The following is a 56,630-nucleotide window of genomic DNA, read 5'->3' as shown; positions in this document are numbered from 1 at the left end:
TGCGCGGGGCTCCGGCCACGCGGGGCTCCTCCCGGCGCCCGGGCGGCCGGACGCGCCGGGGCTCCTCCGGGGCGCCGCTCACCGCGCACCGTCCCGCCCGGCCCGTTCGGGCAGCGGTACGGGTGCCACCGGGGCGGGCGCCCCGCCCCCGGCGTCCCGCGGCGTGACGTTTCCCCGCCCGGACCGCCCCGTGCCGGGCTCCGGGTCCGCCGCCGTCACCAGCTCCGGATGCCAGCCGTAGCGGTCGAGCGAGGCCACCAGCGCGCGGACCATCCGCGGGTCGAACTGCGCACCGGCGCACTTGCGCAGCTCCGCGACAGCCACCGGAACCGGCCGGGCCCGGCGGTAGGAACGGGTCGAGGTCATCGCGTCGAAGGCGTCGGCGACCGCCACCACCCGTGCGAATTCCGGGATGTGATGCCCCCTCAGCCCGTAGGGGTAGCCGCGGCCGTCCAGTCGCTCGTGGTGGTGCAGGATCGCCGCCCGCGCCTCCTCCAGGAAGCCGATGCCGCGCACGATCTCGTGTCCGTACTCGGGGTGCAGCTCGATGACCCGGCGCTCCTGCGGCGTCAGCGGCCCGTCCTTGCGCAACAGCCGGGTGGGGACGCCGAGTTTGCCGACGTCGTGCAGGATGCCGGCGAACCGCAGCGCCTCGATACGGTCCTCCGCCATGCCCAGCTCCCGGGCGATCATCACCGAGGCGCGTCCGACCCGCTCGCTGTGCCCGCGGGTGTAGCGGTCCTTGATGTCCACGGCCTGGACCAGGGCGCGGATGGTGGCCTGATGGGCGGCGCGCTCCCGGTGGTACCGGTCGAAGACCCAGCAGGAGAGGTACATCGGCAGCAGCACCAGCAGCGCCGCCGGCGGCCCGTACGAGCTGCACCACAGCACCGCCATCATCAGCCCGGCCAGGCCGTGCACCAGGTGCGGCCCCAGTGAGCGGCTCAGCAGCCCGCGCCAGGCGGTGCGTACGGGGTGCCGCTCGGCGGTGGCCAGCACCCCGCCGTCGAGCGCAGCGAGCACCGCGCAGAAGGTGGCCGCGGCCGCCGCGGCAGGCAGCAGCACCACCGGGAACTGCGGTGCGGACAGCGGGTGGTGGCCGAGGGCCCGGAAGACCTGGGCGGCCGCACAGCAGGCCAGTGCCAGCTCGGCGGCGTGCCAGAGCCGGCGGGCGGCGGCGGAGCGCGGCTCGGCCGGTGCGATCACCGCGCCGGGGACGGCGGCCAGCGCGGCCAGCGGCGGCGGCAGCAGAAAGACCCCGGCGAGCAGGACGGGGCTGGCCCATCCGGCGGGGAATCCCCCGGAAGCCCCGGAGACCGTGCCGTAGGGGACCCGGCTGCCCGGCAGCGGGCAGCGGCGCAGGAGTTCACACAGTCCGTACAGGGTGGCCAGGGCGAGGGCGCTGTTCCAGGGGGCGTCGGCGCCGAGCCCCACCGCGGGGGCGGTACACAGCGCCGCGGCCAGCGCGGCGCAGCCGATATACCCTCGTGCGGCCGCCGGAAGTCCTCGCATCGCGCCCTCCTCGCCCTGCCCACCGCTCCCCCGGGCTCGTACGGAGCCGGGGACCCCCGTCGCACTGCATCCGCAGTGCGCTCGGGTCGGTGAGAATAGAGGGGCTGGGGCGCCGGGGAAGGCGGATCAGCGGATCGGGCGGGACGATGGCCCCGCCCCTCACCCCTTGGGGTGATGTGCCGCGTTATTCGGCCCGCGCGGCCTCGGTACGTGCATCGGTGGAGCCGGTCGCGTCGGCCGGACCGGTCCCCTCCTCCGCCGCGGACGCCTCGGCGTCCGCCTGCTCACGCTGTGCCTGTTCCTTTTTGGCCTGTTCGAGCACGCTCACCTCGGGGACGGTCTCCCCGGCCCGGATGAGCTCGATCCGGCCCATGACCTTGGAGCGCAGATCGCTGGGGACGTCGTCATGGCCGCAGCAGCGCTTGACGAGCTTCTTGACGGCCTGCTCCAGGCCGTACTTCTCCAGGCACGGCGAGCATTCGTCGAGATGCACCTGGAAATCTGCGCACTCCCCGGCGGGCATCTCCCGGTCGAGATACTCGTAGAGGTGGTCAAGGACCTCTGAGCAGTCCTTCTCGTGCGGCTCTCCGCAGCTCATGATCCCGAGCCTTTCCGGTCGTGCGCGTCCGACGTCTGCGTGGCCTGGGGGTCACCGGCCGCCGCCCCCGCAGGGACCAGCCCGCGCTCACGGGCGTAATCCTCCAGCATGCCGCGCAGTTGGCGCCGGCCGCGGTGCAGACGGGACATCACCGTGCCGATGGGTGTCCCCATGATGTCCGCGATCTCCTTGTACGCAAAGCCCTCCACGTCCGCCAGGTAGACCGCGATACGGAATTCCTCGGGGATCGCCTGGAGCGCGGCCTTCACGTCCGAGTCGGGGAGGTGGTCGAGCGCCTGCGACTCGGCGGAGCGCAGCCCGGTCGACATATGTGACTCGGCGCGCGCCAGCTGCCAGTCCTCGATCTCCTCGGCGGCACTGCGCTGGGGCTCACGCTGCTTCTTGCGGTAGGAGTTGATGAAGGTGTTCGTGAGAATGCGGTAGAGCCAGGCCTTGAGGTTGGTGCCCTCCCGGAACTGGTGGAAGGACGCATACGCCTTGGCGTACATCTCCTGCACCAGGTCCTCCGCGTCGGCCGGATTGCGCGTCATGCGCAGCGCGGCGGAGTACATCTGGTCCAGGAAGGTGAGCGCATCCCGCTCGAAGCGCGCATTGCGCTCGACGGCGCTTTCCTGGGGCTTCTCCTCAGCCGTGCCGTCGGTCCCTGCGTCGGTACCGGTGACCGGACCCACCTCCTCCAACACCGTCCTGGATCCGGATGCGGACCCACCCGATTCGGAGAATAGACGACGATCCGGTGCCGCCGCCGCTCCAGCCAGGGCGGGCTGCGTCACCTGCATCTGCGACCACGGCAGGTCGGCGGCCGGGCGGGCCGGGCAAGCGATTCCCATGCGGCGGACTCCCATTCCTCGTGCTTCACCGGACGTACTCGAGTACTACGACTGGCACAACAGCCGCATCCGCCGCGGCATTCCCGGTCCGCTGTCAATGCTTCGGACGGGATTCACGACCGGACTTCGCGGCGGATTCCCGTGCGGACGGCGCGAGGGGCCACCGGCGGGCTCCCCGGAACCTGCCGACGGGGACACATCAACAGGTACACATCGACAGATCCCCGTCGACGGGTTGACAAAGCCGCTTGCCGCTTCGGCAATAGAAGGGTGAACGACAACGCATACGAGCGGGTACTCACCGAGGTCGGCCCGCGGCTGCGGCGGCTGCGCCAGGAGCGCGGGGTGACGCTGACCGCGCTCTCCGAATCGACCGGCATCTCGGTCAGCACCCTGTCGCGCCTGGAGTCCGGCGGCCGCAAGGCCACCCTGGAACTGCTGCTGCCGCTGGCGCAGGCCCATCAAGTGCCGCTGGACGAGCTCGTGGGGGCGCCGGAGGTCGGGGACCCGCGGGTGCGGGCGGCGCCGATGCGGCTGGGGGACCGGACCGCGGTCCCGCTGACCCGCCAGCCGGGCGCGCTACAGGCGTTCAAGCTGATCCTGGACCCGGTCGGCGGCCCGCGCGAGCAGCGCACGCACGAGGGCTACGAGTGGCTGTACGTGCTCTCCGGGCGGCTGCGGCTGCTGCTCGCCGACCGTGATGTGGAGCTGCGGGCCGGGGAGGCGGCGGAGTTCGACACCCGGCTGCCGCACTGGTTCGGCCCGGCGGGCGACGAGCCGGTGGAGCTGCTGAGCCTCTTCGGCCGACAGGGCGAGCGGATGCATGTCCGGGCCCGCCCGCGCGGACAGGGCGACTGAGCCGGCCGCCGCACGGCGCGGGTGCGGTGCCCCGGGCCGTCCCGTCGCCCGCTCGGCCGGCCCGGCCGCCCCGTCAGCCGAACATCCCGTCCAGCCAGACCGCCACCGCGTCCGTGATCACGGCCATCGACTCCGCCTCGCCGACACCCGCCTTCTTCGGCACCGCGAAGCCGTGGTCACCGTGTGCCACCTCGGTGATCTCCGTCCCCGGCGGGAACTCCTCCGGGCGCCCGAACGGGTCCCGGCCGCCCTGGACGACCAGCGTCGGCACCCCGGCGCCGGTCAGCTCGTCCGCCCGGGACTTCTCCGGCCGCCCCGGAGGGTGCAGCGGGAAGCTGAGCGCCAGTACGGCCTGGGCCCCCAGCTCACGCGCGGTACGGCAGGCCACCCGGGCCCCGGCGCTCCGGCCGCCGGCGACCACCGGCAGCCCCGGCTTCTCCAGCGCGGGCCACAGCGCGGTCCAGCCGGTGTCCAGGGTCTTCGGCGCGGGCGCCAACTTCTTGCCCGCCACCCGCCACGGCTGCTCGACCAGCGCCACGGGGTAGCCGCGGGCCGGCAGCGCGGCCGCCAGTGCCCGCAGGTCACGTGCCTCGATGCCGCCGCCGGCGCCATGGCTCAGCGCCACCACGGCCCGCGCCGGCTTCGCCGCGCGGTACCAGGTGATCCGGGCGTCGCCCGCCGGTGTCGCGACCGTCTCGGTCTCCATCGCCCCAGTGCTCATACGCCCATCCTGCAACGCGCCGCGGCAGGAAGGTCACCGCGGCGGGCCCGCGCGGCGGTTCAGAACAGCGTGCCCACCTCGGGTCCGTCGAGCTCGGTGACCAGCTCGGGCCCGTTGTTGCGGACATTGCTGACCTCGGTCGGGACCGGGTGGGCACGCATCAGCCCGGCCGGCGGCGGCGCCAGCAGCGCGCGCACCTCGTCCGGGTCGGTACGGGCCGGGTCGAGCCAGGCGTCCCAGCGGTCCGGGGTCAGCACCAGCGGCATCCGGGGGTGGATATCGGCCAGCGACTGCGGCCCGTCGCCGCCGTCCGCCCCTGCCAGCGGTGTGGTCTCGGCCTCGGTGGTGACCACGGTGCAGGTCACCCACCAGGCCAGCGGGTGATCGCCGGGCAGTGTCCGGTCCCGCCAGAACTCGTACAGCCCGGCCATCGCCATCACGGAGCCGTCCGCGGGCGTCACGAAATACGGCTGCTTACGGGGCCGCTTCTTCCTGCCCTGCTCCTCCAGCTGCCGCTCCGCGGCGTCGGTGACCCACTCGAAATACCCGTCTCCGGGCAGCAGGCACCGACGGGTGGCGAAGGCCTGCCGGAAAGACGGCTTCTCGTGCACCGTCTCGGACCGCGCATTGATCATCTTCGCGGCGGCCTCAGGTGATTTCGACCACGAGGGGACCAGGCCCCACTTCAGCGCCCGCAGCTGGCGCACCGGGCTGCCCGGCGGGAAGTCAGCGGCCGCCGCGCCCTTGAGGGGGCGTTCGAGCACCACGTGCACCGGGTCCGTCGGGGCCACGTTCCAACTGGGCGCCAGGGTCTCCTCCGGCTCCCACTGCTGAACGCCGAAGTCCCCCACCAGGTCCTCGGGGCGTCGACTCGCTGCATACCTACCGCACATGCATGCCACACTGCCATGCCACACGAAGGGGAGACATGGACACCGACCACCTCACGGACATATGGAGCCGCGTGTTCGGGACCCAGCCCGATCCCTCGCTCTGGCTGGTGATCGCCACGGCGGTGCTCGCGCTGGGCGCCGTCGTCCCGCACACCGCCTGGCGGCTTGCGCGCAACGCCGTCACCATCGCGCACGAGGGCGGGCACGGGCTGATCGCGCTGGTCACCGGCCGCCGCCTGGACGGCATCCGGCTGCACTCCGACACCTCGGGTCTGACCGTCTCGCGGGGCAAGCCGACCGGTCTGGGCATGGTGCTGACCGCCGCGGCCGGCTACATCGCGCCGTCCCTGCTCGGCCTGGCGGGCGCCGCGCTCCTCGCCGCCGGGCACATCACGGCGCTGCTGTGGGGCGCCACCGCGCTGCTCCTGGCGATGCTGATCATGATCCGTAACGCCTACGGCGTGCTCACGGTCGTGCTGACCGGCGCCGCGTTCGTGCTGGTCTCCTGGCTGACGACGCCGGAGGTGCAGGCGGCGTTCGCGTATGCGGCGGTGTGGTTCCTGCTGCTGGGCGGGGTGCGGCCGCCGTTCGAGCTCCAGGGGAAGCGGCGGCGCGGAGGGGCCGTGGACTCCGATCCTGACCAGCTGGCGCGGCTGACGAATGTCCCGGCCTTCGTCTGGCTCGGCCTCTTCCACGTGGTGACGCTGTGCTCCCTGATAGGCGGCGGGCGCTGGCTGCTCGGTGTCTGACGTCAACCGCCCCGCGCCGACGGCCGGTTCCCGCGCCACCACGGCCGGTGCTTCCGCCGCGGACACGGTTCCGGCACGTGAGCGCCTTACCAGTGCCATGTTTCACAGGGGTTGCGCCGCTTTTGATCAAGATCGGCACCCTTGCCCAGCCATTAAAGTAAGGGCATGACCGAGAGCCCCACTCACCCCGCCCTGTGGCCCGCCCCCCTCGCCCCGGGGGCCGTCGATGCCACCGTCACCGTGCCCGGCTCCAAATCGGTCACCAACCGCGGCCTGGTCCTGGCCGCCCTCTCCGCCGAGCCCGGCTGGCTGCGCCGGCCGCTGCGCTCCCGTGACACGCTCCTGATGGCCGAGGCGCTGCGCACCCTGGGCGTCGGCATCGAGGAGACCGCCTCCTCCAGCTCGGCCGGTTCCACGGACACCGCCGGGCTGCCCGGCGGCGGGGAGGCCTGGCGGGTGATCCCGGCAGGGCTGCACGGCCCGGCCACCATCGACGTCGGCAACGCAGGAACGGTCATGCGCTTCCTGCCGCCGGTCGCCGCGCTCGCCGACGGCCCGATCCGCTTCGACGGCGACCCGCGCTCCTACGAGCGTCCGCTCGGCGGCGTGATCGACGCGCTGCGCGCCCTGGGTGCCCGGATCGACGACGACAACCGCGGCGCGCTGCCCATGACGGTCTTCGGCAGCGGCGGCCTGGACGGCGGCCGGGTCGAGATCGACGCGTCCTCCTCCTCCCAGTTCGTCAGCGCGCTGCTGCTGTCCGCGCCGCGCTTCAACCAGGGCGTCGAGGTCCGGCACGTGGGCGCGGCGCTGCCCTCCATGCCGCACATCCGGATGACCGTCGACATGCTGCGCAGCGTCGGCGCGCAGGTGGACACCCCCGAGGCGGGCGGCGAGCCCAACGTCTGGCGGGTCACCCCGGGCGCCCTGCTCGGCCGCGATCTGGTCGTCGAGCCGGACCTGTCGAACGCCCAGCCGTTCCTGGCCGCGGCGCTGGTCACCGGCGGCCGGGTCACCATCCCGGACTGGCCCGAGCACACCACCCAGCCCGGTGACGCACTGCGCGAGATCTTCACCACCATGGGCGGCTCCTGCGAGCTGACCGACCGGGGGCTGACCTTCACCGGCAGCGGCCGGATCCACGGCATCGACGTCGACCTGAGCGAGGTCGGCGAGCTGACCCCCGGCATCGCCGCGGTCGCCGCGCTGGCCGACTCCCCCTCCACGCTGCGCGGGGTGGCGCACCTCCGGCTGCACGAGACCGACCGGCTGGCCGCGCTCACCAAGGAGCTCAACGAGCTCGGCGGCGATGTCACCGAGACCGCGGACGGTCTGCACATCCGGCCGCGCCCGCTGCACGGCGGGGTCTTCCACACCTACGAGGACCACCGGCTGGCCACCGCCGCGGCGATCATCGGCCTGGCCGTCGACGGTGTGCGGGTGGAGAACGTGGCCACCACCGCCAAGACGCTGCCCGACTTCCCCGCGATGTGGACGGACATGCTCGACCCGGCGGCCGTACCCGCCCGGAGAGGCTGAGGGCTGACGCCGCCATGCGCCGCTACGGAAAGAACCCCGACGAGGACGACATCCGCGTCCGCCCCAACCCCAAGGGCAACCGCCCCCGCACCAACATCCGGCCCAAGCACGAGGACGCCGGCGAGGGTCTGGTCCTGACCGTCGACCGCGGCCGGCTGACCTGCCTCATCGAGGGCCGTACGGTCACCGCGATGAAGGCACGCGAACTGGGCCGCAAGAGCGCGGTGGTCGGCGACCGGGTCGCCGTCGTGGGCGATCTGACCGGCGCCAAGGACACCCTCGCCCGGATCGTCCGGGTCGAGCCGCGCTCCTCGACACTGCGCCGTACGGCCGACGACGACGACCCGTTCGAGCGGGTCGTGGTCGCCAACGCCGACCAGCTCGCGATCGTCACCGCGCTCGCCGACCCCGAGCCGCGCCCCCGGCTCATCGACCGCTGTCTGGTCGCCGCCTACGACGCGGGCCTCGACCCGCTGCTGGTGCTGACCAAGTCCGATCTTGCCTCCGCGGACACCCTGCTGGAGTCCTACGGCGCGCTCGGCGTCCCCTACCTCGTCACCAACCGCGACGAACTCGCCGACGGCAGCGCCGCCGAGCGGGTCAGGGCGGCGCTGACGGGCCGTATGACGGCTTTCGTCGGGCACTCCGGGGTGGGCAAGACCACCCTGGTCAACTCCCTGGTCCCGGAGCGCCGCCGGGCCATCGGCCATGTCAACGCGGTCACCGGCCGCGGGCGGCACACCACCACCTCCGCGCTGGCGCTGCCGCTGCCCGACGACTCGGGCTGGGTCATCGACACCCCCGGCGTCCGGTCCTTCGGGCTGCATCACGTCGACCCGTCCCGGGTCATCCACGCCTTCCCGGATCTGGAGCCGGGCACCGCGGACTGCCCGCGCGCCTGCAGCCACGACGAACCGGACTGTGCGCTGGACCAGTGGGTCACCGACGGCCACGCCGATCCGGCCCGCCTCTACTCCCTGCGCCGCCTCCTGGCCACCCGTGAGCGACGCGAGGGCGACTGATCGCCGAAGTTTGCCACCGTCCGTCCGAGGTAAAGGCATAATCACACCGAGGTCGGCGCTGTGGTCCGTCGGGCCCGCATCGCCCGGACGGGGCCTTGGGGAGTGTTTCTGACGCCCCGTCGTCGCCCGCCCGGGACAGGCCCTAGCTGACGGAGGCAATGGGACATGGCGTGGCTGCTGGTCGTGGTGGCGGGGATCCTGGAGACCGGGTTCGCGGTCTGCCTCAAGCTTTCGCACGGCTTCACCCGGCTGTTCCCGACCATCGCGTTCGCGGCCTTCGCCCTCGGCAGTTTCGGTCTGCTGACGCTGGCGCTGCGCAAGCTCGACGTCGGCCCTGCGTATGCGGTGTGGACCGGCATCGGCGCGGCCGGTACGGCGATCTACGGCATGGTCTTCCTCGGCGACGTGGTCTCCACCCTGAAGATCGTCTCCATCACGATGGTCATCGTCGGGGTGGTCGGGCTCCAGCTGTCGGGGGCGGCGCACTGAGCCGGCGCCCCGCGCACCACCCCGGCCGTCCGCCTGCGCGGCCGTGACACCTCGTCAGCGGCGCTCCCCCGGCCGCGCGTCGGCCGGCACCCGGGCGAAGGCGCCCCGTACGAGCCGGGAGACCGCCTCCGTCTCCAGCTCCCGGCGCGACCGCGGTGCCGGTACGCGGCCCGGGGACGGCGCCGCGCCCGGTGTCACCGGGGCGACCACACAGGCCAGGGTCAGCCGCGCCGCGGTCTCGCAGGCGGCGCCCAGGGCGGGCAGCTGTTCCTCGGGCCAGTCGGGCTCCAGCGCCGCGACCGCCTGATCGCAGAACCGTCCGACGAGCTCGGCGGGCCCGGGCAGCGGTCCGTCGCCGGGCGACGCGGCGCGCTGCGCGGGGATACCGGGCCGGGCGGCCCGGAGCGGCGCGGTGTCGGCGGCGGCCGGTGAGGGGGCCGGCAGCCGGTCGTTCCAGCAGCCGGTCAGTGCGGCCCTGACCAGGGGGTTGGCGCGTGCGGTCCGCAGCGTCCAGGCGGCCGCGGCCGCCACCCGGCCCGCCGCGTCGCCCCTGGTGCCGGCGGCCGGCGAGCCCTGGGACAGCGCCCTTGCGACCCCGGCGAGGTAGTTGTCGGTCTCCCGGCGGACGAGGGCCCGGGCCAGCCCCTCCTTGCTGCCGAACTCGTTGTAGAGCGTCTGCCGGGAGACCCCGGCCGCGGCCGCGACATCGACCATCCGCACGGCCGTCCAGGCCCGTTCCGTCAGCGCCGTGTAGGCGGCGTCCAGCAAGGATTCACGCGCTGCGGGCATCCGTCGCCTCCCCGGCCGCCGGCCCCGGGTAGCCGGTGTGCGCACAGAATTGACGCACCGCCAGATGCTGTCAAGGGTCGTCGCAGCAGGCGCTCACCGGCGCCGCGCGGGCCGCCACACGCCGGGCGGCACACGGCCGTGTGGCTCCGGCGTATACCAATGGATACTGTTCGCACATGCCCGACTATCACGATGATCTTCGCCTCGGCCATGTTCTCGCGGACGCCGCGGACGCCGCCACCATGGAGCGCTTCAAGGCACTCGACCTCAAGGTCGAGACCAAACCGGACATGACACCGGTGAGTGAGGCGGACAAGGCCGCCGAAGAACTGATCCGCGGCCAGCTCCAGCGCGCCCGGCCACGGGACGCGGTGCTCGGCGAGGAGTTCGGCAGCGAGGGCGCGGGGCCGCGCCGCTGGATCATCGACCCGATCGACGGCACGAAGAACTATGTGCGCGGGGTGCCGGTCTGGGCGACGCTGATCGCCCTGATGGAGCGCGGGGAGGGCGGTGACCGCCCGGTGGTCGGCATCGTCTCGGCACCGGCGCTCAACCGCCGCTGGTGGGCCGCCGACGGCCTGGGGGCCTTCACCGGCCGCAGTCTGACCTCCGCGACCCGGCTGCAGGTCTCCAAGGTCGGCCGCATCCAGGACGCCTCGTTCGCGTACTCCTCGCTGACCGGCTGGGAGGAGCGCGGCAAGCTGCCCAGCTTCCTCGATCTGAGCCGGGACTGCTGGCGCACCCGGGCCTATGGCGACTTCTGGCCGTACATGATGATCGCCGAGGGTGCGGTGGACATCTGCGCGGAGCCGGAGCTGTCGCTGTGGGACATGGCGGCCTGTGCGGTGGTCGTGAAGGAGGCCGGCGGTCAGTTCTCCGGACTGGACGGCAAGCCGGGCCCGCACAGCGGCAACGCGGCGGCCTCGAACGGTCTGCTGCACGAGGATCTGCTGGGTTATCTCGGCGACTCCCCGCACTGACCTGCGGCGGGGCGCGTAATCGGACAACCGTCCAACAACTGCCCCTTGTTGCATCGGCGGAGGCATGTGAACATGAGAATCCCCCACTTTGTGAACTTGTGAATCCCTTCGCAAGCACATTCACCAAGGAGGTGGCTCCACTCCATGCCCATGTACGTCAAAGACGCCATGAGCACCGTGGTCCTCACCATCGGGCCCGCTCACACCCTCCGCCAGGCGGCACAGCTGATGGCGGCCCGCCGCATCGGCGCGGCCGTGGTCCTCGACAGCGACACCTGTGGCATCGGCATCCTCACCGAACGCGACATCCTCAATTCCCTCGGCGCGGGCGAGAACCCCGACCGGGAGACCGCCCAGACCCACACCACCCCGGACGTGGTCTTCGCCGCTCCGGACTGGACCCTGGACGATGCCGCGGACGCCATGGTGCGCGGCGGCTTCCGCCATCTGATCGTGCTCAACGACCAGGAACCGGTCGGTGTGGTCTCCGTACGCGACATCATCCGCTGCTGGTCGGCCACCACGGAGCGGGCCCGCCCCGTCCCCGCCTGAACCACGAACGGCTCCGGGCACGAACTCCCCGGAGCCACCCGCACGAAGAGGCCGAAGCCCACTGGCATCCGGCCTCTTCGCTTTGTACGGCAAGCGACAATTGAGCAACCCCCACGGCGCGCAACCACCTCCGCGAGAGCGGCGGCGGTTTAGCCGCAAAGGCAGCCTCAGCCGCGCAGGGCCTGGACCGCGGCTTCCAGCCGCTTGCCGTAGTCCGCGTCCGCCTTGCGGAAGTTCTCGATCGCCCGCTGGGCGATGTCGTCGCGGGAGACCTGGGAGATGAAGCCCGCCAGGTTGTCGATCAGGCGCTCCTTCTCGTCCTCCGCCATCAGCCGGTAGAGGTTGCCGGCCTGGACGAAGTCGTCGTCCTCGGCGTGCGAGGGCGCGGCCTGCTCACCGGTGGGGCCGGTCACGGCGACCGGCTGCCACAGGGGCCGGCCGGTTTCGACGGGGCCGCCGAAGCTGTTGGGCTCGTAGTTCTTCTGGCCGCCGTGACGGCCGTCGTAGAGCACACCGTCCCGGCCGTGGCTGCGCGCCTCGGTGGCGTGCGGGCGGTTCACCGGCAGGTGGTCGGCGTTGATGCCGACGCGGTAGCGGTGCGCGTCGCCGTACGCGAACAGACGGCCCTGGAGCATCTTGTCGGGGGACGGACCGATGCCCGGCACGAAGTGGTGCGGGGAGAAGACCGACTGCTCGACCTCGGCGAAGATGTTCTGCGGGTTGCGGTTGAGCTCCAGCTTGCCGATCTCGATCGGCGGGTAGTCCTCGTGCGGCCAGACCTTGGTCAGATCGAAGGGGTTGAAGCGGTAGTTGGCCGCCTCGGCCGCGGGCATGATCTGCACCTGGACGGTCCAGCTCGGGAAGTCGCCGCGCTCGATGGACTCCCGCAGGTCGCGCTGGTGGCTGTCCGGGTCGAGACCGGAGGTCTCCGCGGCCTCGGAGGTCGTGAGGTTCTTGATGCCCTGGTCGGTCTTGAAGTGGTACTTGACCCAGAAGACCTCACCGGCCTCGTTGTTCCACTGGAAGGTGTGCGAGCCGTAGCCGTTCATGTGGCGGTAGGAGGCGGGGATGCCGCGGTCACCGAAGAGCCAGGTGACCTGGTGGGTGGCCTCGGGCGACAGACCCCAGAAGTCCCAGACGTTGTCCGCCTCCTGCGAGCCGGTGTACGGGTCGCGCTTCTGGGTGTGGATGAAGTCCGGGAACTTGATGGCGTCCTTGATGAAGAACACCGGGGTGTTGTTGCCGACGAGGTCGTAGTTGCCCTCTTCGGTGTAGAACTTCAGCGCGAAGCCGCGCGGGTCACGCACCGCGTCGGCCGAGCCGAGGTTGCCCGCGACGGTGGAGAAGCGCAGGAAGGTCTCGGTCTGCTTGCCGACCTCGGAGAGGAACTTCGCGCGGGTGTACTTGGTCACATCCGCGGTCACCGTGAAGGTGCCGTACGCACCGGCGCCACGGGCGTGCACGATGCGCTCCGGGATGCGCTCGCGGTTGAAGTGCGCGAGCTTCTCGATCAGGAGCTGGTCCTGGATGAGGCCGGGTCCGCCGATGCCGGCCGTCTCGCTGTTCTGATTGTCCCCGACCGGAGCCCCGGACTCCGTGGTCAGCGGTCCAGTGATGCTCTCTACCGACACGTGCGCCTCCTGAAGTCTTCTACACCTGCCCTTGGCTTGCGCCGGTCACGATCCTACATTGGACATTGTCTAAGTCAAGAAGAGAGCGAAACTCGTACACGATCCGGTGATGGACGACCGCTGCTACCCTGGGTCTATCTGACTGATAGGTGAATGGCATGAGTGACCTGCTTGAACGGCTCCGGGGACGCGGCTGGCGGCTGACCGCGCAGCGACGCGTCGTCGCCGAGGTCCTCGACGGGGACCACGTCCACTACACCGCCGATGAAGTGCACGCACTGGCAACCGACCGGCTCCCCGAGATCTCCCGCGCGACGGTCTACAACACCCTGGGCGAGCTGGTGTCGCTCGGCGAGGTGATCGAGGTGAGCACCGACGGCCGGGCCAAGCGCTACGACCCGAACGCCCACCACGACCACCAGCACCTCATCTGCTCGCAGTGCGGCACGATCCGCGACGTCCACCTCCAGGGCGACCCGCTCTCCGCACTGCCCGAGCCGGAGCGCTACGGCTTCCAGGTCTCCGAGGTCACCGTGACCTACCGGGGCATCTGCCCCAACTGCAGCGCCCCGTCCTGACGCCCGGGGAAGCCGGCCCCCGTCCGGGCCGCTCCCGCACCGGACCACTCCGTACACCGCATCGAGCCCGCGCCCACCCGGCCGCGGGCTCCTTCGCGTACCCGGCCGGCCCGTCGCCCGCGCCCTCGTCACCGCACCACCACACCTGCACACACCGCACACCCATGCCCGCACGCCCCTTGCCCGAATCTGACGCCCCGTCATATCGTCGGCGCGCCGCGCTTTCCGGCCACCGGGCGCCACCGGGCCCGGGCCCCGCACCACGGCGGCACCCTGTCCGCACTCCGCAAGGAGCACCCCGTGGGAGAGCCGCACCCTTCCTCCGCAGCGCACCGCCCACCCGCCGCCCCGTCCACACCACCGGCCCTGCGCGCCCGCGCCCTGGCCCGCTCGTTCGGCCGCGGCAGCAAGGCGCTGGCCGCCCTCGGCCCCGTCGACGCCGAGATCGCGCCCGGTGAGTGCGTCTGTGTCGTCGGCCCCTCCGGATGCGGGAAGTCGACCCTGCTGCGCATCGCCGCCGGGCTGCTGCGCCCCAGCGAGGGCGAGCTGGAACTCCGGGTGAGCGCCGGCCGCCCGGCCGCGATGATCTTCCAGGACTATGGCATCTACGACTGGAAGACCGTGCTGGGCAACGTCCGCTTCGGCCTCGACCTCCAGCGCGTGCCCCGTAAGGAGGCCGACGAACGGGCCCGCTCCTGGCTGGCCCGGATGGGGCTCGCCGACTTCGCCGGGGCCTACCCGGCCACGCTCTCCGGCGGGATGCGCCAGCGCGTCGCCCTCGCCCGCGCACTCGCCGTGGAGCCCGGGATCCTGCTGATGGACGAGCCGTTCGCGGCCCTCGACGCCCAGCTGCGCACCGTCCTCCAGGACGAACTGCTCGACCTCACCCAGACCACCCGCACCACCACCCTCTTCATCACCCACAGCCTCGAAGAGGCACTGGTACTCGGCGACCGGGTCCTGGTGATGTCCGCCCGCCCCGGCCGGATCATCGCCGAACGCCGCCCGCCGTTCGGCCGCCCCCGCACCGGCGACGTCCGCGCCACCCCCGAATTCACCGCCCTGAAGGCCGAGTTGTGGCAGCTGCTGCGCGACGAGGTCGACCGGAACAGCCCGGCACACCGGACCACCGAGGGGGCCGCCCCCGCATGACCAGTGCCCTCCCCCGGCCCGGCCACGAGGACGACCGGCCCGCCGCGGCCGACCGCCTCCTCGTCCGCCGCCCCGGCCCCCGGGAACTGCGCCCCGGGCGCACCCACCGCCGCCGGCGCACCCTGGAGATCTCGCTCGCCGTCGCCGTTCCGCTGCTGCTCGTCCTGCTGTGGCAGCTGGCCGCCGACCGGGCCTGGCTCGACGACCGCATCTACCCCGCACCGTCGACGATCCTGGCCGACGGCTGGGACCGCGCCCTGGCCGGCGAGCTGTGGCCGGACGTGTGGGCCACGCTCCGGCGCGTCCTGGCCGGCTACGCCGTCGGGACCGTCACCGGCTATCTCCTGGGCCTGCTGATGGGCTCGCTGTCTCTCGTACGGGCCGCCCTCGAACCCCTCCTGGACGCCCTGTACGTGGTCCCCAAGCTGGCCCTGCTGCCGGTCTTCCTCAACATGTTCGGGCTCGGCGAGGGCCCGCAGGTCGCCCTCGTCGCCACCACCGTCTTCTTCTTCGTCTGGATTTCGACCATGGCGGCGGTGCTGGCCATCCCCTCCGGCCACCGCGACGCGGGCCAGGTCTTCGGCGCGGGCCCCTGGCAGATGTTCCGGCACGTCCTGCTGCCCGCCTCCCTGCCCGCCGTCCTCGTGGGCGCCCGGATCGCCGCGGGCGTGGCCGTCCTGGTCATCGTCGCCTCGGAACAGATCGCCGCCACCGACGGCCTCGGGCATCTGATCTTCGACTCCCGCGCCCTGTTCCAGAACGACGTGATGTTCGTCGGCATCGTCTGTGTGGCCGTACTCGGCGTGCTCTTCTCCGAGCTGGTGCGGCTGGCCGGGCGCTTCCTCACCCCATGGGCCCCCCGCGACCGCGGCCGGCCCCGCAGCTGATCCCGCACCGCCCCGTCCGACCGGACGCCCCCCGTACGGAGGTCCCATGCGCATCCGCACCACCACTGCCGCGCTGATCGCCGCACTCGCCCTCGGCGCGGGCTGCGCCGCCCCCGAGACCGGCCCGTCCGCCGCCCGGCCCCGCACCGTCAAGCCCGTGGCGGGCTGCGGCACGGCCTCCTGGACCGACCCCGCCGGCCTCGCCCCGGACCGCGCACCGGCCCGCTGCGACAAGGGCACCCCGGCCCCGCGCCGCCTCACCGAACGCCGCACGCTCACGGTCGCCACCGGCACCCTCAGCGCCGAGTACGTGGCCCCGCTGCGGCTGGCCCTCGCCAGGGGCGAGTTCGAGAAGGAGGGCCTGGACGTCCGGCTGAAGGTCCTGCCCACCCCGGAGGCGCTGCCGCTGCTGGCCAAGGGCGAACTGGACGCCCTGTGGGCGGCCCCCGAGGCCGCCGTCGTCAACGGCGTCCACGGCGGCTTCGACATCCGCTGGGTGGCCGGCAACTTCTCCCCCGACCCGAGGTCCAGGAGCGGCCTGTGGGTGCGCCTGAAGAGCGGCGAGAGCGCCGCCTCGGTCTCCCTGGAGGGAGCGAAGCTGGGCACCATGATCGGGAAAGGCTCCGTGATCATGTACCCGATGACCCGGACCTTCGCCGGTCACGGCGCCCGCCTGGACTCCGTCGCCTTCCAGCAACTCGGCTCCTCGGACGTACTGACCGCCCTGACCGGCGGCGGGGTCGACTCCGCCTGGCTGCTCGATCCGGTCTGGCGGCGGGTCGACGGCGACAGCAGATACGCCTTCCTCGGCGGCCAGCCCCGGGGCGAACCGCTCGGCGGCGCCCTCTACGGCCCGAATCTGCTCCAGCAGGACCCGGACGCCGGCGTCGCCTTCCTGCGCGCCTACCTCCGCACGGTCAACACGTACTTCGCCGGCGACTACAAGGCCGACAAGGCCTTCGCCGCCGAGCTCGCGAAGCTGCTGGACGTCGACGGGAAGATCCTGACCTCGGTGCCCTCGCTCCGCATGGACTGGGAGATCAGAAAGGGCACCACGGACCGGCTCCAGAAGGCCTACCGCGACGCCGGCGTCACCAAAGGGGCGCCACTGCCGGAGGACCGGCTCGTCGACCGCAGCCTGTACGCGGAGGCGGTCGGCCACCGGCTCAGGAAGTAAGCACGACGAAGGCCCGGATTCTCAAAGAATCCGGGCCTTCGTCCTTCAGTAGCGGGGACAGGATTTGAACCTGCGACCTCTGGGTTATGAGCCCAGCGAGCTACCGAGCTGCTCCACCCCGCGTCGTTGTGTCCACACTTTAACCCCGGCCCGACGACCAGCGCAAATTCCTTCCGCGGGGCCCGGAACCCGGCCCTGTGGGCCCGGCCCCGGGCTTCCGGAACTGCCGCGTCTTACGCACTGAGCTCCTCCTGGAGCGCCGTCCGCAGCCGCGCCGCACGCTCCGCCACCTCCGGCGGCCCCTGCTCCACGGCGCGCGCGCACCAGCTCTGCGCCTCCGCCAGCGCACCACGCCGGGCGGCGAGCAGCGCCAGCCGGAGAGCCGCCCGGCCGTGCCCCTCCTCGGCGGCACGCTGCCACCACAGGGCGGCCTCCGGGAGGCTGCCCTCACGGGCCAGCAGCAGCCCGAGGTTGAAGGCGCCGTTACGGCTGCCGGCCTCGGCCGCCGCGCGGTACCACTCGGCCGCCTCGACGACCTCGCCGCGAGCCGCCGCGAACATGCCAACCCGGACCTGGGCGCGACGGTGCCCCTGGCGCGCGGCCCGCTCGTACCACTGCATGCTCTCGTCGTCCGCCGCGCGATCGCTGTCCGCGAGCCCCTCGCCCGCGGCCGTCGCCTTGCGGTCGAGGAGGTCGGCGAGCCGGAAGGCCGCCTCGGCGCTGCCGCCACCGGCCGCACAGCGCAGATTCCGCTCCGCGTCCTGCAGCTCACCGTCCCGCAGCTGCACGATGGCGACCTGCAGCGCCGCCTCGGTGTGCCCGGCCGCGGCCGCCCGCTCGTACCAGGTGTGCGCCATGCGCTCCTCGCCGCGCCCGGCGAAGAGGATGCCGAGGTTGAACGCGGCGTCCACACTGCCCGCCTCGGCCGCCTTGGAGAACCACGGCTCGGCCCCCGAGGCGTCGCCGCGCTGCAGCAGCAGGATGGCCAGCGCGTTGGCGGCCTCACGGTGTCCGGCGTAGGCGGCCCGGCGGTACCACTGCTCACCGCGCCCCTCCCGGCCCTGCTCGGCGCAGAGAAGCCCGATGTTGTAGGCGCCGTTGACGTCCCCGGCGTCCAGCGCGGCGCGGTACCAGCGCTCGGCGGTCTGCAGCTCACCACGGTCGGCGTGCAGCGCACCGAGCGCGTTGGCAGCGTTGCCATCGCCGTCCTGGGCGGCGCGCCGCCACCATTCGGCGGCGCTCTCCTCGTCCCCCGCGTCACGCAGCAGGAAGCCCAGCGCACAGGCGGCGCGCGGCTCTCCGTCCTTGGCGGCGGACAGGTACCAGCGCCCGGCCTCCTGGACGTCACCGCGCTCCTCCAGCAGCGCGCCCAGCTGCAGCGCGGCCCGCCGGTGGCCCCGCGCGGCGGCCTGGCGGTACCACTGCTCGGCCTCCTCCTGCTGGTTCAGCTCCCCGTACGCGGGGACCGCGCGGTGGTCCGTGTCGCGCCCGTCCTCGATGAGCCGGGCGAGGCGGTACGCGGCCTCCCTGTGGCCGCGCTCGGCGGCCGTACGGAACCAGCGCTCGGCACCGATGTCGCCGCGGTGCTCCAGGAGGTCGGCGAGGGCGTAGGCGCCCAGGCAGTGGCCGGACTCGGCGGACTGGCGCAGCCAGTACTCGGCGGCCGGCTCGTCGCCGCGCTCGCGGTAGTGGCGCCCGAGGGCGTGCGCGGCGGCGGCGGAGCCGCCCACGGCGGCGATACGCCACCAGCCGGCCGCCTCGTCCCCGTAGCCCCGCTGGTGGAGCAGCACGCCCAGGTTGTTGGCCGCGGCGCGGTCACCGGCGGCGGCCGCGGAACGCAGATGCGGCTCGGCGCCGTCGAGGTCGCCGCGGCGCAGCAGCATCGCGCCGAGCGCGCTCATGGCGGCGGTGTCGCCCGCCTCGGCGGCCCGGCGGTGGCCGGTCTCGGTCACGGCATCGGACGCCTCGACGGCCTCCGCGGCCTCCATCGCGTCCATCTGCAGGTCGGATTCGCGCCCGTCGTCGGGCGCATGCACAAACCGGTCCGTCTCCAACAACCTTGCCTTGTCCCCCATAAGACCCATCGTCGCATCACCTGTAACCCGCGTACACCTGGTATACCGCAGCCAGTGAGGTCACTTCAGCGGTTTGTCGACTTCCCGACACGACGACTTGTCAAACTCAAGCACACAGCTTCCCCACATGGGCCGTACGACCCGGCCTTGGCCAAGATCGACCTGAACACATGACGAAGGCCCGGATCCTTGAGGATCCAGGCCTTCGGCTTTCAGTAGCGGGGACAGGATTTGAACCTGCGACCTCTGGGTTATGAGCCCAGCGAGCTACCGAGCTGCTCCACCCCGCGTCGTTGTGTCCACAAGGTATCACGGTGGCGGACGGCCCCCGCACCAACGCGGCCCTGGTGCCGCCGGTTCGCACCGGGGGCACCAGGGCCAGGAGATACGGCGGGCCGGCTCAGCTGCCCGGCTTGCCCTTCTCGGACGCCTTCGCCGCCCGGTCCAGCGCGGCCTTCAGCTTCTTCTGGGCCTCGCCGTAACCGGCCCAGTCGCCCGAGGTGCGCGCCTTCTCGCCCTCCTCGTAGGCCTTCTGCGCGTCGGCGAGGGCCTGCTGCACCGTCTGGTCGGACGGTGGCTGGCCGGTGTCGCCACCGCCCGGCGGCTCCTCCGTGCCCGTACTGGGCGCCTTCTTGCCGAAGACCACATCCAGCGCGTCCTTGAGGGAGTCCTCCAGGACGGGCTTGTTGTCGCCGTAGCTGACCAACACCTTCTTCAGGAGCGGGTAGTTGGTGTTGGCACCGCGCAGATACACCGGTTCGACATAGAGCAGTCCGCCGTCCAGTGGCACGGTCAGCAGATTGCCGTACTCGATCTCCGAGTCGCCGAACTTCTTGAGGATGTTCAGCTCATTGGCGATGACCGGATCGGAGTTGAACTTCGACTGCACCAGCTGCGGTCCGGGCACCGGCGTCTCCGACGGCAGCTTCAGCAATCTGATCTTGCCGTAGTCGCGACTGGTCGCATTGGCGTCTACTGCCATGAACGCACCGAGGTTGTCGCGCTTGTTGGGCGTGAAGGTCGTCGTCAGCGAGAACGCGCGGTTCTTCTGGTCCGGCATCTTCATGCTCAGGTAGTACGGCGGTACGGCGTTGCCCGATTTGGTCGTCGGGTCGTTCGGGATCTGCCAGCGCTCGGAGCCGGTGTAGAAGGTGCCGGGGTCCGTGACGTGGTACGTGGTCAGCAGCTGGCGCTGCACCTTGAAGAGGTCCTGCGGGTAGCGCAGATGCTCCTTGAGCGCCGGGCTTATGGCGCTCTTCTTCTCGACCGTGTCGGGGAACGCCTTCATCCAGGTCTTGAGGACCGGGTCCTTCTCGTCCCACTGGTAGAGCTTGACCGAACCGTCGTAGGCGTCCACCGTCGCCTTGACGGAGTTACGGATGTAGTTGACCTGGTTCTGCTGGGCCACCACCGCCCGCTGTCCGTCGGTGAGCGAATCGGCCGTGCTGTCCCCGAGCGTGGTGCGCGAGGCGTACGGATAACCGTTGCTGGTGGTGTAGGCGTCGACGATCCACTTGATCCGGCCGTCTATGACCGCCGGGTAGGCGTCGCCGTCGATGGTCAGCCAGGGGGCGACGGATTCGACGCGCTCCTTGGGCGTGCGGTTGTACAGGATCCGCGAGCCGTCGCCGATCGCGCCGGAGTAGAGGATCTGCGGCTCCCCGAACGCCACCGCGTACGCGGCACGGTTGATCGGGTTCCCGAGGTTGACGCCGCTCTTGCCCCGGTAGCTGTAGCTCTTCTCGCCGCTGTCGTCGGAGTAGTCCAGTTCCTTCTGCGGACCGCCGACGATGGAGTACTGCGAGGTCTTCTCGCCGTAGTACACCCGCTGCTGGTAGGTGCCGAGCTGCCCCTTGGCCGGCAGATCCGACTCCGTGTACTTCGGACCGCCGCCGTCGGCGGCCTCCGTCCCCTTGGCGGCGACCGCGCCGTAGCCGTGGGTGTACTTGAAGTGGTCGTTGATCCAGTTGCGCTCGGGGATACCGGCGATGTTCAGCTCACGCAGACCGATGACGGTGTCCTGCTCGGCACCGTCCTTGTCCTTGTAGCGGTCGACGTCCAGAGTGGAGGGGAACTGGTAGTAGCCCCGCACCTGCTGCTGTTGCTGGAAGGCCGGCGAGACCACGTTCGGGTCGAGCAGCCGCATGCTGGCCGTGGTGTCGGCGTTGTCGCGCAACCGCTGGCTGTCCGCCTTACCGGTGGGCTGGTAGTCGCCCTTGTACGGCGTGACCTCGGAGTCCTGGATGTCGTACGCATCCCGGGTCGCCTTGATGTTCTGCTTGATGTACGGCGCTTCCTTGGCCTGCTCGTTCGGCTGGACCTGGAACTTCTGCACGATCGCCGGGTACAGCCCGCCGATGAGGACCGCCGAGAGCACCATCAGGCCGAAGCCGATCACCGGCAGCTGCCAGGTCCGCCGCCAGAGGGTGGCGAAGAACAGCACCGCACAGATCGCCGCGATGAAGAACAGGATGGTCTTCGCCGGGAGATAGGCGTTGGCGTCGACATACCGCAGGCCCGTCCAGTTGTCGGCCGACTTCAGGCCGCTGGACTTGACCGCGAGGCCGTACCGGTCGAGCCAGTACGCGATCGCCTTGAGCGAGACGAAGATGCCCAGCAGCACCGACAGATGGCCGGTAGCCGCCGCCGTCGCCCGTGAACCGGGGCTGGTCAGCCGGAGCCCGCCGTAGAGGTAGTGCGTCAGCGCCGCGGCGACCAGACACAGCACCGCGCAGGCGAAGCCGAAGCTCAGCAGGAAGCGGTACCAGGGCAGGTCGAAGGCGTAGAACGCGACGTCCATGCCGAACTGCGGGTCCTTCTTGCCGAAGGGCACGCCATTGACCCACTGCAGCCAGGTGCGCCACTCGCCGGAGGCCGAGGCACCGGCGATCAGACCGATCACCGCGGTGATCGCGATCAGCGCCCACTTCTTGAACGGCGCGATGCTCATCCGGTAGCGGTCCAGGCTCTGCTGCTCCATGGACATCGCGCTCAGCGGCGGCCGCAGCCGGTGCGCCAGCCAGATGTTGACGCCGACGGCCACGGCCATCAGGACGCCGAAGGAGAAGAACAGACCGATCTTGGTCCACAGGGTGGTCGTGAAGACCGAGGAGTACTTGACCGATCGATACCAGAGCCAATCCGTCCAAAACCCTGCAAACATCACGAAGAGCATGGCCAATACGGCCAGCACACCCAATGTCATGAGCAGGGTCCGGATCCGCCGCGATGGTCGGCCGACTCTGATCCGTGGCCCTGTCGGGCCTCCGCCGCGGTCCGGCATCTGGAAAGCCAAGGTGCGCACCTCGAAGTTCGCTGTCGTGTGAAGCAGGCCCGGCGATAGTAGGACCCACCGATGCAACTTACGAAGGCTTTACTCAGTTCCCGCTTTCCGGGGTACACAAGGCACGATGTTGAGCATGACCAACCTCCCCGTTGACGGCACCCCTCTCGCCGCCGACCCCCTGACCCGCGCCGTACTCGAGATCGACGAGTACAGCGCCGGGCTCGGCTGGGATCAGCCGGCCCGACTGTTCGCCCTCGTCGACACCGCCAAGCTGCGTGCGCAGGAGCCCTCGCTCGCCGCCCAGCTCGGTATCGACGACTCCACCACCACGTCCCTGACCCCCGTGGAACAGGACGAGATCCCGGCGGGCGTCCCGCTCGACGAGTTCCTGGGCACCATTGCCTGGCCCGATGCCGTCACCGGCTGTGCGCTGACCGTCGAGCGGCTGATGCTGCCGCCGTCCGCCGAGGACTCCGAGCCCGCGGGCATGGACGAGGCGCAGCTCGCCAAGTGGGTCGCCGAGCACCCGGACCGCCAGGAGGTCCGGATGACGGTGGCCGTGCTGCGGGACGGACGCCGCGAGTCGGCACTGCGGCTGCGCGAGAAGGACTCCACGTCCGAGGTCCTCACCGGCTCGGCACTGGTGCCGGGCCTCGCGGAGGCACTGGCCGCGACATTCGAGGCCTGATCACGGCCGTCGGGGCCGCTCCCCCGGGCCGGGCCGTACGCGTCCGGCTACCGGGGGCTTGGCGGGTCACCCCCTAGGAACGGCCTGCCGGGCTGCAGCTCGGCAGGCCGGCGGTGTCGCCCTTGCGGATCTTCTCCAGCGCCTTGACGGCGTCGCCTATGGTGCCGACCTTGACCAGGGTGAGCCCCTGCGGGATGTCCTTGGCCGCCGTGGCGCAGTTGTCCTTGGGCGTCAGGAAGAACTCCGCGCCCTTGTCGCGCGCACCGACCGTCTTCATCGAGATGCCGCCGATCGGGCCGACCTTGCCCTTGTCGTCGATGGTGCCCGTGCCGGCCACGAACTTGCCGCCCGTCATGTCCCCGGGCGTGAGCTTGTCGACGATGCCGAGCGCGAACATCAGCCCGGCGCTCGGGCCGCCGACATCGGCCAGCTTGACGTCGATGGGGAACGGGAAGATGTGATCCACCCCGGCCTGAATGCCCACGATGGCGCGGCCGTCGTCCGCCTTCTGCGTGGCGATCGTGACCTGCTTCGCACCGGCCTGGGGCTTCTTGCCGCGCTTCTCCGCCGCGGCGGCTTCCTTGGCGGGGATGATCGAGAAGACGACCTTCTCGCCCGGCTTGTGCCGGGTGACGAGCTTGGCGACGTCGCCGGTCTGCTTGACCGCCGTGCCGTCCACGGCCTTGATCACATCGCCCGCGTGCAGCCGTCCGTCGGCCGGCTTGTCCTTGACGACGGAGCCGACGACGGTCTGGGCGGCGACCGGGAGGTGCAGCTGCCGGAGGGCGGCGGCCTTCGCGCTCTCCTGGGACTGGCTGAACTCCTCGGCGTTCTCCTGGTCGGCCTGCTCGGCCGTCTGCCCCTCGGGGTAGAGCGTCTTGTGCGGCACCACGGCGTTGTCGTGGTCGAGCCAGCCGTACACCGCCTCGAAGAGGTTCATCCGGTAGTCGGGGCCGGTGACCCGGACGGTGGTCATGTTGAGGTGACCGGTCGTCGGATACGTCTTCCGCTGGGAAATCTGCAGCACCGGCTCGCCGTCGTGATCACCAAGAGTGTTGACCGTCGGCCCCGGAGACATCTCGGAGTACGGCACGGGGATCAGCACCCCTGCGCAGAGCAGCGCGATCAACATCAGGATCGAGGCGAGCAGCGTCGCGGTGCGGCGTGGCATGGAACGACAGTACGGGACGGGTATGACAACCGGCCCGCGGGGCCGTCCGTACGGGGTCGGCCCGCACGCACGCCGTCGCCACCCCGAAAGGCGGCGACGGCTTTCGCGGACGAACGGCGAATATCAGACCGGGTCCGAGGCGGGATCGGAAACGGAATGCTCCTTTTCCATGGCATCCCGGAACCGGGCATAACCCGCGAGCTCTGCAACGTCCCCGGTCTTGCGATTCCGTAGGGCCCAGCTGCTCCACACCGCGGCAACCAGCCCGGCGCCAACCGGAATCAGCAACCAGAGGAGCGCACCCATCAGCGACCTCCCAACCCCTTGTATGACCGCGATCGACGAATAAGCAGATTAACCATCTGCTCGGTCAACGGTTATGCCAGGGGGCGGGTTACGCAACCGGAACATAAGGCACCGGTTCGGCCTCCCGTTCGGAGGCCATCGCCCGCCCCGTCTGCTCTGCCGCCTGCCCGGAGAACGCGTGGTTACGCGCCCCCAGAAGACGGCGCTACGCGCCGACCCTCCCGCCCGTCACCCGACCTCCACCCCCAGAAGACGGCGCTACGCGCCGACCCATTCTTCTGTCCCGTCGGAAAACGTCTGGTGTTTCCAGATGGGTACTTCGTGCTTGAGATCGTCGATCAGCTTGCGGCAGGCCTCGAACGCCTCGCCCCGGTGCGGGCAGGACACCGCGACGACCACGGCCAGGTCACCGATGCGCAGATCGCCCACCCGGTGGACGGCGGCCAGCGCCCGGACGGGGAAGTCGGCGATCACCTTCTCGGCGATCCGACGCATCTCCGCCTCGGCCGTCGGGTGCGCGGAGTAGCCCAGGCCCTCGACGTCGGCACCGTGGTCGTGCGAGCGGACCGTGCCGACGAACAGGGCCGTGCCGCCGGCCGCCTCGTCGCCCACGGCCGCGAACACCTCGTCCACGGACAGCGGGGTATCGCGGATCTCCAGGAGCCGGACCGGGTCCGCCGCGGCCCGCTCACCGGGGTGGTCGCGGCCGGGGGACGTAGGGGAGGGCGTGCCAGACATACCCCCATCGTGCCGTACCGGAGGCGCCGCGGGAATGGCCGTTTCCGCCGGTCGTCCGGGCCGCCGTATGGAGACTCCTCCAGCCCGGCGGGCCCGGTCCGGCTCAGATACGGCGGCGGGCCTTACGGGCGCGCCGCACCAGTGCGGCGGTGCCCAGGAGGGCGACGGTGGCGCCGGCGGCACCCGCGGCGGTGGCGTCCTTGCGGCCGAGCCTGCGGCCGGCGACGGTGTGCCGTCCGGCGACCTCCTCCAGGAGCTCGGCGAGCACCTCCTCGTTCGTCCAGCGGGGACGCCAGCCCGCATCGTGCAGCCGGCTGCCGCTGACCACCCACGGGTGCATCGTGTACGCGAGGTCCCCGGCGGGCGACGGCGTCAGGCCGATCCGGTGCAGCCGGGCCGCGGCGCCCAGGGCGACCGAGGACGGCAGCTCCATGCGCCGGATGCCGGACAGCTCCTCGACCTCCTCCTGCTCCAGCCAGCCGTCGCAGCCCACCGCCAGCTCGCCGTCGACCTTCTCCAGCGCCGCGTACTCCAGGGCGCTGACCAGGTCCTCGACGTGGCAGAACTGCCAGGCGGGGCGGGATCCGGCGACGACCAGGAGGCGGGGCGATTCGAAGTAGCGGGTCAGCGCGGTGTCGGTGCCGCCCACCAGGACGGCGGGGCGCAGCACGGTGACGTTCAGGCCGGGGTGGGCCCGGGGCGCGCGGTGCGCCAGGTGCTCGATCTCCAGTAGGTCGCCGACACCGGTGGCGTCCGCGGTGGCGCGCAGCTCGGCGTCCTCGGCCAGGGGCACATCGTTGTCGGGCAGCGCCCCGTAGACCATGGCGGAGGTGCACAGCACCACCCGGTGGACACCGGCGGCCGCGGCGGCGGTGAGCACGGTCTGGGTGCCGCGCACGTTGTAGGCGGTGCGCGCCGCGTCGTCGGTCTCCAGGTCGAGGTCGAGCGCCAGGTGGACGACGACGTCCGCGCCGCGCAGCTTGTCGGCGATGGCGGGGTCCCGGACGTCGAGGACGTGCCAGTGTGCCTCGGCGACGTCGCCGCGCCGCTCGTCGATGGCCACCACCTCCTTGACCTCGTCGGAGTCGACCAGGGCGCGGGTGAGCAGCGCCCCGACTCCGGATGCGGCTCCGGTGACGGCAATGACGGGCCGGCGCAGCGGCCGGTCCGTGGTGCCGCCTGCGGTATTGCCTGCCTTCTCGGTCTGGGCCGCAGCGTTTCGCGCTGCGCGAACGGTCGGATCTGGGGAACTCACCGGGCGTCTCCAGCGGTTGTCTTCAGTGCGAACGTGTGGTCATGCGTACGCACCAGGTGGCGTCCATCCTGCCGCAGCCACCGGGACAGCGAAGCACCGAGCCCCGAAGCGGTCCGGGTGTCTACGCTGGAGGTGATGTCGGGCAGCCGCCGTCGGCCACCTGGTCGGCGGCCCTACGAGCCGAGGAAACCCGTGAGTGACACCCCATTTGGATTCGGCCTTCCGCCGGAGGAGCCGGAGGACGGCGACAACGGCAAGAAGAAGGGCGGCCAGGGAGGTAGCCAGGGCCCCGCGGACCCGTTCGGGTTCGGCGGCGGGAGCGGCGGCGCGGACAATCCGTTCGCGGCGCTCTTCGGCGGCATGGGCGGCCCCGGTGGCGAAATGAACCCTGGAGACCTGGGAGCCGCCTTCCAGAAGCTCGGCCAGATGCTCTCCTACGAGGGCGGCCCGGTGAACTGGGACATGGCCAAGGACATCGCGCGGCAGACCGTCGCGCAGGGCGCCGAGGACGGCAGCAAGGACGCGAGCCTGTCGCCGGGTGAGCGCAGTGCGGTCGAGGAGGCCGTGCGGCTGGCGGATCTGTGGCTGGACGGTGTGACGTCGCTGCCGTCGGGTTCCGGCTCGGTGGTGGCCTGGAGCCGCGCCGAGTGGGTCGAGGAGACCCTCCCGGTGTGGAAGGACCTGGTCAATCCGCTCGCCGAGCGCGTCGGGGCGGCCATGGGCGATGTGCTGCCCGGGGAGATGCAGGCCATGGCGGGCCCGCTGCTCGGGATGATGCGCTCCATGGGCGGCGCGATGTTCGGCACGCAGATCGGCCAGGCGCTGGGCGTTCTGGCCGGCGAGGTCGTCGGTTCGACGGACATCGGGCTCCCGCTCGGCCCGGCCGGCAAGGCCGCGCTGCTGCCGGGGAACATCGCGACGTTCGGCGAGGGCCTGGGCGTCCCGGAGGAGGAAGTGCGGCTGTATCTGGCCCTGCGCGAGGCCGCCCATCAGCGGCTCTTCGCGCATGTGCCGTGGCTGCGCTCGCATCTGTTCGGTGCCGTCGAGGGCTATGCGCGCGGCATCAAGGTCGACACGACCAAGCTGGAGGACGTGGTCGGCCAGATCGATCCGCAGCATCCCGAGGAGCTGCAGAGCGCCCTTCAGCAGGGCATGTTCCAGCCCGAGGACACCCCGGAGCAGAAGGCGGCGCTGGCCCGTCTGGAGACCGCGCTGGCGCTCGTCGAGGGCTGGGTGGACGCGGTGGTGCACGCCGCCGCCAAGCCGCATCTGCCGTCGGCGGACAGGCTCCGTGAGACGCTGCGGCGGCGCCGGGCGAGCGGTGGCCCCGCCGAGCAGACGTTCTCGACGCTGATCGGTCTGCAGCTGCGTCCGCGACGGCTGCGGGACGCCTCGCGGCTGTGGGCGTCGCTGACGGACGCGCGGGGCCTGGAGGGCCGCGACGGCCTGTGGGAGCACCCGGACATGCTGCCGACGGCGGCCGATCTGGACGATCCGGACGGGTTCGTGCACCACGAGCAGCCGGACTTCTCCGAGCTCGACAAGATGCTCGGCGAGGCCGCGAGCGGCGGCAAGCCGGATCTGGACAAGCCCGCCCGGGAGAACGACGGCCCGGACGAGACCCCTGGCGAGAGCAAGGGTGACGGCGACAAGTGAGTCTGCACGAGGACGCGGCGCGGGTGCTCAAGGAGTGGCCCGCGCCGTCCCCCGAACAGGAACAGCTGCGGCTGACCTATCTGGATCATCTCGCCGCCCATCAGGACGGCATGTGGAAGCCCTGCAAGGACGGGCACCTGACGGCCAGCGCGCTGGTGATCGACCCGGCCGGCGGGCGGGTGCTGCTGACCCTGCACCGCAAGCTGGAGATGTGGCTGCAGATGGGCGGCCACTGCGAGCCGGAGGACGCCTCGCTGGCCGATGCGGCACTGCGTGAGGCGTGTGAGGAGTCCGGGATCGCGCAGGGGCTGACGCTGCTTCCCGGCGGCCCGGTGCGGCTGGACCGTCATCACACGCCCTGCGCCTGGCATTTGGACGTGCAGTACGCGGCGCTGGCGCCCGCGGGCGCGGTGGCGGAGATCAGCGACGAGTCGCTGGACCTGCGGTGGTTCGCGTACGACGAGGTGCCCGGCGTCGCCGATGCGTCGGTCGTGCGCCTGGTGGAGCGCACCCGCGCGCTGCTCTAGACGGCAGCGGCCACGCCTTCCGGCGCCCGTCCCTTCCCGGGGCGGGCGCCGGAGGTGCGTCAGCGGCCGGTCGGCTCAGTTGGTGAAGATGTTGCCCTGGTTCTGTCCCCGGGCGCCCTGCTGGCCCATGCCGAACTGGGCGGCCACACCGGAGCCGATGACGGCGTTCTGCGGCGGCAGCAGCTCGCTGGGCTGGACCAGTGCGTAGCCCTGCCCGAGGAAGCTCAGCTCCCAGCCCTCTCCGGTGTTGCCGCGCCGGCGGAACACTCCTGAGGAGTGCGTCTGCGCCTGCATCTGGACGCGCAGCGAAGCGGACCAGGCGACCACCGCGTCGGCGTCGGCGTTGACGTACTTGTCGGGCGTGACCTGCAGCATCAGCGGCTCGCCGGAGGTCATCAGGGCGACCTTGCCCCGTCCGGAGATGTTGAGCTGGTACTTGCCGGTGCCGGAGATGCCGTACTGGCTGTCGACGGAGACGACCTCCCAGTGGAGGCCGGAGTCCAGCGCCAGGACATAGCTGCTGTCCACGGTCAGACCGTCGTGGTCGACGTCGACGACATGGACGTACTGGGCGAGGTTGGCCAGATAGACCGTGCCCTGCCCGGAGACGCGCATCAGATCGAGGCCCTCACCGGAGTGCGCGCGGGTGCGGTGCTGGCCCGGCGTCTGGTAGTTGCCGTCGAATTCGAGCAGTCCCTGATAGGCGACCATCGTGCCCTTACGGGCGAGGACGTCCTCGTGCCCCTGGAGGGCGACGCGCAGCAGCTGGCTGTTCTGCAGGGCGTAGCGGTCCTGGGTCTGTGCCTCGGTGAAGGCGAAAAGCGGACTCTGCATGGCGTGTTCGGTCCTCCCCCTCAGCCCCGGGCCCGGAGCCGGTCGGTGCTGTCCTCGCTGGGCTGGACGACGACGAACCCCTGGCCGGAGAAGCCCAGTTGGTACGCCTCGCCGCTGCCGCGTCCGATCATCGAGGACGCCTTGAAGCTGCGCTTGCCCTTCATCTTCAGGTTGGTCGACCAGGCGACCAGGGCGTCCGGGTCCACATAGGTCTCGTCCTCACCGCGACCGCAGTCGACGACGATGGGCGTGCCCCGGGAGGTCAGGGCGACCCAGCCGGTACCCGAGATCTGGACGTTGAAGAGCCCCTGACCGGCGAACTTCGCCATGCCCTTGACGCGCTGGACGCCCCACTGGAGGTGGGCGTCGAGGGCGAGGAGGCTGGTGCCGTTAACGGAGAGGGAGTCGTCGTTGAGGTTGATGCAGACGACGTCGGCACCGTAGTCGGCGAGGTAGAGCAGGCCGTCCCCGGAGCACTTCATCAGGGGCGCGCCTTCGCCGGTGAGCCACTGGGAGGCCATCTGGCGGACGGCGGGTGGGTTCGGCTCGTATTGGACGAAGCCTTCGTAGGCGACCATCGAGCCGGTGCGGGCGAAGACGTCCTGGCCGCTCTGCATGGCGATCTTCACCATGGCGCTGCCGTGGTTCTCCATACGGGCGGCGGGCGGGGTCGGGACGTAGCCCGACAGCTGCTGCTGGTTCATGACGTGCGGGCTCCCTCAGACCTCGTAGGGCTGGACGACGATGAAGTTGCCGGGCGCACCGCGGAACTGGAGGTTCACGGTCTCGCCGGAGTGGCCCGGATAGGCGTGCCGGCGCAGGCTCACCTGGCTGGAGATGATCACCTGCGAGGCGGCGGACCAGGCCACGATGGCGTTGGCGTCGGCGAAGGTGGTCGGGGTGACCGGCAGCACGACCGGGGTGCCCTGGGTCTTGACGACGACGGTGCCGGTCCCCTGGAACTGCATGGTGAACAGGGCGCCACCGGGGATGCCCTGGCCCTCGATACGGCGGACCTCGTGCTGCAGCGACTCGTCGAAGGCGAGGACGGCCTCGGCGGACACACAGATGGCGTCGCCCTGCAGCTCGATGGGGTGCACATGGGCGCTGTTCTCCGCGAAGAAGACCTGGCCCTGGCCGGAGCAGCGCATCAGCTGCATTTCCTGGCCGGTGGCATTGCCGACGATCCGGCCGCGGAAGCCGGCGCCCTTGTAGCCGAAGTCGACCTTGCCCTGGTAGAGCACCATGCTGCCCTGGCGGGCGAGCACCGGCTGGCCGTCGATGCCGAGGTCGACGCGGATCAGCCTGCTGTTCTGGGGGGTCCAGCGCTGCCCCGTGGGGCTTTCCTTGTACTTGTCCAGTACGACACCGAGGCCGGGGCCGCCGCCCTGGGGCACGGTCGGCGCCTGACCGCCCCCATAGGGAGCGCCCGGGGGCTGCTGTCCCGGCTGGCCGTACGGGGCGGGCCGGCCCTGCGGGGCACCGTATCCGCCGGGCGGCGGCACGGGCTGTCCGTAGGGAGGGGCCTGCGGGGCCTGCTGGCCGGGGTAGCCGCCGGGCGCGGGCTGCGGCGGGCCGTACGGGTCCTGACCGGGCGTCGGCTGGCCGTAGGGGGCCGGCGGCTGCTGCCCGGGCACACCGGGCGGCGGGACCGGGCCGGCCGGCGGGGCCATGGGCGCGGCGAGGGTCGGCGCGTTGTGGACCTGCGGTGCGGTGGGCTGCGGGGGCTGTGGTGCGGCCGGGGGTGCTTCCTGCGGCGCGCCCTGGGGCGGGCCGAACTCGGGCGCGGGCTGCGGGGCGGGCGCCGCGGCGGGCACCCCGAAGGACGGCGCGGGGGCGGCCGGCCCAGGCGGCGGGGCGAAGCCCGGCACGCCCTGTGCCGTGGCGGGCGGCTCGGGCTGTGCCTCGGCCTCTTCGGCGACCTCGCCGCCGAAGTTCTTCAGCAGCGCCTCGAGGCCGCCGTCGAAGCCCTGGCCGACCGCGGCGAACCGCCAGACGTCCTTGAGGTAGAAGTCGCCGAGCATGACGGCGCGTTCGGTGCTGAACTCGCTGCCCGTGAAGGAGTAGCGGGCGACCTCTTCGCCGCCGGCCACGATCCGGAGGTAGCCGGGGCCGATCTGCGAGACCTGCCCTTCGCCGTCCAGCGCGGCGGTGAAGGAGAGCTTCTGGATGTGCGGCGGGATCTTGTCGAGGGTGACCCGGAACGATTCGCTGTCGCCGGCCTGCGCGCCGAGCAGCTGGATCGACTCCTCGGGCGAGGTGGGCTGGTTGAAGAAGATGAAGTACCGGTCGTCGGAGAGCCGCTCGTCGGCGTCCAGGCCGAAGCAGCTGATGTCGAAGGTCAGGCCGGGCCCGGCGATCTGCACACCGACGTACAGATCCGTTCCCGCCGTCAGATCACCGATTTTGGCCTTGTGGCCCCGCTGGAATTCCCTGGCCATACGTAACGCCCGTCCCCCGCTCCGGCTGTGAGTTCTTCTGCGCGGCCAGGCTAACCGCTGGCGCCGACAGCGGGCGATGCCGGGGCGCGGCGGATCTCGTCCGGCCGCGCTCCCTCATTCACCGCGGGCGACGGGAAGATGGGGCAGCCGGTCGGCCGCGACCACCCCTTCGAGGTAGCCACGGGCCCGTTCCGTACGGGGGTAGGACTCCAGCAGACGCCAGAACCGGGGGCCATGGCCGGGGACCAGCAGATGAGCGAGTTCGTGCAGCAGGACGTAGTCGATGACGTACTCCGGCATGCCCTGGAGACGGTGCGAGAGGCGGATGCTGCCCTCGGCCGGGGTGCACGATCCCCAGCGGGTGTTCTGGTTGGTCACCCAGCGCACCGAGGCGGGGCGGGCGCGGCCGTCCAGGTACTGACCGGACAGCCGCCGGGCGCGCTCGGCCAGCTCGCCGTCGCCCAGCATCCGCTTGCTCTCCTGGGCGGCGAGCTTGTCCAGCATGACGGTGACCCAGCGCCGCTCCTCGGCCTCGGACATACGGGCCGGAATCAGGACAACCGTGCGGTCGCCCTCGCGGTACGCGGAGACCGTTCTGCGCCGTCGTGAACTGCGGCGCACCTCGACGGCGCTGGTGACCGGCCCGCCGGCCACGGGACTCGGGGCAGCCCCGCGCGAGGTGTCAGCGGCGCGGCGCAGAGGGGTCTCCCCCGGGCCGTGGGCGGAAGGGTCGGCGGGCACGCGCCCGACGTTACCCGCTGGCGCGGCGGGAAGTCCCGCCCCGCGGACGGTTCGCCACCGAACCACTCCATGGCGTGCACCGCTTGTATGACCATTGCCCACCGCCTGTGGATAACTTCCGCGCCGATCCGCCGCGGGGCGCATGCTGAGAGCCGGACGACGAAGGACGGGGGCGGAGATGAGGCATCCGATGCTCAAGCCCGCGCTGCGGCGCGGCTGGCGGGACAGGGAAACGGTGCGGTTCGGGGTGGCGCCGGCGCATGCGATGGTGGTCGGCCCGGTGGACACGGCGACCGGCAGTTTTCTCTCACTGATCGACGGCACCCGCACCATGCGGCAACTGGTCGAGGAGGCGGCGTTACTGGACCTCCCGCCCGAGCATGTGCGGGGTGTGGTGGACCGGCTCGGCGCCGCCGGGCTGCTGGAAGCCCCCACCGCGGGCGGTCCGGCGGCCGAGGCGGTACGGGCGGACCATGCCGCCTTCGAGCAGCTGCGGCCCGATCTGGCCTCCCTGTCGGTGCAGCATCCGGAGCCCGCGGGCGCGCTGGGCCGGATGGGAGCGCGCCGGGCGATCCGGGCCCGGGTCAAGGGAGCGGGGCGGGTCGGCTCCGCGATCGCGGCACTGCTCTCGGCCTCGGGGGTCGGGCGGGTGGAGGTGTTCGACGGTGGCACGGTCCAGCCGTGGGACGTGCTGCCCGGCGGGCTGCCGGCCGAGCGGATCGGCGAGCGGCGGCGCACTGCCGCGCAACGGCTGGTCCAGCAGTCCTCTCCCTGGAGCGGTACCCCACGGCCCAGGGTCCCGGTCAGCGAATCGGGCGAACCCGGACTGTCGCTCGTGGTGCTCGCCCCGCGGGACGGGCTCGGCGCGTACGCCCCCGACCCGGTGTTGTCCGAGCCGTTGCTCATCGCCGGCATCCCACATCTTTACGCGGGGGTGATCGAGGGCACGGGTGTGGTGGGTCCGTTGGTGCTGCCCGGCGGTTCGGCCTGTGCCCGCTGCGACGAGCTGCGTCGTACGGACGCGGAGCCGGCCTGGCCGCGGTTGCTCGCGCAGTGGCGGTCGGGGCGTGGTGCACCCGCGGTTCCGGCCTGCGATGCCGCGCTGGCAACAACGGTCGCGGGGATCGCCGCCGTCCAGGCGCTGGCGTTCCTCGATGGCGAACTCCCGCCGTGCACAGGGGCACGGATGGAGCTCGCGGCACCGTGTGCGAGCGTGCGGACGGTGCGGATCGAGCCTCATCCGGACTGCGGCTGTGGCGCTGCCGCTTCACCGAGTGCGGCGGGCGCCTCGGATCCTCAGCCGGAACACGCCACAATGACGGAGTAACCCCGGTAGGGGGACAGTGTGAGTTGGAGGGGCGCATGTCTGATCTTCCCCGCAAGGCGGTCACCCGCACCGCCAAGCTGGCCGCGCTGCCACTGGGGTTCGCCGGCCGCGCCACCTGGGGCCTGGGCAAGCGGATCGGCGGCAGATCCGCCGAGATCGTCGGCCGTGAGCTCCAACAGCGCACCGCGGAACAGCTCTTCAAGGTGCTCGGCGAGCTGAAGGGCGGGGCGATGAAGTTCGGGCAGGCGCTGTCCGTCTTCGAGTCGGCGCTGCCCGAGGAGGTCGCCGGGCCCTACCGCGCCGCCCTGACGAAGCTTCAGGAGGCGGCGCCTCCGATGCCGACGAGCACGGTGCACGCGGTGCTGGCGGAGCAGCTCGGCGAGGACTGGCAGGAGCTGTTCGAGGAGTTCGAGGACAAGCCGGCCGCGGCGGCCTCGATCGGGCAGGTGCACCGGGGGGTGTGGCACGACGGCCGCGAGGTGGCCGTCAAGGTGCAGTATCCGGGTGCCGGTCAGGCGCTGCTGTCGGACCTGTCGCAGCTGAGCCGGTTCGCCCGGCTGCTGGGTCCGCTGATCCCGGGCATGGACATCAAGCCGCTGATCACCGAGCTGCGCGACCGGGTGTCGGAGGAGCTGGACTACTCCCTGGAGGCGGAGGCCCAGCGGGCACATGCCGAGGAGTTCGCCGACGACCCGGACGTGGTGGTGCCGGCCGTGGTCCACCAGTGCGACCAGGTGCTGGTGACGGAGTGGATGGCGGGGGTGCCGCTGTCCGAGGTGATCGCGGACGGCACCGACGAACAGCGGGACCGGGCCGGTCAGCTCCTGGCACGCTTCCTCTTCTCCGGCCCCGCCCGTACGGGCCTGCTGCACGCCGACCCGCATCCGGGCAACTTCCGGCTGCTGGCCGGGGACTTCCCGGACGGCCCCGTGGAGGAGTGGCGGCTGGGGGTGCTGGACTTCGGCACCGTCGACCGGCTGCCCGAGGGGCTGCCGCCGACGATCGGTGCCTCTCTGCGGATGACGCTGGACGGCGAGGCGGACGCCGTCTACCAGCTTTTGTGCGAGGAAGGCTTCGTCAAGGAGTCCATCGAGCTGGACCCGGACGCGGTGCTGGAGTATCTGCTGCCGATCATCGAACCCGCGCAGGTGGACGAGTTCACCTTCACCCGGGGCTGGATGCGCCATCAGGCGGCCCGGGTCGGCGATCCGCGCTCCCCCGCCCACCAGTTGGGCAAACAGCTCAATCTGCCGCCCGCATACCTCCTGATCCACCGTGTGACCCTGAGCACGATCGGGGTGCTGTGCCAGTTGGGGGCGACGGTACGGCTGCGTGACGAACTCGAGGCATGGATGCCCGGCTTCGTACCCGAGGAGGAACCGGCCGGCTCGGACCTCGCCGACTTCGGCACCGTCGTCGGCGCGGACATCGGTGAGGAGGCCGTCGAAGGGTCCACGGCCTGAGCCCGCCCGCCGGGCCGCACCGCCTCGGCCGCCCGCTCTGCCGGCAAAGCGGGCGCGGCGGCCCGGGGCTCACCGGCCTCCGTGGCGCGAGGTCTCACCACCAGCTCGAATCCAGGCGTCCCTCGATGGCCCGGATGTTCTCCCGCGCGCAGTTGTCACAGAAGTAGCGGCGTTCACCGTTCTCGACGGAGCACGTCCAGGTCGGCGGGGCGCCCTCGGCCACCGCGCCGCAGCCCGCGCACACCGTGCCGCCGTCGGCCAACTCCGCCTGTTCATGCGTCTTCTGGTCCATCGCCCGACGATATCCCCGCCAACCACAGGAAGCGGGACATAACGCACCACGGGGCCCGCCCTGTCGGACGGACCCCGTTGTGTGGCGGCATCAGTGCGACGCCGTTACTGCATCACGGCCATGGCCAGCGCACGGCGGGCACGCAGCGACGCGCGCTCGGCGCGACGCTGCATACGCCGCGCGGCGGCGAGCCGATGAGCCCTGCGTTCCGATTCGGCCTCCCGGAGGCGTTCGTGCATATGAGCACGCGCCAGGGCTTCTGGGATGAGTTGCATTGCGTGGTTCCTGTTCTGACGCGACTCGATCACGTCGGTGTTCATGGGGACGGGTGTGTCGGTGAAAGTCGGGTTCATCGTGTGGTCCTGCTTCTGGGGGTCCCGTGTGAGGGGACGGTCGATCGTTCCTGTGCCGATGGTGTTCATGCCGCAACCGGGTTCTTACGCGGACGGCCACGCGGACGCTTCCGCGGCACGACGACACCCTGGACGAAGAGCTCGCCGCCCCAGACACCCCACGGCTCACGGCGGTCCTTGGCACCGGCGAGACAGGCCTCACGGACGGGGCAGGTCTGGCACAGCGTCTTGGCGTACTCGACGTCGGCCGGGGACTCGGCGAAGAAGACCTCCGGGTCGTAGGTACGGCACGGAACAGCGGCGCCGAGGCGGTCGATCTCGTCGTCGAGCTCGGTGAGGGGCAGCAAGGAGTTCTCCTGAGGGTCGGGCGGAGGGATCAGGTCGGTTGCTACGGACGGGGTGTGCGTCTGGAGTTGCACGGTGGTGTGTTCCTCGTCTGTTCGGCCCGGCTGGTGGCGGGCGCATGGGCAAACAAAAGGGCCGCGGATCCCGGTGTGGGTTCCGCGGCCCTGGAAGGTGCCGACCTGATCGTGCCGATCAGGCTGGATCTCTCCAGGGTTCGAGGCCGCGGTAGGCCCACATTTCATGCTGCGTCTGGTACTGCTTCCGGGATCCGGCACCATTGGCCGCCGCGAAGGCAAAGGCATTCGCCGATGCCGCCGCTGCTGCTACCGCAGGTGCCTCGGTCGGTCGCGCGGTGCGCTCACTGCGCGTCAGCACAGCGAGGGACTCGGGGCGCGCGACCTCGGTACCGGACAGGCGGCCGAAGCCGGACAGACCGGTGCCAGGGAGCGAGGAGCCGAGCGTGCAGGTGGCGACGACCGAGAGATCGGTCATTTTGTTGGTCTCGATAATGCTGATCACTGGGCTCGCCTCCTCTCGGCGTCTCGGTGGACCGGGAATCCCGTTCCAGGGTGTTCAAGTACAGCACGGATCCATCGGATCTCGGAAGGTTCCGTTGTCTCCGTTGCTTCCGAAGGCTATGGGGATGCGCTCCGCGCGCGCAAACTATTTTTTCGACGAGTTTTTCGCGGCGCCTCCGGGCCCCTCCTCCAAGACCCCCGCGAGCTCCTCGCCGGCACAGATTGCCAGCACATCGCTGCCGTAGCGGTCGAACTTCCGCCGCCCCACTCCTGAGATGACCGCAAGCTCCGATTCGGTTCCCGGAACGGCCTCCGCGATCGCCATCAGTGTCTTGTCGGTGAAGACGCAGTACGCGGGCTGCCGGGAGCGGGCGGCCTGCTCGGCCCGCCACTCGCACAGCCGCTCGTAGAGCGCCTCGTCCAGCTCCGAGGGGCAGTCCTCACACCGCATCAGCTTCATCTCGCCCGCGTCCGTGAGCGTCCTGTTGCAGACCCGGCAGCGGGCCGGGCTGCGGTGCTTGGGGCGCCGTGCCACTGCCGACGCCCCCTCACCGCGCTCGACGCCCCCTGAGACCGCGCCCGGCGTGCGGCGGCCTGCCACTGCCCCGGAGCCCGGCCGCAGGCCGCTCAGGAACCGGCTGGCGCGGCGGGAGGCCCGCCCGCCCGGAGAGCGCGCCAGCGACCAGGACAGCCCCAGATGCAGCCGGGCACGGGTGACGCCGACATACAGCAGCCGGCGTTCCTCCTCTATCTGCTCGTCGGTCTTGGCGTAGGTGATCGGCATCATGCCTTCGGTGAGACCGACCAGGAAGACGGCCTCCCACTCCAGGCCCTTGGCGGCGTGCAGGGACGCGAGGGTCACGCCTTCGACCGTCGGCGCGTGCTGCGCGTTGGCCCGTTCGTCCAGCTCGGCGACGAGGTCGGCGAGGGTGGCTGCGGGCCGGGCCTCGGCGAAGTCCTCGGCGAGCCGCACCAGTGCCGCCAGGGATTCCCAGCGGTCCCGCACCGCCCCGGAGCCGGCCGGGGGCCGGCTGGACCAGCCCATGTCGCTGAGCACCGCCCGCACCTCGGACGGCAGGTCCACCGCGTCGTCGAGCAGCGCGTCGTTGGACCCGAAGCGGGCGGCGCCCCGCAGCTTGACGCCTGCCTCACGCACCTCCGGCCGCTCGAAGAACCGCTCGGCGCCCCGCAGCTGATACGGCACACCGACATCGGCCAGCGCCTGCTCGTAGACCTCGGACTGGGCGTTGATGCGGAAGAGGACGGCGATCTCGCCGGCCGACACACCGGAAGCGATCAGGTCACGGATCCGGCGGGCGGTGCCCTCGGCCTCGGCGGGCTCGTCGGCGTACTCCGTGTACACGGGCTCGGGGCCCGCCTCGCGCTGCGAGATCAGCTCCAGGCGGTGTTCGGCCGCCCGCCCCTTGGCCTGGGAGAGCAGGCCGTTGGCGAGGTGCACGACCTGGGGACTGGAGCGGTAGTCGCGGACGAGCTTGACGACCGTCGCGTTCGGATGGCGGGTGCGGAAGTTGAGGAGGTGGTCGGGGGTGGCGCCGGTGAAGCTGTAAATCGTCTGGCTGGCGTCGCCGACCACGCAGAGGTTGTCGCGGTCCCCCAGCCACAGCTCCAGCAGCCGCTGCTGGAGCGGGCTGACGTCCTGGTACTCGTCGACGACGAAGTGCTGATACTGCGCACGGACCTGCTCGGCGATGTCGTGCCGGTCCTGCAGCACACCGACCGTGAGCAGCAGCACATCCTCGAAGTCGATGCTGCCCCGGTCGCGCTTGAGCTGTTCGTACGTCCCGTAGATCTGCCCGATCTCGGCCGGGTCGCGCGGGGCCTCGCGACCCGCCTTGGCGACCGCCGCCGGATAGTCGGCCGGGACGGTCTGGGTGACCTTGGACCACTCGATCTCGGCCGTGACATCGCGCAGCTCATTGCGGTCGAGCCGGATGCGGCAGCGGGCGGCGGCCTCGGCGACGAGCTGGATCTTGCGCTCCAGCAGCCGCGGAACCTCGCCGCCGACCGCCTTCGGCCAGAAGAACTGGAGCTGCCGCAGGGCCGCGGAGTGGAACGTCCTGGCCTGGACCCCGCCCGCGCCGAGCTGACGCAGCCGGCCGCGCATCTCACCGGCAGCGCGGGCAGTGAACGTGACAGCAAGCACACTCGCGGGCTGCAGAATCCCGGCCCGTACCCCGTAAGCGATCCGGTGGGTGATCGCGCGGGTCTTGCCCGTGCCGGCACCCGCCAGCACACACACCGGACCGTGCAGAGCCGTCGCGACCTCGCGCTGCTCGGGGTCGAGCCCGTCGAGCACCCCGTCCGCCGAGTCAGGCACCTGCGGGAAAAGAGAGGAGTCCGTTGCTGCTGTCACCCCGCCATGCTGCCAGGTCCGCCGAGACGCCCGGGAAACCTGTCCACAGCCGCCGGACCCCGGTCGTACGCATCCCGTCCGCTGTGGACAACGGACGGTGCGCGGCCGCGGCGAGTGCTTTGCTTTGTTCCGGCGGTCGGATGGCGGCGGGCGGATGGCGGCGGGCTGCGGGCAGATGGGCGCCGGCGGGTTTTCGGCGGGGCTGGGTGCGGGGCTGGGGCTCGGCCTGGGGCTGGGCTCGGCCCGGGGCTGGGCTCGGCCCGGGGCTGGGGCTGGGGCTGGGGCTGGGGACAGTTTTGAGGGGTGGCTCTGGTCGGTGGGGGTTGGGGTGGGGCGGGGGCGGGGGCGGGGTCCCCCCCAGCCAGCTGGCGCAGGCCTCGGTAGCCGGCGCGCGGGAGGGGGGCGGGCTCTGCCGCCATGCCGCCCGTGGGCCCCCGTCCCCTTGCTGGCGCAGGCCGCTCGGGAGGCCGGGAATGGCTGAGGGGTGATGTGCGTTGAGTTCCTTGGCCGCGCCGGGTACGGATGCGGGTGGTATTGGATCAAGACTTATCGAAGGAGCGCAGGGCGCATGGCGGGCACTGTGACGATGTACAGCACGACCTGGTGCGGTTACTGCCGTCGGCTGAAGGGCCAGATGGACCGCGAGGGCATCGCATACACCGAGATCAACATCGAGCAGGACCCGGATTCCGCGGCGTTCGTGGAGAAGGCGAACGGCGGCAACCAGACGGTGCCGACCGTGCTGTTCCCGGATGGGTCGACGCTGACCAACCCGTCCCTGGCGCAGGTCAAGGAGAAGGTCGGGGCCTGAGCGCCGGACGCTTCACCGCCGCCTTGACGGAGTGACCGCTCCGCTCGGCGGCGGCGGGGTGGGTGCTCAGCTGCCTGGAGGGCTGCGCGGCCACCGTGGCTGCTGCAGCGTTCCTGACACACGCGGCGAGGCCGCCTCCCAGTAGTGCGCCGCCCCGCGCGAGCAGCTTCGTCCGGGGCGCTCCGTGGCGGGCGGCCCGGGGCCACGGGAACCGTCCCGTCCCGCGTGAGTGGCTTTCGTACCGCATGCGAACGTGAGCGGTCTCATGCCGCATGCGCGGCCCCGATCCGTACCAGTGGCTCCGTCGGCATGATCAGTTCCAAGGGCCGTCGGCCGTCCCGCCCAGGGGATTCGGCCGGCGGCCCTTGTCCGTGCCTCATGGCGTCGTGGCATCCCGGCGCATCAGGCCATCCCGATGGCCAGGTCATGAAGCAGGACGCCCAGGCATCCGGACGCCAGGCCATCGCGGCGCCAGAGCATCACAGCGCCCAGGCATCACAGCGTCAGGACATCACGGCGTCAGGCGTGCCGGTGCCCTGTGCACCGGCCGCCCACCACCCCCCGCTCACGGCTTGGGCAGCGGCTTGCCGTACCAGAGTTCGATGAGGCGGGCGGCGATGGAGATGCCGTACGGCGGGAGGACCTCGCCGGATTCGAAGGCGGCGCGCAGGTCCTCGCGGGAGAACCAGCGGGCCTCTTCGATTTCCTCGCCGTCGACCTGGATCTCGGAGGAGGTGGCGCGCGCCATGAAGCCCAGCATCAGGCTGGAGGGGAAGGGCCAGGGCTGGCTGGCGATGTATTCGACGTCGCCGACGACGACACCGGCCTCCTCGAAGACCTCGCGGGCCACCGACTGCTCGATGGACTCCCCCGGCTCGACGAAGCCCGCGAGGGTGGAGAAGCGACCTTCGGGCCAGTGGACCTGGCGGCCCAGGAGGGCGCGGTCCTCCTCGTCGGTGACGAGCATGATCACGGCGGGGTCGGTGCGCGGGTAGTGCTCCGCGCCGCAGGCCGGGCAGCGGCGGATATGGCCGGCGGCGGCGATGACGGTGCGTTCGCCGCAGCGTGAGCAGAAGCGGTGCAGCCGCTGCCAGTTCTCGAGGGCGACGGCGTGGACGAGGAGGCCGGCGTCGCGGGGGGAGAGCAGCAGGCCCGCCTCGCGCAGGCCCGCCGGGCGCGCGGACTGGTCCATGCGGCCGGGCAGCGAGTCCTTCTGGAGGGCGAAGTAGCTGACGCCTTCGTCGTCGGTGCCCAGGTAGTAGCGGTGCGCCTCGGTCAGCGGTGCCTCGAAGGACGGCGTCGTGATCAGCTCGGTGCGGCCGTCGGGGGTGTCGTCGATCAGCGCCTGACCGCCGGACACCACGAAGACGCGCGTCGTCGGGTGGCTCCAGGCCGCCGCCAGCCAGGCCTCGTCGAGGCGGTGATGGGCGGAGCGGTCGATTCCGCTCGGCGCGCTGAAGGTGAGCGGCCGGTCGGCGCTGTGGTCGGTCCAGGTGGTCACTGCTGTTTCCAACTCCCCCTATGGCGTGGGTGATTGCTGCGTACGGGCGCGGGTCGGTACGGCGGTGCGCGCGGTCAGGCCGTGTGCCAGGTCTCCGCCAGGTCGCCCCACAGGTGGGCGGCGGTCTCGACGCCCTTCATCAGCAGGTCGAGCTCGACCTTTTCGTTCGGTGCGTGCCAGCCGTCGGACGGGATGGAGATGCCGAGGAAGAGGACCGGGACGCCGAGGACGTCCTGGAGGTCGGCGGCCGGTCCGGAGCCGCCCTCGCGGGTGAAGCGGATCTTCTGGCCGAAGGCCCGGCCCATGGCGCGGACGACGGACTGGAGCGCGGGGTGGTCGAGCGGGGTGAGGCAGGGGCGGGTGGCGCCCCAGAAGGAGATCTCGTGGCGGATGCCGGCCGGGAGGCTCGCTGCGACCCAGTCGCGTACGGACTGCTGCACGGCGGCCGCGTTCTGTCCCGCGACCAGCCGGAAGGACAGCTTGAGCTGTGCGGTGGCGGGCACGATCGTCTTGCCGCCGGGGCCTTGGTAGCCGCCGCCGATGCCGTTGACCTCGGCGGTGGGGCGGGCCCAGATGCGTTCCAGGGTGGTGCTTCCGGCCTCGCCGAGGGGGGCGTGGGAGTGCGCGGTGCGCAGCCACTCCTCCTCGTCGAAGGGGAGCTCGGCGAAGAGTTCCCGTTCGCGGTCGGTGAGTTCGATCATGCCGTCGTAGAAGCCGGGGACGGCGACGCGGCGGTCGGTGTCGTGCAGCGCGGCGGCCAGCCGGGCGGCCTCGGTGGCGGGGTTGGGGACGGCGCCGCCGAACGATCCGGAGTGGATGTCCTGGTCGGGGCCGTAGAGGTCGATCTGGCAGTCCGTCAGGCCGCGCATACCGGTGCACACCGTGGGGGTGTCCTTGGACCACATGCCGGTGTCGGAGACGATCACCGCGTCGCAGGCGAGGCGGTCGGCGTGCTTTTCGATCAGGGCCGGGAAGTTCGGTGAGCCGGACTCCTCCTCGCCCTCGATCAGCAGCTTGAGGTTGACGGCGGGGGCGGTGCGACCGGTCGCGGCGAGATGCGCGCGCACGCCCAGGGTGTGGAAGAAGACCTGGCCCTTGTCGTCGGCGGCACCGCGGGCGTAGAGCTTGCCGTCGATGGTCTGCGGCACGAAGGGGTCGGTGTGCCAGCCGTCCTCGCGGGCGGCGGGCTGGACGTCGTGGTGGCCGTAGACGAGCACGGTCGGCGCGGACGGGTCGCCGGAGGGCCATTCGGCGAAGACCGCGGGCAGGCCGCCGGTCTCCCAGATCTCGGCGGTCGGGAAGCCGGTGTCGGTGAGCTTCGCGGCGAGCCATTCGGCGCTGCGGCGTACATCGCCGGCGCGCTCCGGGTCGGCGGACACGGAGGGGATGCGCAGCCACTCGGCGAGGTCTTCGAGGAAGGCTTCGCGGTGGAGGGTGAGGTACGCGTGGACGGCGCTGTCCGGGGTTGTGCTCATACGACCGAGCCTATCGGCCTTCCGGGGGAGGCCGGTCGGCGGTCTCGCCGAGCAGGATGCGTTCGAGCCCGGCCCGGCCGGGGAGCCGGGCGGGTCTGACCACCTCGCCGCTGCGGACGTAGAGGAAGGCGGCGTCGACGGCGGAGGGCTCCAGGCCGTACCGCTCGGCCCAGGCGAGGCGGTAGACGGCCAGCTGGAGGGGGTCGGCGGTGTGGGCGCGGCCGGTTTTCCAGTCGACGATCTCGAAGCGGTCGCCGTCGGGGCCGGGCTCCTTGTAGACGGCGTCGATCCGGCCGCGGATCACCCGGCCCGCGAGGGTCAGCTGGAAGGGGGCCTCGACCCGGTAAGGCGTGCGGTGGGCGTAGGGGGTGCGGGCGAAGGCTTCCTTGAGGGCGTCGAGGTCGTGCTCGTCGACGATCTCGGTTTCCTCGCCCGGTTCGGCGCCGGGCAGTTCGTCGGGGCCGAGCAGCGGCAGCGTGAGCTCTTCGAAGCGGGATTCGACCCAGGCGTGGAAGCGGGTGCCCCGGCGGGCGCCGGGCTGTGGCGGGCGCGGCATGGGGCGGGCGAGCTCGCGGGCGAAGCCGTTCGGGTCGGCGGCGAGGCGGAGGAGCTGGGTGGCGCTGAGCGCGGACGGCAGCGGGACGTCGCGGACGGTCGCGCGGGCGCGGCGCAGCTCGGCGGCGAGCGCGTCCAGATCGCGGTCCCAGGAGCCGACGGTGCGGCGCTCCTCGGGGAGGAGGGAGTGGGGGGCGGTGTCCTCGTCGGGAAGGGCGATGTCGTCGGGATGGGCGGTGCCCTCGTGGTGGGTGGTGACGGGGTCGGGGTGGCTGGTGTCGGCCGTGTGGGCCGCGTCGGCCGGGTCGGTGAGGTCGGGCTCGGTGGAGCGCTGGGCGACGATGCGGGGGCGGGGTGCGGGCCGGGCCGCCGCGGGGGCGGGCGCGGTCCCGTTCCCGGCCCGACCCTGCGTCTGGGCCCGGGCCTCGGCCTCGGCCTCGGCGGTGTCGTACGCCGGGACGTCGTGCACCGCGGCGTCCTCGGACGGGCCGGCGTCGGACGGGCCGGCGTCGGACGGGCCGGCGTCGGACGGGCCGGCGTCGGACGGGCCGCCTTCGAAGGCATCAGCTTCGAAAGGGTCCGCCTCGAAAGAACCCGCCGCGAAGGGGCCGGCATCGGGCACGTCGTACGCCGCGGCGTCCTCGAACGGGTCGGCTTCCCGGAGGCCGAATGCGTCGGTCTCGGGTACGTCGTACGGGTCGTAAGGGTCCGGTTCCCATGTGTCGTCCGGCGGGGGCGGCGGCCAGTCGGGGTCGTGGGCGGAGAGGGAGGGCGCGGCGGACGCGGAGACGGTCGCCTGCTGCCCCGCCTGCTGCCCCGTCCGGCGTTCCAGGTGGGCGCGGACCGTGGCCGCGGCGGCGCGGCGGCGGGCGGTGGCGGTGGGGTCGAGGGGCAGCGGCCAGGCCTGTTCCGTGGCGGCCTCGGAGAGGGCCGGGTTCTCCTCGCCGTCCTCGGGGGCCGCGGCCCAGTGCTCGATCTCGCCGTGTCCGGCTTCGCAGTGCTCGCGCAGGGCCTCCAGGAAGGCGGACGGGCCGCGCGGCCGCTTCTGCTGGGGGCCCCACCAGTGGCCGGAGCCGAGCAGCAGGGAGCGGGGGCGGGTGAAGGTGACATAGCCGAGGCGGAGTTCCTCGGTTTCCTGGTGCTGCTTCATCGCCTCCTTGAAGGATTTCAGGCCGCGGGCGGTCCATTCCCCGACGTCGGGGAGGGTCGCCGCGTCGCCGCGCAGGGCGTGCGGGAGGACCTTGGGGCGGCTGGTCCAGGACTCGCGGGCCTGTTCACTGGGGAATTGCTTGCCGACCAGGCCGGGTACGGCGACGACGTCCCATTCCAGGCCCTTGGATTTGTGGGCGGTGAGCACTTTGACGGTGTTGTCGCCGCCGGGGAGGGAGCTGTCGAGGCCCTTCTCGTACTGGACGGCGGTGCGCAGAAAGCCGAGGAAGGCGAGGAGGGTGGCGTCGCCGTCGAGGGATTCGCCGCCCTGTTTGGCGGCGAATCCGGCCGCGATGTCGAGGAAGGTGCCGAGGGTTTCGCGGCGGCGGGCGGCGAGGGCGTGCGGGGATGCGGACAGCTCGACTTCCAGGCCGGTGGCGGCGAGCACCCGGTGGAGCACGTCCATGAGGGGGTCGCCGAGGGAGCGGCGCAGGTCGCGGAGTTCGGTGGCGAGGTAGGCGAAGCGCACCCGTGCCTCGGCGGAGAACGGGAGGCCGTCGTCGGGTCCTTCGGCTTCCAGGAAGGTGTCGAGTGCGTCGGCGAGCGAGATGGTCTCGGCGGGGTCGACGCCCTCGACGGCCTCGGCGAGGCGTTGTCCGGGGTCGTCGGACGGGCCGCCGTGGTGGACGAGGGTGCGGGCGCGGCGGCCGAGGAGCGCCAGGTCGCGGGGGCCGATCCGCCAGCGCGGGCCGATCAGCAGGCGGACCAGGGCGGCGTTGGCCGTGGGGTCCTGGAGCACCTCGCAGACGGCGACGAGATCGGCGATCTCGGGCAGATGCAGCAGCCCGGAGAGGCCGACGACCTCTACGGGGATGTCCCGGGCGACCAGTTCGCCCTGGATGCGGGCGAAATCACCGGCGGTGCGGCAGAGGACAGCGATTTCTCCGGGTGGGGTGCCGGTGTGGACGAGGTGGGCGAGGGAGTCGGCGAGCCAGGTGAGCTCTTCGGCGTGGGTGGGCAGCAGGGCGCAGCGGACGAGGCCGTCGCGCTCGGCGCCGGGGGCGGGGCGCAGGGCTTCGACGCCTTCGTGCATCCGGCGGAGGGGGGCGGCGAGGCCGTTGGCGAGGTCGAGGAGGCGGCCGCCGCTGCGGCGGTTCTCGCTGAGGGCGTACCGGCGGGCGGGGGTGCCGTCCTGGAAGGGGAAGTGGGCGGGGAAGTCGTCGAGGTTGGCCACGGAGGCGCCGCGCCAGCCGTAGATGGCCTGGCAGGGGTCGCCGACGGCGGTGACGGCGTGACCGGTGGCGTCCCCGGCCCCGGACCCGGCCTCGTCTCCGGCCCCGGAGCCGGCACCGAAGAGGCCGGAGAGCAGCAGGCGTTGGGCGACGGAGGTGTCCTGGTACTCGTCGAGGAGGACGACGCGGAATTCGTCGCGCAGAATGCGGCCGACTTCCGGGCGGGTGGTGGCGAGGGTCGCGGAGTGGGCGATCTGGTCGCCGAAGTCGAGGAGGTCGCGGCGGCGCTTTTCGCTGCGGTAGGCGGTGACGAGGTCGAGCAGTTCCAGGCGGCCGCGGGCGGTTTCGGGGGCCTTGCGCAGGTCCGCGTTGGTGAGTTTCACACCGTCGAGGGCGGCGAGGAGCTCGCTGTCGTAGGCGCGGAGTGCGGCGGGGTCCACGAGGTGTTCGGCGAGCTCGGCGTCCAGGGCGAGGAGGTCCTCCACGAGGGAGGGCAAGGAGGTGGTGAGCGCCGGGTAGGGGCCGGGGGCGGCGCGCAGGGTACGGGCGGCGAGCTGGAAGCGGGTGGCGTCGGCGAGGAGCCGGGCGCTGGGTTCCAGGCCGATGCGCAGGCCGTGGTCCTTGAGGAGCTGGCCGGCGAAGGCGTGGTAGGTGGAGATCCGCGGCTCGCCGGGGGGCTGGTCGCCGGTGGCGGGCGGAAGGGCGTCGGGGTCGGTGACGCCGGCGGCGAGCAGGGCGGCCCTGACGCGTTCGGCGAGTTCTCCGGCGGCTTTGTTCGTGAAGGTCAGCCCGAGGACCTGTTCGGGGGCGACCTGGCCGGTGCCGACCAGCCACACCACGCGGGCGGCCATGACCGTGGTCTTGCCGGATCCGGCTCCGGCCACGATGACCTGCGGGGCGGGCGGGGCGGTGATGCACTCCGTCTGCTCCGGGGTGAACGGGATGCCGAGCAGCTCCTTGAGCTGCTCGGGGTCGGTGAGGCGAGCTGACACAGCAAGAACCGTAACGGCCGCCACTGACAGTCGCCGTCGCCGGCTTCGTCGTCGCAGGTCACGGGGCAGAGTCGGGGCACGGGGCCATGGCCGGGGCACGGGGCCATGGCCGGGTCACGGCGGTGGCTCGCGGCCGCCCGGCGGCCGGGCGTCCCGCCCGCTCACTCCACGATGTGCCGCCCCTCCGGCTGGGCGCTGCACGAGGCCCGGAAGGAGCAGTGGGTGCAATGGCTGCCGGTGGTGGGCGTGAACCGTTCCTCCAGCACGCGGCCCGCGGCGGTGGCGAGGAGTTCGCCGACCCACTCCCCGTCCAGCGGCTGCTGCGCCTGTACGGCGGGCAGCGCGTCGCCGCCCTCCTTCTGGGGTGCGCCCAGCCGCAGATGGACCAGTTCCGCGCCGCCCGGTTCGGGGGTGCGGCCGTCGAAGGCGTCGTCGACCGCGCCTTCGCGCACCGCGAGCTGGTAGACGGCGAGCTGGGGATGGCGGGCGACTTCGGGGCCGGTCGGTTTCTGTTTGCCGGTCTTGAAGTCGACGACATACGCCCGGCCCTGTGTGTCCTGGGAGACGTGGTCCATGCTGCCGCGGATACGGACCTCGTAGGCACCGGCCCGGAGGGTGAGGTCGAAGCCGTGCTCGGTGGCGACGGTGTCCCGGCCGCGGGTCTCGCGTTCCATGACGTGCCAGCGCAGGAAGCGCTCCAGGGCGGCGCGCGCATGGTCCTTTTCCTGGCGTGACTTCCAGGGGGCGTCGAAGGCGAGGGCGTCCCATACGGAGTCCAGGCGCTCCATGAGGACGGTCAGATCGGCGGGGGTGCGGCCGGAGGCGACCTCGTCGGCGAGCACATGGACGACGTTGCCGAAGCCCTGGGCGGCGGTGGCCGGGGTGTCCGCCTTGACCTCGCGGCCCAGGAACCACTGGAGGGAGCAGGTGTGGGCGAGCTGGTCGAGGGCGCTGCCGGAGAGGACCACGGGACGGTCGCGGTCGCGCAGCGGGACGCTGCTGTGAGTGGGTTCGTGCAGGCCCCACCAGTTGTCCGGGTGGGCGGCCGGCACCAGGGGATGGTGGTCGTCGTCGTGCAGCGCGGCCAGTTTCGCGAGCCGCTGGGCGGCGGCCTCGCGCAGCGCGGGGGTGGCCGCGGGGTCGACGGTGGTGGCGCGCAGCTCGGCGACCAGCGCGGCCACCGAGAGGGGGCGGCGGGGGCGGCCGGTGATGTCCTGAGGGGTGACGCCCAGCTCGGTGAGGAAACGGGACGGCTGGTCGCCGTCGTCGGCCGCGGCCTTCACGGCGGTGACGACCAGGCGTTCGCGGGCGCGGGTGGTGGCCACGTAGAACAGCCGGCGTTCCTCGGCGAGCAGCGCGCCCGGGGTGAGCGGTTCGGCCAGGCCGTCGCGGCCGATCCGGTCGGCCTCCAGGAGCGAGCCACGCCGGCGCAGGTCGGGCCAGAGGCCTTCCTGGACGCCGGCGACGACGACGAGCCGCCATTCCAGGCCCTTGGCACGGTGGGCGGTCATCAGCCGTACGGCGTCGGGGCGGACGGCGCGGCGGGTGAGGGTGTCGGCGGCGATGTCCTGGGCGTCGAGTTCCTCCAGGAAGTTGAGGGCGCCGCGGCCGCCGGTGCGTTCCTCGGCGCGGGCCGCGGTCTCGAACAGGGCGACGACGGCGTCCAGATCCCGGTCGGCGTTGCGGCCGGCGGCGCCGCCGCGGTGGGCGGCCCGCTCCAGGCGCTGCGGCCAGGGGGTGCCGTCCCACAGCTCCCACAGGGCCTGCTCGGCGGTGCCGCCGCCGGCCAGCAGTTCGCGGGCCTTGCGCAGCAGCAGGCCCAGGCGCTGGGCGCCGCGCGCGTAGGCGGGGTCGTGGGCCACCAGGCGCTGGGGTTCGGCGAGTGCCCGGGCGATCAGCTCGTCGGAGGGCCGCGGCAGCGGTTGTCCGGCGGCGCGCTCCTCCTCGCGCAGGGCGCGGCCCAGGCGGCGCAGGTCGGCGGAGTCCATCCCGCCCAGCGGGGAGGCCAGCAGGTCGAGCGCGGTTTCGGCGTCGAGCCACCAGGGGGTGGCGGGGGTGGGGGTGACCCCAGTGGATGCGCCGGCACCAGGGGCATCCGGAACGGGCTCGTTCACGTCAGGTGCGCCCGGCCCTGCCTCGTCCGCATCGGATCCGCCGGGCCCTGCCTCGCCCCCATCGGCCTCGTCCCCACCGGGTTCGCCCACACGGGACGCGTCCACAACAGATGCGCCCCCACCGGCCTCACCCCCACCGGCCTCATCCACACCGGCTTCACCACCACCGGCCCCGGCGCCACCATCGACAGCATCGGCCAGCTCACCCTCGACAGCATCGGCCAGCTCACCATCGGCAGCCCCACCCGGCTCCTGCCGGAGGGCGGCCCGTGCCGCCGCCCGGAGGGCCGTCAGCAACGGGGCGACGGCGGGTTCGTGGCGCAGCGGCAGATCGTCGCCGTCGATGTCGAGCGGTACGCCGGCAGAGGTGAGCGCCCGGCGCACGGCGGGGAGCGAGCGCCCTCCGGCGCGGACGAGGACGGCCATCTCGCGCCAGGGCACCCCGTCCTCCAGGTGGGCACGCCGCAGGATGTCGGCGATGTTGTCGAGTTCGGCGCCGGGTGTCGGGTACGTGTACACCTCGACGCGGCCGCCGTCCCGTACGGGCGCGGGCTCGCGGTGGGCGCGGACCTTCTGGGCGGGCAGCCGGGTGAGCGGCATCCGGCGGGTGAGCAGCCGGGTGGCCGCGAGCAGGGTGGCGCCGGAGCGCCGGGAGGTGCCGAGTACGGCCACCGGGGCGGGGGTGCCGTCGCCGCGCCGGAAGGTCTCGGGGAAGTCGAGGATGCCGTTGATGTCGGCGCCGCGGAAGGCGTAGATCGACTGGTCGGGGTCGCCGAAGGCGATGAGGGTGCGGCCCGGGGAGCCCGGTGTGCCGGTGGCCCCGTGGTTGCCGGCGAGCGCGCGCAGCAGCCGTACCTGGGCGACGTCGGTGTCCTGGTACTCGTCGACATAGACCGCGTCATAACTACGGGCCAGCTGCGCCGCGACATCGGTGTGTTCGGCGAGCAGCACCGCGCGGTGCACCAGCTCGGCGTAGTCCAGGACACCCTGGGCGTCCAGGACGTCGAGGTATTCGGCGAGGAAGGCGGCCGCGGCGCTCCAGTCGGGGCGGCCGGTGCGCCGGGCGAAGGCGCCGAGGGCCTCGGGGCCCAGGCCCAGTTCGCGGCTGCGGGCGAGCACCGCGCGGACCTCGTCGGCGAACCCGCGGGTGGTCAGGCAGGCCCGCAGTTCGTCCGGCCAGCTCACCAGGGCGCGGCCGGCGCCGGCCAGCTCCGCCTGTCCTTCGAGGAGCTCACGGACGACGAGGTCCTGCTCGGGTCCGGACAGCAGCCGCAGGGGGTCGGCGAAGAGGTCGGCGTCCTGGTGGGCGCGGACCAGGGCGTAGCAGAAGGAGTGGAAGGTCGTCGCCTGCGGGATGCCCGCCCGCCGTCCGCCGACGGCCGTACCGGGACGCCCGTCGGGCTGCCCCTCAAGAGCGGCCAGCCGGGCCGCGAGCCGGTCGCGGAGTTCGACGGCGGCCTTGCGGCTGAAGGTGAGGACGAGGATCCGCTCGGGGTCGTCGCCGGCCCGTACCCGGCGGGCCACCGACTCCACCAGGGTGGTGGTCTTGCCGGTGCCCGGCCCGGCCAGGACCAGCAGCGGCCCGTGCCGGTGGTCAACCACGGCGCGCTGGGCTGCGTCCAAGTCAGGAGGATCCACCCGCCCCGGCGGGGTGCGCACCAGTCGGTACGCGCCCGCGGCAGCCCGCCGCGCCGCCCGGTGGGGCTGCTGCGTCGGCGGGGCGGCCGAGAAGGAGGAACTCACGTGGATCGCCGGTCCTGAGGAGGTGCTCGTCGTGGTGCGTGGGTGGTGCGATGGGGGTCCCCCCGGACGGGGTCCGGAGGAGCGCCGCGGTGCGGGCCGCCGGCCGGGAAATCGGTCCGGCGGTGCGGTGCGCGGCGGGGCCGTCCTCGTGACGGCAGTGCCCGACGCTACGCGAGTCGGCACCCGGGCCGCAGCGCGCCCCACGAGCCGTCGCGCACCGCCGCCGGTACCAGCGCGTCCCATGAGCCGCCGCGCACCGCCGTCGGCACTACGGAGCGGCGCCGCCGTTCTGCTGCCCGTCCCAGCGGGCCCGCCGCATGTCGAGCCTCGGTATATGGTCCTCGGCCTCCTGGGCCGCGGTGCGCAGGGGGGTGCCTTCCTCCCGGTAGTGCGCCAGTGCGCGCAGTTCGCTGCCGGGCAGCAGCCGGCCGTCCGCGCGCACCACCCGCCACCAGGGCACCGCGCCGCCGTAGAGCGCCATCACCCGCCCCACTTGGCGCGGCCCGCCGCCGCCCGCCGAGGGCAGCCCTTCGGGCGGCTCCTCGTCCCTGAGCCACTCCGCGACGTCCCCGTACGTCATCACCCGGCCCGCCGGGATCAGCTCGGCGACGGCGAGGACCCGCTCCGCGTAGGCGGGCAACTCACCTTCCGCCGTTTCTCCGGTCCCACTCATTCGGTCCATCCTGCCGCACGGCACCGACAATGGGAGCGGACACACGGTCCCGCACCCCCGGGAGGTCGGCGGCAAGGCGCCGTCAGCCACGGTGCGGGGGAGGATGTTCCGCTTCCCGCACCCCCGAAATGCACCCTGATGCCCCCCTCCAACGGTCGGCCGTGCCACCATCTTCCGGACGGTGACTGGTGATACGAGATCAAGAAGAGACGGCCGAGCAGCAGGGTGCAGCGCCTCCACGGGAGGCGGGCGCCCCTGAGGCGCTGGCCGTCGACGCCGCCGGCACCGCTCCCGGACCGGCCGCTGTGACCGAGCGGCCCGAGCGGCAGCAGGTGGCGCGACAGGGGAAGCACCAACGGAAGCCGGTCACGGCTTCCGCTACCGAAAAGGCGAGCACGATCGAGAAGGCCGAACGACCCGGGGCGCCCCAGAGGCCGGAAGGGCCCAAGGAGCCCGAGCCCAGCGAGCGGCACGAGGAGGAGCGGGACAGCGAGCAGCCCGAGGAGGAGCAGGTCCGGCACGACCAGGGCGAGGAGCAGATGTCCGGCACGGCCCGCAGCAAGCCCCGTACGGGCTCGCACCGTGCCGATCTGAGCGCCGACGAGTACGGCGAGTTCCACGTCGACCGGGTCTCCGGCGACGAGCCGCTGCTGCCCGCGCGGGTGCACCGGCCCTCCGACCTGCTGCGGCTGCTGCTCGGCATCGCCGGGATCGCGCTCGTCCTCGGCCTCGCCACGTTCGCCCACGGCACCACCCAGGGCCTGGAGAACGACATCGGCAGCGGTGCGAAGGCGGCGCCGCCGCTGCTGATCAACCTGGCGGGGCTGACCTCCAGCGTCGCGGTGCTGATCGTGCCGGTGGCGTTCGCCGTCGAGCGGCTGATCAAGCGGGACGGACTGCGGATCGCGGACGGGGTGCTCGCCGCCGTCCTCGCCCACGGGGTGTCGCTGGCCACCGACCTGTGGGTGGCCGAGGCCGCCCCGCCGTCCATCCGGGACGCGCTGACCCAGACCCTCGACAACGGTTCCCTCTCCGCTCCGGTGCACAGCTACCTGGCGCCCGTGATCGCCTATATGACGGCGGTGGGCATGTCGCGGCGGCCCCGTTGGCGGGTCGCGATGTGGTGCGTGCTGCTGCTGGACTCGTTCGCGGTGCTGGTCGGCCGGTACACCACACCGTTCGCGATCGTCACGACCGTGCTGATCGGCTGGACCGTCGCCTACGGCACCCTCTACGCCGTCGGCTCCCCCAACGTCCGTCCCACCGGCCAGAACCTCCTCGCGGGGCTGCGCCGGGTCGGTTTCCACCCGGTTTCCGCGCTGCGGGCGGAGGACGCCACCGGCGCGGAGCAGTCCGAGCACGCCGACCGCGGCCGCCGCTATCTCGTCACCCTGGAGGACGGCCCGCCGATCGATGTCACGGTCGTCGACCGCGAGCAGCAGGCGCAGGGCTTCTTCTACCGCGTGTGGCGCCGGCTGTCTTTGCGCGGCATCAATCAGCGCCGCAGTCTGCAGTCGCTGCGCCAGGCGCTGGAGCAGGAGGCGCTGCTGGCGTATGCGGCCATCGCGGCCGGTGCCAACGCCCCCAAGCTGATCGCCACCTCCGAGCTCGGCCCGGACGCGGTGATGCTGGTCTACGAGCACATCGGCGGCCGCAGCTTCGACTCGCTGGCCGACGAGGAGATCACCGACGCGCTGATGCACAGCGCCTGGCGGCAGGTCGAGGCGCTGCAGTCACGGCGGATCGCGCACCGGCGGCTGGTCGGTGACGCGCTGCTGGTGGACCGTTCCGGCCATATCGTGCTGACCGAGCTGCGCGGCGGGGAGATCGCGGCCGGTGATCTGGTGCTGCGGATGGACATCGCCCAGCTGCTGGCCACCTGCGGGCTGCGGGTCGGCGCCGAGCGGGCGGTGGCCGCGGCCGTCGAGGTGCTGGGTCCGGACGCGGTCGCCGACAGCCTTCCGCTGCTGCAGCCGATCGCGCTGAGCCGCACCACCCGCGCGACGCTGCGCCAGCTGGCCCGGGAGCGTGCCAAGCGGGAGCGGGAGGCGGTGCTGGAGGCCTCGCAGGCCGCCAAGGAGGCACGGGAGGCCCGCGACGCGGCGGGCCCGAAGGACCGCAAGACGATCCGGGCCGAGCGGCACGCGGAGAAGAACGCCGAGAAACGGGCCCTGGACGAGGCGACCGAGGAGGCCCGTGAGGAGGATCTGCTGGCGCAGATCCGCCGGCAGGTGCTGCTGATCCGCCCGGCGGCGGTGATCGAGCCGGCGAAGCTGGAGCGGCTCAGCCCGCGCATCCTGATCAGCTGGATCGCCGGCGCGTTCGCGGTCTATCTGCTGCTGTCGCAGCTCACCCACTTCAACCTCAGCGATCTGATCAGCGAGGCCCAGTGGATGTGGGTGCTGGTCGCGGTGGGCTTCTCTGGGCTGACGTACATCGCGGCGGCCATGAGCCTGCTGGGGTTCGTCACGGAGAAGGTGTCGTTCGTCAAAACGGTCATCGCACAGATCGCGGGCAACTTCGTGAAGCTGGTCGCGCCCGCGGCGATCGGCGGGGTGGCGCTCAACACGCGCTTCCTGCAGCGTGCCGGGGTCCGTCCCGGCCTGGCGGTGGCGAGCGTCGGCGCCTCCCAGCTGTTCGGGCTGGGCAGCCACATCCTGCTGCTGCTGACCTTCGGCTATCTGACGGGCACCGAACGGACCCCGACGATCTCCCCGTCCCGTACGGTCATCGCCGGGCTGCTGACCGTGGCCGTGCTGGTCCTGGTCGTCACGGCGGTGCCGACGCTGCGGAAATTCGTCTCGACACGGGTGCGGTCGCTGTTCGCGGGCGTGGTCCCGCGGATGCTGGACATCCTGCAGCGGCCCGGGAAGCTGGTCACCGGTATCGGCGGGATGCTGCTGCTGACGGCGGCGAACGTGATGTGCCTGGACGCCTCCATCAGGGCGTTCGGCGGCGGCGACACGATCAGCTACGCGAGTATCGCGGTGGCCTTCCTGGCCGGTAACGCGCTGGGTTCGGCCGCGCCGACGCCGGGTGGTGTGGGTGCCGTCGAGGGCGCGTTGTTCGGCGCGCTCACCGTCGCCGGGCTCGCCGGTGACGTGGCGTTCCCCGCGGTGCTGCTGTTCCGGCTGATGGTCTTCTGGCTGCCGGTGCTGCCGGGCTGGCTGGCCTTCACCTATCTGACGCGCAAGGGCGAGATCTGAGCGGGGACGGCCGCCCGCACCGGGGGCGTCCTCCAGACAGCGCGAAGGCGCCGGTCCGTGGTGCACGGACCGGCGCCTTGCGGGTGGCGGGGGAAGCTCAGTAGACCGGCTTCTCCGGCTCGACGGTGTTGACCCAGCCGATGACGCCGCCGCCGACATGCACGGCGTCGGCGAAGCCCGCGGACTTCAGGACGGCCAGGACCTCCGCGGAGCGGACGCCCGTCTTGCAGTGCAGGACGATCTTCCTGTCCTGGGGGAGGTCCTGGAGGGCGGTGCCCATCAGGAACTCGTTCTTCGGGACCAGCTTGGCGCCGGGGATCGAGACGATCTCGAACTCGTTCGGCTCCCGGACGTCGATGATCTCGATCTTCTCGTCGCCGTCGATCCACTCCTTGAGCTGCTTGGGAGTGATCGTCGAGCCGGCCGCGGCCTCCTGGGCCTCCTCGGACACGACGCCGCAGAAGGCCTCGTAGTCGATGAGCTCGGTGACGGTCGGGTTCTCCCCGCAGACGGCGCAGTCCGGGTCCTTGCGGACCTTGACCTGACGGTAGGTCATCTCCAGTGCGTCGTAGATCATCAGCCGGCCGACGAGCGGGTCGCCGATCCCGGCGAGCAGCTTGATGGCCTCGTTGACCTGGATGGAGCCGATGGAGGCGCACAGCACACCCAGGACGCCGCCCTCGGCGCAGGAGGGCACCATGCCGGGCGGCGGGGGCTCCGGGTACAGGCAGCGGTAGCAGGGGCCGTGCTCACTCCAGAACACCGACGCCTGACCGTCGAAGCGGTAGATCGAACCCCAGACGTACGGCTTGTTCAGCAGCACGCAGGCGTCGTTGACCAGGTAGCGGGTGGCGAAGTTGTCGGTGCCGTCCACGATCAGGTCGTACTGCGCGAAGAGCTCCAGGACGTTCGTGGAGTCCAGGCGCTCTTCGTGGAGGTTGACGGTGACGTACGGGTTGATGCCCAGCACCGTGTCCTTGGCGGAAGCGGCCTTGGAGCGGCCGATGTCCGCCTGGCTGTGGATGATCTGGCGCTGCAGGTTCGACTCGTCGACCTCGTCGAACTCCACGATGCCGAGCGTGCCGACGCCGGCCGCGGCCAGATACATCAGCGCGGGCGAGCCCAGGCCACCGGCGCCCACACAGAGCACCTTGGCGTTCTTCAGCCGCTTCTGCCCGTCCATCCCGACATCGGGGATGATCAGGTGGCGGGAGTACCTGCGGACCTCATCGACGGTGAGCTCGGAAGCGGGCTCGACCAGGGGTGGCAGCGACACGGGGACTCCGTTGGTCGGTCTTGATGGGGTTCCCCCCGCCCGAGCCGAGCCGAGAGTGGGGGAGCTTGCTCTCCCCGTAACACTGCCACGCCCTTCTTCATTCCGAGACACCCGTTCCGATGCGCGAGACGATTTCGTCCCAGTAGCCGGGCAGGGGCGCCCGGGCCGCTCCGCGCCGGTCACGACGGCCCCGATCACGACGGCCGGTGACGTGCTCCGTGCCCGCCCCTGCCGGCGGGCGTTCCGCGGTGTCTCGTCGAGAGGGGCGCGCGGCACACCCTGGACGAGGCGACGGAACCACTCCGGAGGGTGGTCGGCGGCCCTCCCCCTCAGCTCTTCGGAGAGCAGCTCGCCGACCGGGCGCGCACCGCCGCACCCGCCCCGGCGTCCCAACAGGCGGACACCGGTCTCAGATGCGGCATGCGGCCTCCATCCAGATGTCGGCGAGGGACTCCTCCAGCCCGATCCGGGGGCGCCAGCCGAGGCGGTCGCGGGCGGTGCGCACATCCGCCTGCTGCCAGGTGCCGCAGCCGTC

General features: G+C 72.0%; 48 protein-coding genes and 2 tRNA genes (2 of these 50 only partly in view). 18 read left to right on the top strand and 32 right to left on the bottom strand.

The genetic code is table 11. From position 1 onward, the window contains the following. From NUT86_RS27380 to NUT86_RS27365, 4 genes are all read right to left on the bottom strand, one after another. Positions 1–19 carry the beginning of an HD-GYP domain-containing protein gene (locus tag NUT86_RS27380; protein WP_446750785.1) on the bottom strand. Its footprint begins 1,277 nt before the window's first position, so only the first 19 of its 1,296 coding nucleotides appear in the window; it begins with the start codon at positions 17–19; its stop codon lies beyond the left edge, outside the window. 59 nt (positions 20–78) lie between these two features. Continuing rightward, entirely contained in the window at positions 79–1,512 is a 1,434-nt protein-coding gene (locus NUT86_RS27375; RefSeq protein ID WP_274738063.1) for an HD-GYP domain-containing protein, read from the bottom strand. 184 nt (positions 1,513–1,696) lie between these two features. Next, positions 1,697–2,110 carry a mycothiol system anti-sigma-R factor gene (gene rsrA / locus NUT86_RS27370; protein ID WP_018089483.1) on the bottom strand — a complete coding sequence of 138 codons (414 nt, stop codon included), beginning with the start codon at positions 2,108–2,110 and terminating at the stop codon, positions 1,697–1,699. Next, on the bottom strand, positions 2,107–2,802 hold the full coding sequence (locus NUT86_RS27365; protein WP_026169606.1) for a sigma-70 family RNA polymerase sigma factor: 696 nt from the start codon (positions 2,800–2,802) through the stop codon (positions 2,107–2,109). The genes rsrA and NUT86_RS27365 overlap by 4 nt, the downstream gene beginning before the upstream one ends. A 429-nt stretch (positions 2,803–3,231) precedes the next feature. On the opposite strand from NUT86_RS27365, the gene NUT86_RS27360 reads away from it, so the two are divergent. Then, complete coding sequence (locus NUT86_RS27360; RefSeq protein WP_018089481.1) at positions 3,232–3,819, top strand: helix-turn-helix domain-containing protein; 588 nt, start codon at positions 3,232–3,234, stop codon at positions 3,817–3,819. A 73-nt stretch (positions 3,820–3,892) separates the two neighbouring features. Here the strand turns inward: NUT86_RS27360 and NUT86_RS27355 are convergent, their stop codons facing one another. Both NUT86_RS27355 and NUT86_RS27350 read right to left on the bottom strand, forming a co-directional pair. Beyond that, a complete protein-coding gene (locus tag NUT86_RS27355) occupies positions 3,893–4,540 on the bottom strand; it encodes an alpha/beta hydrolase family protein (protein WP_229837978.1) in 648 nt (215 codons plus the stop codon). 59 nt (positions 4,541–4,599) lie between these two features. Beyond that, a complete protein-coding gene (locus NUT86_RS27350; protein ID WP_026169605.1) occupies positions 4,600–5,433 on the bottom strand; it encodes an SOS response-associated peptidase in 834 nt (277 codons plus the stop codon). 35 nt (positions 5,434–5,468) lie between these two features. Here NUT86_RS27350 and NUT86_RS27345 point away from each other — a divergent pair, with 35 nt between their 5' ends. The 4 genes from NUT86_RS27345 (at position 5,469) to NUT86_RS27330 (ending at position 9,232) form a co-directional block, all read left to right on the top strand. Continuing rightward, positions 5,469–6,182, top strand: a complete 714-nt coding sequence (locus NUT86_RS27345; RefSeq protein ID WP_018089478.1) for a M50 family metallopeptidase — start codon at positions 5,469–5,471, stop codon at positions 6,180–6,182. A gap of 165 nt (positions 6,183–6,347) precedes the next feature. Then, positions 6,348–7,721, top strand: a complete 1,374-nt coding sequence (gene aroA / locus NUT86_RS27340; protein WP_093643092.1) for a 3-phosphoshikimate 1-carboxyvinyltransferase — start codon at positions 6,348–6,350, stop codon at positions 7,719–7,721. 14 nt (positions 7,722–7,735) lie between these two features. Continuing rightward, positions 7,736–8,743 (top strand): ribosome small subunit-dependent GTPase A, encoded by a 1,008-nt coding sequence (rsgA, locus tag NUT86_RS27335; protein WP_018089476.1) that lies wholly within the window; start codon positions 7,736–7,738, stop codon positions 8,741–8,743. Between the two features lie 165 nt (positions 8,744–8,908). Next, complete coding sequence (locus tag NUT86_RS27330) at positions 8,909–9,232, top strand: DMT family transporter (protein ID WP_018089475.1); 324 nt, start codon at positions 8,909–8,911, stop codon at positions 9,230–9,232. Between the two features lie 54 nt (positions 9,233–9,286). Here NUT86_RS27330 and NUT86_RS27325 read toward each other — a convergent pair whose 3' ends face one another. Next, entirely contained in the window at positions 9,287–10,021 is a 735-nt protein-coding gene (locus NUT86_RS27325) for a TetR/AcrR family transcriptional regulator (RefSeq protein WP_274738057.1), read from the bottom strand. Between the two features lie 176 nt (positions 10,022–10,197). Between NUT86_RS27325 and hisN the strand changes: the two genes are divergently transcribed. Beyond that, complete coding sequence (gene hisN / locus NUT86_RS27320) at positions 10,198–11,001, top strand: histidinol-phosphatase (protein WP_274738055.1); 804 nt, start codon at positions 10,198–10,200, stop codon at positions 10,999–11,001. 150 nt (positions 11,002–11,151) lie between these two features. Further along, on the top strand, positions 11,152–11,553 hold the full coding sequence (locus tag NUT86_RS27315; RefSeq protein ID WP_018089472.1) for a CBS domain-containing protein: 402 nt from the start codon (positions 11,152–11,154) through the stop codon (positions 11,551–11,553). Positions 11,554–11,720: 167 nt separating this feature from the next. Here NUT86_RS27315 and NUT86_RS27310 read toward each other — a convergent pair whose 3' ends face one another. Then, positions 11,721–13,184, bottom strand: coding sequence for a catalase (locus NUT86_RS27310; RefSeq protein ID WP_018089471.1), 1,464 nt, complete (start codon positions 13,182–13,184; stop codon positions 11,721–11,723). A 158-nt stretch (positions 13,185–13,342) separates the two neighbouring features. Between NUT86_RS27310 and NUT86_RS27305 the strand changes: the two genes are divergently transcribed. The 4 genes from NUT86_RS27305 (at position 13,343) to NUT86_RS27290 (ending at position 16,978) form a co-directional block, all read left to right on the top strand. Then, positions 13,343–13,762 (top strand): Fur family transcriptional regulator, encoded by a 420-nt coding sequence (locus tag NUT86_RS27305; RefSeq protein WP_127152948.1) that lies wholly within the window; start codon positions 13,343–13,345, stop codon positions 13,760–13,762. Between the two features lie 300 nt (positions 13,763–14,062). Beyond that, on the top strand, positions 14,063–14,914 hold the full coding sequence (locus NUT86_RS27300) for an ABC transporter ATP-binding protein (protein WP_371874823.1): 852 nt from the start codon (positions 14,063–14,065) through the stop codon (positions 14,912–14,914). Beyond that, positions 14,911–15,801 carry an ABC transporter permease gene (locus NUT86_RS27295; protein ID WP_274738051.1) on the top strand — a complete coding sequence of 297 codons (891 nt, stop codon included), beginning with the start codon at positions 14,911–14,913 and terminating at the stop codon, positions 15,799–15,801. Before NUT86_RS27300 ends, NUT86_RS27295 begins: the two co-directional genes overlap by 4 nt. Before the next feature lie 46 nt (positions 15,802–15,847). After that, entirely contained in the window at positions 15,848–16,978 is a 1,131-nt protein-coding gene (locus NUT86_RS27290) for an ABC transporter substrate-binding protein (protein WP_274738049.1), read from the top strand. A gap of 49 nt (positions 16,979–17,027) precedes the next feature. On the opposite strand, the gene NUT86_RS27285 is transcribed toward NUT86_RS27290, so the two are convergent. The 4 genes from NUT86_RS27285 to NUT86_RS27270 all read right to left on the bottom strand — a co-directional run bounded on the left by NUT86_RS27285 (position 17,028) and on the right by NUT86_RS27270 (position 22,258). Then, positions 17,028–17,101 (bottom strand) — tRNA-Met (locus tag NUT86_RS27285). Positions 17,102–17,211: 110 nt separating this feature from the next. Next, positions 17,212–19,062 carry a tetratricopeptide repeat protein gene (locus NUT86_RS27280; RefSeq protein WP_274738048.1) on the bottom strand — a complete coding sequence of 617 codons (1,851 nt, stop codon included), beginning with the start codon at positions 19,060–19,062 and terminating at the stop codon, positions 17,212–17,214. 207 nt (positions 19,063–19,269) lie between these two features. Next, a tRNA-Met gene (locus NUT86_RS27275) sits at positions 19,270–19,343 on the bottom strand. 110 nt (positions 19,344–19,453) lie between these two features. Continuing rightward, on the bottom strand, positions 19,454–22,258 hold the full coding sequence (locus NUT86_RS27270; protein WP_026169604.1) for a UPF0182 family membrane protein: 2,805 nt from the start codon (positions 22,256–22,258) through the stop codon (positions 19,454–19,456). A 214-nt stretch (positions 22,259–22,472) separates the two neighbouring features. Here NUT86_RS27270 and NUT86_RS27265 point away from each other — a divergent pair, with 214 nt between their 5' ends. Beyond that, complete coding sequence (locus NUT86_RS27265) at positions 22,473–23,027, top strand: PPA1309 family protein (RefSeq protein ID WP_018089464.1); 555 nt, start codon at positions 22,473–22,475, stop codon at positions 23,025–23,027. A gap of 73 nt (positions 23,028–23,100) precedes the next feature. Here NUT86_RS27265 and NUT86_RS27260 read toward each other — a convergent pair whose 3' ends face one another. The 4 genes from NUT86_RS27260 to NUT86_RS27245 all read right to left on the bottom strand — a co-directional run bounded on the left by NUT86_RS27260 (position 23,101) and on the right by NUT86_RS27245 (position 26,497). Continuing rightward, positions 23,101–24,198 (bottom strand): YlbL family protein, encoded by a 1,098-nt coding sequence (locus tag NUT86_RS27260; protein ID WP_018089463.1) that lies wholly within the window; start codon positions 24,196–24,198, stop codon positions 23,101–23,103. 123 nt (positions 24,199–24,321) lie between these two features. Beyond that, complete coding sequence (locus NUT86_RS27255) at positions 24,322–24,504, bottom strand: hypothetical protein (RefSeq protein ID WP_018089462.1); 183 nt, start codon at positions 24,502–24,504, stop codon at positions 24,322–24,324. 258 nt (positions 24,505–24,762) lie between these two features. Further along, entirely contained in the window at positions 24,763–25,242 is a 480-nt protein-coding gene (locus tag NUT86_RS27250; RefSeq protein WP_274738044.1) for a molybdenum cofactor biosynthesis protein MoaE, read from the bottom strand. Positions 25,243–25,345: 103 nt separating this feature from the next. Beyond that, positions 25,346–26,497, bottom strand: coding sequence for an SDR family oxidoreductase (locus tag NUT86_RS27245; RefSeq protein ID WP_018089460.1), 1,152 nt, complete (start codon positions 26,495–26,497; stop codon positions 25,346–25,348). Between the two features lie 192 nt (positions 26,498–26,689). Here NUT86_RS27245 and NUT86_RS27240 point away from each other — a divergent pair, with 192 nt between their 5' ends. Both NUT86_RS27240 and NUT86_RS27235 read left to right on the top strand, forming a co-directional pair. Next, positions 26,690–28,153, top strand: coding sequence for a zinc-dependent metalloprotease (locus NUT86_RS27240; protein ID WP_018089459.1), 1,464 nt, complete (start codon positions 26,690–26,692; stop codon positions 28,151–28,153). Further along, positions 28,150–28,680, top strand: coding sequence for an NUDIX hydrolase (locus NUT86_RS27235; protein WP_018089458.1), 531 nt, complete (start codon positions 28,150–28,152; stop codon positions 28,678–28,680). Before NUT86_RS27240 ends, NUT86_RS27235 begins: the two co-directional genes overlap by 4 nt. A gap of 75 nt (positions 28,681–28,755) precedes the next feature. Here NUT86_RS27235 and NUT86_RS27230 read toward each other — a convergent pair whose 3' ends face one another. The 4 genes from NUT86_RS27230 to NUT86_RS27215 form a co-directional block, all read right to left on the bottom strand. Further along, entirely contained in the window at positions 28,756–29,514 is a 759-nt protein-coding gene (locus NUT86_RS27230) for an AIM24 family protein (RefSeq protein WP_274738041.1), read from the bottom strand. A 20-nt stretch (positions 29,515–29,534) separates the two neighbouring features. Further along, positions 29,535–30,218, bottom strand: a complete 684-nt coding sequence (locus NUT86_RS27225; RefSeq protein ID WP_018089456.1) for an AIM24 family protein — start codon at positions 30,216–30,218, stop codon at positions 29,535–29,537. A gap of 15 nt (positions 30,219–30,233) precedes the next feature. Next, positions 30,234–31,955, bottom strand: a complete 1,722-nt coding sequence (locus tag NUT86_RS27220; RefSeq protein WP_274738038.1) for a TerD family protein — start codon at positions 31,953–31,955, stop codon at positions 30,234–30,236. A 114-nt stretch (positions 31,956–32,069) separates the two neighbouring features. Continuing rightward, a complete protein-coding gene (locus NUT86_RS27215; protein ID WP_159486278.1) occupies positions 32,070–32,696 on the bottom strand; it encodes a M48 metallopeptidase family protein in 627 nt (208 codons plus the stop codon). 178 nt (positions 32,697–32,874) lie between these two features. On the opposite strand from NUT86_RS27215, the gene NUT86_RS27210 reads away from it, so the two are divergent. Beyond that, positions 32,875–34,023: a ThiF family adenylyltransferase gene (locus tag NUT86_RS27210; RefSeq protein WP_037741419.1), complete on the top strand. Its 1,149-nt coding sequence runs from the start codon at positions 32,875–32,877 to the stop codon at positions 34,021–34,023. Between the two features lie 35 nt (positions 34,024–34,058). Next, on the top strand, positions 34,059–35,486 hold the full coding sequence (locus NUT86_RS27205) for an ABC1 kinase family protein (protein WP_018089452.1): 1,428 nt from the start codon (positions 34,059–34,061) through the stop codon (positions 35,484–35,486). A 94-nt stretch (positions 35,487–35,580) separates the two neighbouring features. Here the strand turns inward: NUT86_RS27205 and NUT86_RS27200 are convergent, their stop codons facing one another. The 5 genes from NUT86_RS27200 to NUT86_RS27180 form a co-directional block, all read right to left on the bottom strand. Continuing rightward, the gene (locus NUT86_RS27200; protein ID WP_018089451.1) at positions 35,581–35,778 is read right to left on the bottom strand and encodes a hypothetical protein; all 198 of its coding nucleotides are present in this window, start codon (positions 35,776–35,778) and stop codon (positions 35,581–35,583) included. A gap of 104 nt (positions 35,779–35,882) precedes the next feature. Then, positions 35,883–36,200, bottom strand: a complete 318-nt coding sequence (locus tag NUT86_RS27195; protein ID WP_018089450.1) for a hypothetical protein — start codon at positions 36,198–36,200, stop codon at positions 35,883–35,885. Further along, on the bottom strand, positions 36,197–36,550 hold the full coding sequence (locus NUT86_RS27190) for a WhiB family transcriptional regulator (protein WP_026169602.1): 354 nt from the start codon (positions 36,548–36,550) through the stop codon (positions 36,197–36,199). The genes NUT86_RS27195 and NUT86_RS27190 overlap by 4 nt, the downstream gene beginning before the upstream one ends. A 118-nt stretch (positions 36,551–36,668) precedes the next feature. Further along, on the bottom strand, positions 36,669–36,995 hold the full coding sequence (locus NUT86_RS27185; protein ID WP_018089448.1) for a hypothetical protein: 327 nt from the start codon (positions 36,993–36,995) through the stop codon (positions 36,669–36,671). A 144-nt stretch (positions 36,996–37,139) separates the two neighbouring features. After that, a complete protein-coding gene (locus tag NUT86_RS27180) occupies positions 37,140–39,368 on the bottom strand; it encodes an ATP-dependent DNA helicase UvrD2 (protein ID WP_274738034.1) in 2,229 nt (742 codons plus the stop codon). 568 nt (positions 39,369–39,936) lie between these two features. Here NUT86_RS27180 and NUT86_RS27175 point away from each other — a divergent pair. Beyond that, a complete protein-coding gene (locus tag NUT86_RS27175) occupies positions 39,937–40,179 on the top strand; it encodes a mycoredoxin (RefSeq protein ID WP_018089446.1) in 243 nt (80 codons plus the stop codon). 565 nt (positions 40,180–40,744) lie between these two features. Here the strand turns inward: NUT86_RS27175 and nudC are convergent. The 5 genes from nudC to NUT86_RS27150 all read right to left on the bottom strand — a co-directional run bounded on the left by nudC (position 40,745) and on the right by NUT86_RS27150 (position 51,613). Continuing rightward, a complete protein-coding gene (nudC, locus tag NUT86_RS27170) occupies positions 40,745–41,680 on the bottom strand; it encodes an NAD(+) diphosphatase (protein WP_159486284.1) in 936 nt (311 codons plus the stop codon). Positions 41,681–41,754: 74 nt separating this feature from the next. After that, positions 41,755–43,155 carry a dipeptidase gene (locus tag NUT86_RS27165; protein WP_266439375.1) on the bottom strand — a complete coding sequence of 467 codons (1,401 nt, stop codon included), beginning with the start codon at positions 43,153–43,155 and terminating at the stop codon, positions 41,755–41,757. Positions 43,156–43,165: 10 nt separating this feature from the next. Further along, positions 43,166–47,083, bottom strand: a complete 3,918-nt coding sequence (locus NUT86_RS27160; RefSeq protein WP_274738031.1) for an ATP-dependent DNA helicase — start codon at positions 47,081–47,083, stop codon at positions 43,166–43,168. 161 nt (positions 47,084–47,244) lie between these two features. Beyond that, positions 47,245–50,820 carry an ATP-dependent helicase gene (locus NUT86_RS27155; RefSeq protein ID WP_274738029.1) on the bottom strand — a complete coding sequence of 1,192 codons (3,576 nt, stop codon included), beginning with the start codon at positions 50,818–50,820 and terminating at the stop codon, positions 47,245–47,247. Between the two features lie 388 nt (positions 50,821–51,208). Next, entirely contained in the window at positions 51,209–51,613 is a 405-nt protein-coding gene (locus tag NUT86_RS27150; protein ID WP_109892451.1) for an MGMT family protein, read from the bottom strand. Positions 51,614–51,801: 188 nt separating this feature from the next. Between NUT86_RS27150 and NUT86_RS27145 the strand changes: the two genes are divergently transcribed. After that, a complete protein-coding gene (locus NUT86_RS27145) occupies positions 51,802–54,819 on the top strand; it encodes a lysylphosphatidylglycerol synthase domain-containing protein (RefSeq protein ID WP_167540515.1) in 3,018 nt (1,005 codons plus the stop codon). A 97-nt stretch (positions 54,820–54,916) separates the two neighbouring features. Here NUT86_RS27145 and moeZ read toward each other — a convergent pair whose 3' ends face one another. Both moeZ and NUT86_RS27135 read right to left on the bottom strand, forming a co-directional pair. After that, a complete protein-coding gene (gene moeZ / locus NUT86_RS27140) occupies positions 54,917–56,095 on the bottom strand; it encodes an adenylyltransferase/sulfurtransferase MoeZ (RefSeq protein ID WP_018089439.1) in 1,179 nt (392 codons plus the stop codon). 409 nt (positions 56,096–56,504) lie between these two features. Beyond that, a protein-coding gene (locus NUT86_RS27135) for an NAD-dependent epimerase/dehydratase family protein (protein WP_026169597.1) crosses the window boundary here: on the bottom strand, positions 56,505–56,630 show its 3' portion. 831 nt of this gene lie beyond the right edge of the window; 126 of the gene's 957 nt are visible here — the last part of the coding sequence; its start codon lies beyond the right edge, outside the window — the gene reads right to left on this strand; the stop codon is at positions 56,505–56,507.

The sequence above is a fragment of the Streptomyces sp. G7(2002) genome (assembly GCF_028870195.1).
Lineage (GTDB): Bacteria > Actinomycetota > Actinomycetes > Streptomycetales > Streptomycetaceae > Streptomyces > Streptomyces nigrescens.
The sequence above is the reverse complement of the archived record's forward strand: the minus strand, read 5'-3'. Positions and strand labels throughout refer to the sequence as shown.

What these genes read in the sequence shown, in the direction of transcription:
- NUT86_RS27375 (WP_274738063.1), bottom strand. Translation starts at nt 1,512, where the DNA reads ATGCGAGGACTTCCGGCGGCCGCACGAGGGTATATCGGCTGCGCCGCG.
- rsrA (WP_018089483.1), bottom strand. Translation starts at nt 2,110, where the DNA reads ATGAGCTGCGGAGAGCCGCACGAGAAGGACTGCTCAGAGGTCCTTGAC.
- NUT86_RS27355 (WP_229837978.1), bottom strand. Translation starts at nt 4,540, where the DNA reads ATGAGCACTGGGGCGATGGAGACCGAGACGGTCGCGACACCGGCGGGC.
- NUT86_RS27350 (WP_026169605.1), bottom strand. Translation starts at nt 5,433, where the DNA reads ATGTGCGGTAGGTATGCAGCGAGTCGACGCCCCGAGGACCTGGTGGGG.
- NUT86_RS27345 (WP_018089478.1), top strand. Translation starts at nt 5,469, where the DNA reads ATGGACACCGACCACCTCACGGACATATGGAGCCGCGTGTTCGGGACC.
- aroA (WP_093643092.1), top strand. Translation starts at nt 6,348, where the DNA reads ATGACCGAGAGCCCCACTCACCCCGCCCTGTGGCCCGCCCCCCTCGCC.
- rsgA (WP_018089476.1), top strand. Translation starts at nt 7,736, where the DNA reads ATGCGCCGCTACGGAAAGAACCCCGACGAGGACGACATCCGCGTCCGC.
- NUT86_RS27330 (WP_018089475.1), top strand. Translation starts at nt 8,909, where the DNA reads ATGGCGTGGCTGCTGGTCGTGGTGGCGGGGATCCTGGAGACCGGGTTC.
- NUT86_RS27325 (WP_274738057.1), bottom strand. Translation starts at nt 10,021, where the DNA reads ATGCCCGCAGCGCGTGAATCCTTGCTGGACGCCGCCTACACGGCGCTG.
- hisN (WP_274738055.1), top strand. Translation starts at nt 10,198, where the DNA reads ATGCCCGACTATCACGATGATCTTCGCCTCGGCCATGTTCTCGCGGAC.
- NUT86_RS27315 (WP_018089472.1), top strand. Translation starts at nt 11,152, where the DNA reads ATGTACGTCAAAGACGCCATGAGCACCGTGGTCCTCACCATCGGGCCC.
- NUT86_RS27305 (WP_127152948.1), top strand. Translation starts at nt 13,343, where the DNA reads ATGAGTGACCTGCTTGAACGGCTCCGGGGACGCGGCTGGCGGCTGACC.
- NUT86_RS27295 (WP_274738051.1), top strand. Translation starts at nt 14,911, where the DNA reads ATGACCAGTGCCCTCCCCCGGCCCGGCCACGAGGACGACCGGCCCGCC.
- NUT86_RS27290 (WP_274738049.1), top strand. Translation starts at nt 15,848, where the DNA reads ATGCGCATCCGCACCACCACTGCCGCGCTGATCGCCGCACTCGCCCTC.
- NUT86_RS27280 (WP_274738048.1), bottom strand. Translation starts at nt 19,062, where the DNA reads ATGGGTCTTATGGGGGACAAGGCAAGGTTGTTGGAGACGGACCGGTTT.
- NUT86_RS27270 (WP_026169604.1), bottom strand. Translation starts at nt 22,258, where the DNA reads ATGACATTGGGTGTGCTGGCCGTATTGGCCATGCTCTTCGTGATGTTT.
- NUT86_RS27265 (WP_018089464.1), top strand. Translation starts at nt 22,473, where the DNA reads ATGACCAACCTCCCCGTTGACGGCACCCCTCTCGCCGCCGACCCCCTG.
- NUT86_RS27260 (WP_018089463.1), bottom strand. Translation starts at nt 24,198, where the DNA reads ATGCCACGCCGCACCGCGACGCTGCTCGCCTCGATCCTGATGTTGATC.
- NUT86_RS27255 (WP_018089462.1), bottom strand. Translation starts at nt 24,504, where the DNA reads ATGGGTGCGCTCCTCTGGTTGCTGATTCCGGTTGGCGCCGGGCTGGTT.
- NUT86_RS27250 (WP_274738044.1), bottom strand. Translation starts at nt 25,242, where the DNA reads ATGTCTGGCACGCCCTCCCCTACGTCCCCCGGCCGCGACCACCCCGGT.
- NUT86_RS27230 (WP_274738041.1), bottom strand. Translation starts at nt 29,514, where the DNA reads ATGCAGAGTCCGCTTTTCGCCTTCACCGAGGCACAGACCCAGGACCGC.
- NUT86_RS27225 (WP_018089456.1), bottom strand. Translation starts at nt 30,218, where the DNA reads ATGAACCAGCAGCAGCTGTCGGGCTACGTCCCGACCCCGCCCGCCGCC.
- NUT86_RS27220 (WP_274738038.1), bottom strand. Translation starts at nt 31,955, where the DNA reads ATGGCCAGGGAATTCCAGCGGGGCCACAAGGCCAAAATCGGTGATCTG.
- NUT86_RS27210 (WP_037741419.1), top strand. Translation starts at nt 32,875, where the DNA reads ATGAGGCATCCGATGCTCAAGCCCGCGCTGCGGCGCGGCTGGCGGGAC.
- NUT86_RS27205 (WP_018089452.1), top strand. Translation starts at nt 34,059, where the DNA reads ATGTCTGATCTTCCCCGCAAGGCGGTCACCCGCACCGCCAAGCTGGCC.
- NUT86_RS27200 (WP_018089451.1), bottom strand. Translation starts at nt 35,778, where the DNA reads ATGGACCAGAAGACGCATGAACAGGCGGAGTTGGCCGACGGCGGCACG.
- NUT86_RS27195 (WP_018089450.1), bottom strand. Translation starts at nt 36,200, where the DNA reads ATGAACACCATCGGCACAGGAACGATCGACCGTCCCCTCACACGGGAC.
- NUT86_RS27175 (WP_018089446.1), top strand. Translation starts at nt 39,937, where the DNA reads ATGGCGGGCACTGTGACGATGTACAGCACGACCTGGTGCGGTTACTGC.
- NUT86_RS27165 (WP_266439375.1), bottom strand. Translation starts at nt 43,155, where the DNA reads ATGAGCACAACCCCGGACAGCGCCGTCCACGCGTACCTCACCCTCCAC.
- NUT86_RS27150 (WP_109892451.1), bottom strand. Translation starts at nt 51,613, where the DNA reads ATGAGTGGGACCGGAGAAACGGCGGAAGGTGAGTTGCCCGCCTACGCG.